Consider the following 56356-nt stretch of genomic DNA (forward strand, 5'->3'; position numbering starts at 1 on the left):
CACGACGCAGCGTTCTTCATTGCCCAGCGCATTCGTTCCAACGTGCGTGAGCTCGAAGGTGCGCTCAAGCGTGTCATCGCTCACTCGCACTTTATGGGCCGTGACATCACCATCGAGCTGATTCGCGAATCCCTTAAAGACCTGCTGGCGCTACAGGACAAACTGGTCTCTGTGGATAACATCCAGCGCACAGTGGCCGAGTACTACAAGATCAAGATTTCGGACCTGCTGTCCAAGCGCCGTTCGCGCTCGGTGGCGCGACCACGTCAGGTCGCCATGGCACTGTCCAAAGAACTGACCAACCACAGTCTGCCGGAAATCGGTGACGTGTTTGGCGGTCGCGATCACACCACGGTCTTGCACGCATGCCGCAAGATCAACGAACTCAAGGAATCCGACGCGGACATCCGCGAGGACTACAAGAACCTGCTGCGAACTCTGACAACCTGATGACACCAGCGCAGCTTATTAAGGCAAGGGACTAGACCATGCATTTCACCATTCAACGCGAAGCCCTGTTGAAACCCCTGCAACTGGTCGCAGGCGTTGTTGAACGCCGCCAGACCTTGCCGGTATTGTCCAACGTGCTGTTGGTTGTCGATGGCCAGCAACTGTCGCTGACCGGTACCGACCTTGAAGTCGAGCTGGTCGGTCGGGTACAGCTGGAAGAGCCGGCTGAGCCAGGCGAAATCACCGTGCCTGCTCGCAAGCTGATGGATATCTGCAAAAGCTTGCCCAACGATGCCCTGATCGACATCAAGCTCGACGACAACAAGCTGGTGGTCAAGGCCGGGCGTAGCCGCTTTACGTTGTCCACCTTGCCAGCCAACGATTTCCCGACTGTGGAAGAAGGCCCGGGTTCGCTGACCTGCAACTTGCAGCAAAGCAAACTGCGACGCCTGATCGAGCGCACCAGCTTCGCGATGGCTCAGCAGGACGTGCGTTACTACCTCAACGGCATGCTGCTGGAAGTATCGGCCGGCATCATCCGTGCCGTGGCCACTGACGGTCACCGTCTGGCCATGTGCTCGATGAAAGCCGATATCGGCCAGCCGGACCGTCACCAGGTGATTGTCCCGCGCAAGGGTATCCTTGAGCTGGCGCGCTTGCTGACCGAACCGGATGGTGAAGTCAGCATCGTTCTGGGTGCTCACCACATCCGTGCCACCACCGGCGAGTTCACCTTCACCTCCAAGCTGGTAGACGGCAAGTTCCCGGACTACGAGCGTGTGCTGCCCAAAGGCGGTGACAAGATCGTGATTGGTGATCGCCAGGCACTGCGTGAAGCGTTCAGCCGTACCGCGATCCTGTCCAACGAGAAATACCGTGGTATCCGCCTGCAACTGGCCAATGGCCAGCTAAAGATTCAGGCCAATAACCCGGAACAGGAAGAAGCGGAAGAAGAAGTGGGCGTTGACTACAACGGCGGCTCGCTGGAAATCGGCTTTAACGTAAGCTATCTGCTGGACGTGCTGGGCGTAATGACCACTGAACAAGTGCGACTGATCCTGTCTGACTCCAACAGCAGTGCCCTGGTGCAAGAGTCTGACAACGACGACTCGGCCTACGTTGTTATGCCGATGCGCCTGTAACTTATGCACAGCCCAAGCTAGATGTCCCTCAGTCGTGTCACAGTCACCGCGGTGCGTAACCTGCACCCGGTGACCTTCTCCCCTTCCCCCCGCATCAATATCTTGTACGGCGCCAACGGCAGCGGAAAAACCAGCGTGCTTGAAGCCATTCACTTGTTGGGGCTGGCGCGTTCGTTTCGAAGCGTGCGGCTCAATCCGGTAATTGCCCACGAGCAACAGAGCTGTACAGTTTTTGGCCAGGTCGAGCTGGCTGAGGGCGGGCACAGCGCGCTGGGTATCTCCCGGGACCGGCAAGGGGAGTTTCAAATTCGGATCGACGGCCAGAACGCACGCAGTGCGGCGCAGCTGGCCGAGATCCTGCCGCTGCAATTGATCAACCCGGACAGCTTCCGCTTGCTGGAAGGCGCCCCCAAGATCCGCAGGCAGTTTCTCGATTGGGGTGTGTTCCATGTGGAACCGCGCTTCATGTCGACCTGGCAGCGGCTACAGAAGGCCCTGCGGCAGCGGAACTCATGGCTGCGGCATGGTACACTCGACGCCGTTTCACAAGCGGCCTGGGACCGGGAACTGTGCCTGGCCAGTGCCGAAATTGATGAATACCGCCGCGCCTACATCAAAGCCTTGAAACCAGTCTTTGAGCAGACCTTAAGCGAGTTGCTACAACTCGAAGGCTTAACGCTGAGCTATTACCGTGGTTGGGACAAAGACCGTGAGCTGAGTGCCGTACTCGCCGCGTCCGTCCACCGGGACCAGCAAATGGGTCACACCCAGGCCGGACCACAACGTGCTGATTTGCGCCTTAAGTTGGGCTCAAACAACGCAGCAGAGATCCTGTCGCGGGGGCAGCAGAAGTTAGTGGTCTGTGCATTGCGTATTGCTCAAGGGCACTTGGTTAGCCAGGCCCGACGCGGCCAATGTATTTATCTGGTGGATGATTTGCCGTCCGAGCTGGACGAGCAGCATCGCAACGCCTTGTGTCGCTTGTTGGAAGACTTACGCTGCCAGGTATTTATTACCTGTGTAGATCACGAATTATTGAGGGAAGGCTGGCAGACGGAAACGCCAGTTGCCCTGTTCCACGTGGAACAGGGCTGTATCACCCAGACCCACGACCATCGGGAGTGAAGGCATTGAGCGAAGAAAACACGTACGACTCAACGAGCATTAAAGTGCTGAAAGGCCTTGATGCCGTACGCAAACGTCCCGGTATGTACATTGGTGACACCGACGATGGCAGCGGTCTGCACCACATGGTGTTCGAAGTAGTCGACAACTCCATCGACGAAGCGCTGGCTGGCCATTGCGACGACATCACCATCACCATCCACCCGGATGAATCCATCACCGTGCGCGACAACGGCCGCGGCATTCCGGTAGATGTGCATAAAGAAGAAGGCGTTTCTGCAGCCGAGGTCATCATGACCGTGCTGCACGCTGGCGGTAAATTCGATGACAACTCCTACAAAGTATCCGGCGGCCTGCACGGTGTAGGTGTGTCTGTTGTAAACGCCCTTTCCGAATTGCTGGTACTGACTGTACGTCGTAGCGGCAAAATCTGGGAACAGACCTACGTTCACGGCGTTCCTCAAGCTCCGATGGCTATCGTTGGCGAGAGCGAGACCACCGGCACCCAGATCCATTTCAAGCCGTCTGATCAGACCTTCAAAAATATCCACTTCAGCTGGGACATCCTGGCCAAGCGGATTCGTGAACTGTCCTTCCTGAACTCCGGTGTCGGCATCGTCCTCAAGGATGAGCGCAGCGGTAAAGAAGAGCTGTTCAAGTACGAAGGCGGTCTGCGTGCATTCGTCGATTACCTGAACACCAACAAGACTCCGGTCAACCAGGTGTTCCACTTCAGTGTTCAACGTGAAGACGGCATCGGCGTAGAAATCGCCCTGCAGTGGAACGACAGCTTCAACGAGAACCTGTTGTGCTTCACCAACAACATTCCGCAGCGCGATGGCGGTACGCACCTGGTGGGCTTCCGCTCTGCCCTGACGCGTAACCTCAACACCTACATCGAAGCAGAAGGTCTGGCCAAAAAGCACAAGGTCGCCACCACCGGTGATGACGCCCGTGAAGGCCTGACCGCGATCATCTCGGTGAAAGTGCCGGATCCGAAGTTCAGCTCCCAGACCAAAGACAAGCTGGTTTCTTCTGAAGTGAAGACCGCTGTTGAACAGGAAATGGGCCGCTTCTTCTCCGACTTCCTGCTGGAAAACCCGAACGAAGCCAAGCTGATTGTCGGCAAGATGATCGACGCGGCACGTGCCCGTGAAGCAGCACGTAAAGCCCGTGAGATGACCCGTCGTAAAGGCGCGCTCGACATCGCAGGCTTGCCGGGCAAACTGGCCGACTGCCAGGAAAAAGATCCGGCGCTGTCCGAACTGTACCTCGTGGAAGGTGACTCTGCTGGCGGTTCCGCCAAGCAGGGACGTAACCGCCGTACCCAAGCGATCCTGCCGTTGAAAGGCAAGATTCTTAACGTTGAGAAAGCGCGTTTCGACAAGATGATCTCTTCGCAAGAAGTGGGCACCTTGATCACTGCACTGGGTTGCGGTATTGGCCGCGACGAGTACAACATCGAAAAACTGCGTTATCACAACATCATCATCATGACCGATGCTGACGTCGACGGTTCCCATATCCGTACCCTGCTGCTGACCTTCTTCTTCCGTCAGCTGCCGGAACTGATCGAGCGTGGCTACATCTACATCGCTCAGCCGCCGTTGTACAAAGTGAAAAAGGGCAAGCAAGAGCAATACATCAAAGACGACGAGGCCATGGAAGAGTACATGACCCAGTCGGCCCTTGAAGATGCGAGCCTGCACTTGAACGAAGATGCCCCTGGCATCTCCGGAGAAGCGCTGGAGCGTCTGGTACACGACTTCCGCATGGTAATGAAGACGCTCAAGCGTTTGTCGCGCCTGTACCCACAGGAGCTGACCGAGCACTTCATCTACCTGCCGGCCGTTACCCTCGAGCAGTTGGGCGACCACGCTGCCATGCAGGAGTGGATGGTGAAATACGAAGCCCGCCTGCGTCTGGTCGAGAAGTCGGGTCTGGTCTACAAGGCCAGCCTGCGCGAAGATCGCGAGCGTAATGTCTGGTTGCCGGAAGTCGAACTGATTTCCCACGGCCACTCGACCTTCATCACCTTCAACCGTGACTTCTTCGGCAGCAACGACTACAAAACCGTTGTGACCCTGGGCGCTCAACTCAGCACTCTGCTGGACGAAGGCGCTTACATCCAGCGTGGCGAGCGCAAAAAAGCCGTGACCGAGTTCAAGGAAGCACTGGACTGGTTGATGGCCGAAAGCACCAAGCGTCATACCATCCAGCGCTACAAAGGTCTGGGCGAAATGAACCCGGATCAGCTCTGGGAAACCACGATGGACCCAAGCGTGCGTCGCATGCTGAAAGTCACCATCGAAGACGCGGTCGGTGCCGACCAGATCTTCAACACCTTGATGGGCGACGCCGTAGAACCGCGCCGTGAATTCATCGAGAGCAACGCACTGGCAGTGTCCAACCTGGACTTCTGATGGTGTAGCGAGCAGTACAAAAAAAGCCAACGCTTAGCGTTGGCTTTTTTTATGGGAAAAAATCCTGTGGCGCCAATAACAGTCCATGCTCAGTTACACAAAATTCCAGCAAACATCCCCACTACCCGCTGCCTTACAGATTTGTGCAAGGTGCACCGGGTGCTGATCCAGTCGCTGGGTTGCAGCGACTTTTGCGGGTCATGCAGTTGGGGAAGCGCAATACCCGTCCCGGCACTTTTGAGGGGGCAGTGCAAAAACGCACAAGCCATGGGCGAAATCACGCGTTTCAAACTCGGAATTAATCAATACGATGGTACAGGACAAGAACAATAAAAAGGTGATGCATGACATCAGCCAGCAAGGTGTACGACTTTATCGTGGTGGGCGCCGGACCTGCGGGTTCAGTGCTGGCGAATCGGCTGTCTGCTGATCCCCGTCATAGCGTGCTGCTGCTCGAAGCGGGCGGCCAGGATAACTACCCGTGGATTCACATCCCCGTGGGCTACCTCTATTGCATTGGTAACCCGCGTACCGACTGGTGCTTCAAAACCGAGGCCCAGGCCGGTTTGCAAGGCCGCAGCCTGAGTTATCCACGGGGCAAGGTGCTGGGGGGCAGTTCGTCGATCAACGGCATGATTTATATGCGTGGCCAGTCGAGCGATTACGACCGCTGGGCCGAGCTGGGCAATCCGGGCTGGGCCTGGAAAGACGTACTGCCGCTGTTCAAACGCAGTGAAAAACACTTTGCCGGCAACTCGGATTTGCACAGTGCTGACGGCGAGTGGCGGGTCGAGCAACAGCGCTACTCGTGGCCGATTCTGGATGCGTTCCGTGATGCCGCCGAGCAAAGCGGCATTGCCACCGTTGACGATTTCAACGGCGGCGACAATCAGGGCTGTGGATATTTTCAGGTTAACCAGCGGGCCGGTGTGCGCTGGAATGCTTCCAAGGCATTTTTACGGCCAGTACTCAAACGGCCTAACCTGACCGTATTGACCGATGTGCAGGTCGACAAAGTCGTACTTGATCAAGGTCGCGCCACCCGGGTCAACGCCCGCAGGCAAGGTATCGAACAGGCCTTTACCGCCCGTCGCGAAATCATCCTGTGTGCAGGCTCCATTGGTTCTCCGGGTATCTTGCAGCGCTCGGGCATCGGCCCTCGCCCGCTCCTGGAAAGCCTGGGGATAACTGTGCAGCACGCACTGCCCGGCGTCGGCGGTAACCTGCAGGACCACCTGCAACTGCGTCTGATCTTCAAACTGACCAGGGCGCGCACCCTTAACCAGGTGGCCAATAGCCTGTGGGGCAAGATCGGCATGGGCCTGCGATATGCCTACGACCGCAGTGGTCCACTGGCCATGGCACCGAGTCAATTGGGGGCTTTCGTCAAATCCGCTGCGGATCAACCTTCGGCCAACCTGCAATACCATGTGCAGCCGCTGTCCCTTGAGCGTTTTGGCGAGCCGCTGCACAGCTTCCCGGCTTTCACCGCTTCGGTGTGCAACTTGCGCCCCAAAAGCCGTGGCCGGGTTGATATCCGCTCGGCCAACCCGGACGACGCGCCGCTTATCGATCCCAATTACCTGAGCCACCCCGATGATCTAAAGGTCGCGGCAGATGCCATTCGCATGACCCGCCGCATCGTGGCCAGCCCTGCCCTGCAAGTCTTTTCACCCGAGGAATACCTCCCGGGTCAGGCGTTGCAGACCGAGCAGGAGCTCTATGAGGCTGCCGCGCGCATCGGCACCACGATCTTTCACCCGGTGGGCACTTGCCGCATGGGGCAGGACGCAGACGCGGTGGTCGATGCCGAGCTGCGGGTACACGGGGTGCCAGGCTTAAGGGTGGCAGACGCGTCGATCATGCCCTTCATCGTTTCAGGCAATACCTGCTCACCAACCTTGATGATTGGCGAAAAGGCCGCGCAGCTGATTCTTGCGGCGCCTGTTCACACACGAGAAACAGAAAACACCCGCACACAAGCAGCACCGGTCGCCTGAATGCGATCGTGGTTTCGGACGCAGTCATCCGCAACCGACAGTGGACAACAACAATAATCACTGTGGCCCCATTCATGGGGCTGAGGGCATTGCACATGTCAGACTCAATTGCACAACAGGCTGTTTCTGCCAAGGGAACAACCGGCCGTGAAGAACGAAAGATCATTTTTGCGTCATCCCTCGGGACGGTTTTCGAGTGGTATGACTTTTTCTTGTATGGCGCTTTGGCGACCGTTCTCAGCAAACAGTTTTTTGCCGGGGTCAACGACACCACAGCGTTCATTTTTGCCTTGATGGCCTTCGCCGCCGGCTTTCTGGTGAGACCCTTCGGTGCATTGGTATTTGGCCGGTTGGGCGACATGATCGGGCGTAAATACACCTTCCTCATGACCATCATTCTGATGGGTTTATCGACCTTTGCCGTGGGGCTGCTACCCACTTACACCAGCATCGGCATTGCGGCACCGATCATGCTCGTGCTGTTACGCATGCTCCAGGGGCTGGCGTTGGGCGGTGAATACGGCGGCGCGGCGACCTACGTGGCGGAGCACGCAGCGCCCGGCAAACGCGGTTTCAATACCAGCTGGATTCAATCAACTGCCACCCTGGGGCTGCTGCTGTCGCTGGTGGTGGTACTGAGCTGCCGCTACCTGACCGGTGACCAGTTTGAAGTCTGGGGCTGGCGCCTGCCGTTCCTGCTGTCCATCGTGCTGCTGGGCATCTCGACCTGGATCCGCATGAGCATGCATGAGTCCCCGGCCTTCGTAAAAATGAAGGCTGAAGGTAAAACCAGTAAATCGCCGATCCGGGAATCGTTCGGCAAGTGGGAAAACCTCAAGATCGTGCTGATTGCACTGTTCGGCATCAACGCCGGCCAGGCCGTGACCTTTTACACGGCACAGTTTTACGTACTGTTCTTCCTTACCCAGATGCTCAAGATGGACCCGGCCCAGGCCAATATGCTGCTCATCATCAGTGTGGTTATCGGCGCCCCGTTCTTTATCTTTTTCGGCTGGCTGTCGGACCGCGTAGGTCGTAAACCCATTCTGATGCTCGGGCTATTGCTGGCCACGGTGCTGTATTTCCCGCTGTTCAAAGGCCTGAGCCACTATGCCAACCCGCAAATCGATACGGCCAGCCGTCAGTCGCCGATTGTAGTGATGGCTGACCCGGCAACCTGCACCTTCCAGTTCGATCCGGTGGGTAAGGCGCGTTTTGACAGCCCCTGTGACAAGGTCAAGACCTTCCTGGTCAAACAGGGCCTGCCTTACACCTCCCAGGCCGTGGCGCCGGGCACTGATGTCCAGGTGTCGGTGGGTGAGACGCAGATCAAAGGCTTTGACGAAGCGGCCATGCGCGCTGCGATCAACGAAGCGGGCTACCCCGCCAAGGCAGATCCGAGTGCGGTCAACCAGCCGATGGTGGTGCTGATGATGGTTCTGCTGACGCTCATCGCAACCATGACCTACGGCCCACTGGCTGCAGTGATGGTGGAACTGTTCCCGACCCGGATCCGCTACACCTCCATGTCCCTGCCGTATCACATTGGCAATGGCTGGTTCGGCGGCTTTTTGCCCACCGTCTCCTTTGCCCTGGTGGTCTACACCGGGGATATCTTCTACGGGCTGTGGTACCCGGTGGTGATCACCGGGGTCAGCCTGGTAGTGGGCATGCTGTGCCTGAAGGAAACCCGAAACGTGGATATCGACAAGATATAAACGGCGATTACCCTGCAGGAGCGACGCTCGATTGCTTGCGAGCCCTTGAAAAGCTCGCTCCTACACAGGACAGGTATATGTCAGGCACAAAAAAACCGGCTAATCAGCCGGTTTTTTTAGTGCCTGGAAAAACTTATGCACGTTTTTCATTGAAAAGTAATGCCGCGAAATAAGTATATAAATCATTAAGTTACGGATGTTTTATGAAGATAATCCAAAACTTGTGCACAAGTTATCCACAATTTGCCTGGTCTGTGGTTGCAGTGGGTGCCGTCACCGGTGGCAGTGAACCCATTTCGCGCTGAGTGCTCTCGTTCCAGGCTTGCACCCGGTCATTGAGCTCTGCAATTGCCCGGGGCCCAGTGCCATTGGCGTACATCGGTTCGCCAATCACCAGCTCAATGGTGCCGGGTTTTTTCGCCCAGCCTGTCTTGGGCCAGTATTTGCCGGCATTGTGGGCTATTGGCAATACCGGCAACTCGGCGTTTACGGCCAGTGCGGTACCGCCTCGGGAAAACTTGCCCACCTGACCGAATGGCACACGTGTGCCTTCCGGAAAGATCAGCACCCAAATGTTGTCCTTGAGCAGCTCGTCGCCCTTTTTGGCGATGTGCTTGAGCGCCGCCTTGGGGTTGTCGCGGTCAATGGCAATCGGGCGCAGCATCGCCATCGCCCAGCCAAAGAACGGTACATACAGCAGCTCGCGCTTGAGTACCTGACTCAACGGCTGAAAGTAGGCCGAGAGAAAAAACGTCTCCCAGGTACTTTGATGGTTGGCCAGGATCACGCAAGGCTGTTGCGGAATATTTTCAGCACCCTTCACTTCAACCTGAATGTTAAGAAACACCCGGGTCAGCCACAGAGCGCAGCGGCACCAGTACACGTTAATAAACCGGTAACGCGCACGAAACGGCAGGAACGGGGCGACAAAAAAGCTCAGTGAGCACCACAGCAGGGCGCTGGTGCCCAGCAGCAGGTAAAAGAAGAAGGTTCTGATGGCCTGCAGTATCGACATAGCGACTTTTACCGTTGCGGATAAAGCACCGCTTAACCGGCCTGCACCTAGGGTTCAGGCGGGTGTTCGGGGGTGCTTTATTTGTGGATAAGTTCTGCGGCAACTGCCGCCAGATCGTCAAATATTAGGGTATTGACCGGTAACTTCTTGGCCAAAGTCAGCAGGCCTTTTCCGGTCTTTACCAAAACTGGCTGAGAATCGACGGCTTGTGCGGCCTGCAAGTCACCCAAACTGTCGCCGACAAACCAACATTCGGCCAAATCAGCACCGTAATGCTCGGCAATGGTCTGCAACATGCCCGGTTTTGGCTTGCGGCAAGCGCAACCCTCGTCGGGGCCGTGAGGGCAGTAAACAATCAAGCCGACCTCGCCACCCTGCTCGGCCACGAGCGCCCGTAAACGCTCATGCATGGCCTCCAGGGTCGCGACGCTGTAGTAGCCGCGGGCAATGCCGGACTGGTTGGTCGCGACCGCGACGGTCCAGCCCGACTTGCTCAACTGCGCAATGGCCTCGATCGCGCCAGGGAGCGGGAGCCACTCCTCGACAGACTTGATGTAAGCGTCGGAGTCATAATTGATCACTCCGTCCCGATCGAGAATCAGCAGTTTCAACAGTAAACCCCTTAGCCCAGCAGCGAAATGTCGGCAACGCCCAGGAACAGACCGCGCAAGCGCGCCAGCAGTGCATAGCGGTTAGCCCGCACACTCGGGTCTTCAGCGTTGATCATGACCGCTTCGAAGAACGCATCCACAGGCTCGCGCAACGATGCCAGACGTGTCAGCGCTTCGTTGTACTGGCGGGCAGCTGCCATTGGCTGTACTGCTTCGTCGGCTTTCTGGATGGCCGAGAACAGCGAGAACTCACTGGCATTATCGAAATAACGCGCCTCGACATGGGTCGAAACCGTGCCTTCAACTTTGCTCAGCAGGTTCGATACGCGCTTGTTCACCGCGGCCAGGGCGGCGGCTTCCGGCAATTGACGGAAGGCCTGTACTGCTTGCACACGCTGATCGAAGTCCAGTGCCGAGGTCGGGTTCAACGCACGTACCGAAAGGTAAGTGGCGACGTCCACGCCTTCATCTTCGTAACGCGCACGCAGGCGGTCGAAGATGAACTCCAGCACCTGGTCAGCCAGGCCGGCCGACTTGATCTTGGCGCCGAATGCGCTGACAGCGAAGTTCACCGCTTCGGTCAGGTCGAGGTCGAGTTTCTTGTCGATCAGTATCCGCAAAATACCCAGCGCTGCACGACGCAGTGCATAGGGGTCTTTGCTACCGGTAGGCAGCATGCCGATGCCGAAAATACCGACCAGGGTGTCGAGCTTGTCAGCAATGGCCACTGCCGCGCCGGTCAGGGTACCCGGCAACTCGGCGCCAGCACCGCGTGGCATGTACTGTTCGTTCAATGCCAGTGCAACATCCTGCGGCTCGCCATCGTTGAGGGCGTAGTAGTAACCGGCAATGCCTTGCATCTCCGGGAACTCGCCGACCATTTCAGTGGCCAGGTCGCACTTGGACAGCAGGCCGGCACGGGCTGCGCGCTGTGCGTCGCCACCAATGCGCGGAGCAATCAACGCTGCCAGCTTGGAAACCCGCACCGCCTTGTCGTAAACGCTGCCCAGCTGCGCCTGGAACACTACGTTTTGCAGGCGCAGGTTGAAGCTTTCCAGAGTCTGCTTCTTGTCTTGCTTGAAGAAAAACTCGGCGTCGGTCAGGCGCGGGCGAACCACTTTCTCGTTACCCGAGACGATCTGCTGCGGGTCTTTGCTCTCGATGTTGGCCACAGTAATGAAACGCGGCAGCAACTTGCCATCAACGTCCAGCAGGCAGAAATACTTCTGGTTGTCCTGCATGGTGGTGATCAGGGCTTCTTGCGGCACATCGAGGAAGCGCTCTTCGAAAGAGCACACCAGCGGTACCGGCCATTCAACCAGCGCGGTCACTTCGTCCAGCAGGGCTGGCGGCACGATTGCGGTACCTTCCTGCATGGTTGCCAGTTCGGCCACACGCTTGGAAATCAACTCGCGACGCTCGTTGAAATCCGCCAGCACGTGGGCTTGGCGCAAGTCTTCGAGGTAGTTGGCCGGAGCGCTGATGCGCACACTTTCCGGGTGGTGGAAGCGGTGACCACGGGAGTCGCGACCGGATTTCTGAGCCAGGATCGTGCAGTCGATGACTTCATCGCCCAGCAACATCACCAGCCATTGGGTCGGACGCACGAACTCGACCTTGCGGGCACCCCAGCGCATGCGCTTGGGGATAGGCAGATCGTTCAGCGAGTCTTCAACGATGGTCGGCAGCAGGCTGGCGGTCGGCTTGCCGACGATGACCTGGCTGAAACGCAGTTTTGGACCGCTCTGATCGATTTCGCTCAGTTCAACGCCACACTTCTTGGCAAACCCGAGGGCCGCCTGGGTCGGGTTACCTTCAGCATCGAAGGCGGCCTGGCGTGGCGGGCCGTCGATGTTGATGCTGCGATCCGGTTGCTGGGTTTCGAGCTGAGTCAGCAGCACGGCCAGACGACGGGGCGCGGCGTAAACTTTTTTCGCGCTGAATTTCAAACCTGCGCTTTGCAGGCCTTTTTCAATCCCGGCCAGGAAAGCTTCGGCCAGGGTATTCAGGGCTTTTGGCGGCAGTTCTTCAGTGCCCAGTTCAACCAGAAAATCTTGAGCACTCATTGTGCAGCCTCCAACTTAGCCAACACTTCATCACGCAAATCAGGTGGAGCCATCGGGAAGCCGAGCTTGGCGCGGGCTTCGAGATACGCCTGGGCCACCGAGCGCGCCAGGGTCCGCACACGCAAGATGTACTGCTGGCGTGCAGTGACCGAAATGGCCCGGCGCGCATCCAGCAGGTTGAACGTGTGGGATGCCTTGAGCACCATCTCGTAGCTTGGCAGCGGCAGCGGTTGATCGAGCTCGATCAGACGCTTGGCTTCGCTTTCATAGAAATCGAACAGTTCGAACAGTTTATCGACGTTGGCGTGTTCGAAGTTGTAAGTCGATTGCTCGACTTCGTTCTGGTGGAACACGTCGCCGTAGGTCACTTTACCGAACGGGCCGTCAGTCCATACCAGGTCGTAGACTGAATCCACACCCTGCAGGTACATCGCCAGACGCTCGAGGCCGTAGGTGATTTCGCCGGTTACCGGGTAGCACTCGATGCCGCCTACTTGCTGGAAGTAAGTGAACTGCGTGACTTCCATGCCGTTGAGCCAGATTTCCCAGCCCAGACCCCAGGCGCCCAGTGTCGGCGATTCCCAGTTGTCTTCCACGAAACGAATGTCGTGCACCAGCGGATCCAGGCCGATGTGCTTCAGCGAGCCCAGGTACAGCTCCTGAAAATTAGGCGGATTGGGCTTGAGTACTACCTGAAACTGGTAGTAATGCTGCAGACGGTTCGGGTTTTCGCCGTAGCGGCCGTCAGTCGGACGACGACTGGGCTGCACATAAGCGGCGTTCCAGGTTTCCGGGCCCAGAGAGCGCAGAAACGTGGCGGTATGGAATGTGCCGGCGCCCACTTCCATATCGTAGGGCTGAAGCACCACACAACCTTGCTCGGCCCAGTATTGCTGGAGGGCGAGGATCAAGTCTTGGAAGGTACGCACTGCTGGCGTAGGCTGGCTCACAAATTCACCTGTTTCTTGGGCTGCGATTTAAAGAGCGGGAGTATACCCGATTCGGTCGCGCCTCCACCCCTTGGAGCCTATATGCCACGTTGTTTCTGGTGTCCAGAAGACCCGCTGTATGCGGCGTACCACGATCAAGAGTGGGGCGTGCCGTTGCGCGACGCGCATGGGCTCTTCGAGTTGTTATTGCTCGAAGGGTTCCAGGCCGGTTTGTCCTGGATCACTGTTCTGCGCAAACGCGAGCACTATCGCAAGGTCATGTTCGGCTTTGATGTGCAGCGTCTGGCAGCCATGACCGATGCTGAAATCGAGGCCTTGATGCTCGATCCCGGGATTATCCGTAACCGCCTGAAAATTACCGGGGCAAGGCGTAACGCCCGGGCCTGGCTGGCGCTGGATAACCCGGTCGAGTTTCTATGGTCCTTTGTGGGCGGCAAACCGAAGATCAACCACTTCACTGAACGCCATGAGTTTCCGGCCGTCACCGCCGAGGCTGAAGCCATGAGCAAAGGGTTGAAAAAAGCCGGATTCACGTTCGTCGGACCGACCATTTGTTATGCCTTCATGCAGGCCAGTGGCATGGTCATGGATCACGCCACCACCTGTGACCGCTACGCTCAGCTGGCGAACGGCGGTTAGAATGCTGCCCAATACAGACCTGCAGGAGCGAGCTTGCTCGCCCCTGCAGAAAACGTTTTTTTAAAGAGAAAACCCTGTGGAAAAGTTTAAAGGCGCCCTGCTGGTCGGGGCTCTGCGGTTATTCGCCATGCTCCCGTGGAGTGCGGTTCAACGGGTCGGCTCCGGTATCGGCTGGCTGATGTGGAAACTGCCCAATCGCTCGCGCGAGGTGGTGCGCATCAACCTGGCCAAATGCTTCCCCGAGATGGACCCGGTGGCCCGTGAACAACTGGTGGGACAAAGCCTCAAGGATATCGGCAAGAGCCTGACCGAGAGCGCTTGCGCCTGGATCTGGCCCGCCCAGCGTTCGATTGACCTGGTGCGTGAAGTCGAAGGCCTGGACGTGCTCAAGCAGGCCCTTGCCTCAGGTAAAGGTGTCGTCGGCATCACCAGCCACCTGGGCAACTGGGAAGTGCTCAACCACTTCTATTGCAGCCAGTGCAAGCCGATCATTTTCTACCGTCCGCCCAAGCTCAAGGCGGTAGACGAACTGTTGCGCAAGCAGCGCGTGCAGCTGGGCAACCGCGTGGCCGCGTCGACCAAAGAAGGCATTTTGAGTGTCATCAAGGAAGTGCGCAAAGGGGGGCAGGTAGGCATTCCGGCAGACCCGGAACCCGCTGAGTCGGCCGGTATTTTCGTGCCATTCCTCGGCACCATGGCCCTGACCAGCAAGTTCGTGCCGAACATGCTGGCGGGTGGCAAAGCGGTGGGGGTATTCCTGCACGCATTGCGCCTGCCGGACGGTTCGGGTTTCAAGGTGATTCTCGAGGCGGCCCCTGAAGCCATGTACAGCACCGACACTGAAACTTCGTGTGCAGCCATGAGCCAGGTGGTGGAGAAGTATGTACGGGCTTACCCGAGCCAGTACATGTGGAGCATGAAGCGCTTCAAAAAGCGTCCGCCTGGCGAGGCGCGCTGGTACTAGGGCGTTAGACCGCTGTATCTGTAGGAGCGAGCTGTGCGAAGGGCTCGCGAGCAAGCTCGCTCCTACGCAGGTCAGTGGTGTTAAAGCTGTTTATCCAGTTTCTTCAAAAACACGGTCATTTCTTTCTCGGCCTGTTTGTCGCCATGGGCACGGGCTGCCTCAAGCCCCTGCTCCCACGCCGTGCGGGCCGCCCCGCGATCCCCTGCCGCCAGATGCGCCTTGCCCAGCAATTTCCAGGCCGCGGAATATTTGGGATCAAACTCCACACAGCGCTGTAAATGCTCCGCCGCCTTGAGGTTTTCCCCAAGGTCGAGATAACCCTTGCCCAGGCCGAAGCGCAGCAGTGAGTTATCCACACCCTTGGCCAGCATTTTTTCCAGTGATTCGAGCATCCGTGACTCCTTAGAAAAAACTCAGGCCCACGTGGAACAGCTTCTCCACGTCGCGAATATGCTTTTTATCCACAAGGAACAAAATCACGTGGTCGCCGGCATTGATGACAGTGGAGTCGTGGGCAATCAGCACTTCTTCGTCGCGAATGATTGCGCCGATCGTGGTGCCCGGCGGCAAGTGGATTTCGCCGATCCGGCGGCCAATCACTTTGCTCGACTTCGAATCACCGTGGGCGATCGCTTCGATGGCCTCCGCTGCGCCCCGGCGCAACGAGTGCACGCTGACAATGTCGCCACGCCGCACGTGGGCCAGCAAGGTGCCGATGGTCGCCAGTTGCGGGCTGATGGCGATGTCGATTTCACCGCCCTGGATCAGGTCCACGTAGGCCGGGTTGTTGATGATGGTCATCACCTTCTTCGCGCCCAGGCGTTTGGCCAGCAGCGAGGACATGATGTTAGCCTCGTCGTCGTTGGTCAGGGCCAAAAACAGGTCGGCATCGGCGATGTTCTCTTCGAGCATCAAGTCGCGATCCGAAGCGCTGCCCTGCAGGACTACGGTGTTGTCCAGGGTATCTGACAGATACCGGCAACGCGCCGGGTTCATCTCGATGATCTTGACCTGATAACGGTTTTCAATGGCTTCGGCCAGGCGTTCGCCGATCTGCCCGCCACCGGCAATCACAATGCGTTTGTAGCTTTCATCGAGGCGGCGCATTTCGCTCATCACTGCGCGAATGTTGGCCTTGGCGGCGATGAAAAACACTTCATCATCTGCCTCGATAACCGTGTCGCCCCGGGGCGTAATGGGACGGTCACGTCGGAAAATTGCCGCTACCCGCGTATCCACATTCGGCATGTGTTCGCGTAACTGGCGTAACTGCTGGCCGATCAGAGGGCCGCCGTAGTACGCCTTGACCGCCACCAGCTGGGCTTTGCCTTCGGCAAAGTCGATAACCTGCAAAGCGCCGGGGTGTTCGATCAGGCGCTTGATGTAGTTGGTCACCACTTGCTCGGGACTGATCAACACGTCCACCGGGATCGCGTCGTTATCGAACAGTTCGCCGCCCCGTGTCAGATAGGCGGCTTCACGTACCCGGGCGATTTTGGTCGGGGTGTGAAACAGGGTGTAGGCCACCTGGCACGCCACCATGTTGGTTTCGTCACTGTTGGTCACTGCCACCAGCATGTCGGCATCATCGGCCCCGGCCTGACGCAGCACATTGGGCAGCGAGGCGCGGCCCTGAATAGTACGAATGTCGAGCCGGTCGCCCAGATCCCGCAGGCGATCGCCATCGGTATCGACCACGGTAATGTCGTTGGCTTCGCTGGCCAGATGCTCGGCCAGCGAGCCGCCGACCTGACCTGCGCCGAGGATGATGATTTTCATGCCGTCAGTCCTTTGTCGATTAGCCGCGGGCGGCTGCGATCTTGATCAGTTTGGCGTAATAGAAGCCATCGTGCCCGCCCTCCTGGGCCAGCAACTGGCGGCCATGGGGCTGCTTGATGCCGAACTGACCGGCGATATCCAGCTCCCGCGCACCCGGCGTACGGGCCAGGAACGCCTCGATCACCTCGGTGTTTTCGGTCGGCAACGTCGAGCAGGTGGCGTAGAGCAGGATGCCGCCGACTTCCAGGGTTGGCCACATCGCGTCCAGCAATTCACCTTGCAGGGTGGCGAGTGCGGCAATGTCGTCCGGTTGGCGGGTCAGCTTGATGTCCGGGTGACGACGAATCACCCCGGTCGCCGAGCACGGCGCATCGAGCAGAATGCGCTGGAAAGGCTTGCCGTCCCACCAGGTGGCGGTGTCACGGCCATCGGCAGCAATCAGTTCGGCGCTCAGGCCCAGACGCTCAAGGTTTTCCCGCACCCGTACCAGGCGCTTGGCTTCCAGATCCACCGCCACTACGCCGGCCAGTTCTGGCTCGACCTCAAGAATGTGGCAGGTCTTGCCGCCCGGGGCGCAGCAGGCATCAAGTACCCGTTGGCCCGGCGCCAGGTCCAGCAGGTCGGCGGCCAGTTGTGCGGCTTCGTCCTGCACGCTGATCCAGCCTTCGGCAAAGCCCGGCAGGTTGCGTACATCGCAGGGTTCAGCCAGCACAATGCCGTCCTGGCTGAACACGCAGGGCTGAGCTTCGATACCGCTCTCGACCAGCAGTTGCAGGTAGGCATCACGGGTTTTATGGCGCCGGTTGACCCGCAGAATCATTGGCGGATGCGCGTTGTTGGCGGCGCAAATGGCTTCCCATTGTTGCGGCCAGAAAGCTTTCAGGGATTTTTGCAGCCAGCGCGGGTGTGCGGTACGCACCACCGGGTCGTGCTCCAGCTCGGTCAGCAGGGCTTCGCTCTCGCGTTGTGCATTACGCAGCACGGCGTTGAGCAGGGCTTTGGCCCAGGGTTTTTTCAGCTTGTCAGCACAGCCCACGGTTTCGCCAATGGCGGCGTGGGCCGGAATGCGGGTGTACAGCAGTTGATACAGACCCACCAGCAGCAGCGCCTCGACATCGGCGTCGGCCGCCTTGAACGGCTTTTGCAGCAGCTTGTTGGCCAGCGCCGACAAGCGTGGCTGCCAGCGGGCAGTACCGAATGCCAGATCCTGGGTCAGGCCGCGATCACGGGCCTCAACCTTGTCCAGTTGCAGCGGCAACGAGCTGTTGAGTGATGCTTTGCCGTTCAGTACTGCAGTCAGTGCCTTGGCGGCGGCCAGACGAGGATTCATTGCGCGCTTTCCGTTTGACCGAGGGTAATGCCGACGGCGAATTTCTCACGGCGACTGTTGAAAAAATCGCTGAAGTTCAGCGCTTTACCGCCGGGCAATTGCAGACGTGTCAGGCACAACGCGCCTTCACCGCAGCCGACGATCAGGCCGTCTTTGCTCGCTGCGAGGATTTGTCCCGGTGCGCCCCGGGCGTCGGCGACAGTGGCGGCCAGTACTTTCAGAGCTTCGCCATTGAGTGTGCTGTGGCAAATCGGCCACGGATTGAAAGCCCGAACCAGACGCTCCAGCTCCACTGCCGGGCGGCTCCAGTCGATGCGCGCCTCGTCTTTATTCAGCTTGTGGGCGTAGGTGGCCAGACTGTCGTCCTGCACTTCGCCTTGCAGCGTGCCTGCTGCCAGGCCTGCGATTGCTTCAATCACCGCAGGTGGGCCCAGTTCGGCCAGACGGTCGTGCAGGCTGCCACCTGTGTCTGCACCGGTGATCGGGGTGACGGTCTTGAGCAGCATCGGGCCGGTGTCCAGACCCGCCTCCATGCGCATCACGGTCACGCCGCTTTCGCTATCGCCGGCCTCGATGGCCCGCTGAATCGGCGCCGCCCCGCGCCAGCGTGGCAGCAAGGAGGCATGGCTGTTGATACAGCCCAGGCGCGGAATATCCAGCACCACTTGCGGCAGGATCAGACCGTAGGCCACCACCACCAGCAAGTCGGGCTTGAGGGCTGCCAGCTCGGCTTGAGCCTCGGGAGCCCGCAGCGTGGGCGGCTGCATGACAGCGATGTGGTGTTCCAGCGCCAGTTGCTTGACCGGGCTCGGCATCAGCTTTTGCCCGCGCCCGGCCGGGCGATCCGGCTGGGTGTAGACCGCGACGATCTCGTAAGGGCTGTCGAGCAGCGCCTTGAGGTGTTCCGCGGCGAATTCCGGGGTGCCGGCAAATACGATGCGCAGTGGCTCAGTCATGAATTACTCACTTGGAATGGGGGGGCGGGAGTAATCCCGATAGATGCCTGTAGTCGCTGTCGAGGTACGAGGCTGCGATCAGGTTCGACGCAGCTCTCGTCAATCACTCAACTTCGGTATGCCAGGCACTTGGGAATAGCTGGCTTTACGGGCTCTGCCCGATCGCAGCCTTAGTGCCTGGGCAGCGACTACAGAATTGAGATAAGGACTATCAAGCGTTCTGGCGGTGCAGTTTTTCCAGCTTCTTCTTGATCCGGTCACGCTTGAGCGTAGACAGATAATCGACGAACAGCTTGCCATTGAGGTGGTCGCATTCGTGCTGGATGCACACGGCCAGCAGGCCTTCGGCGATCATTTCGAAAGGTTTGCCGTCACGGTCCAGCGCCTTGATTTTTACCCGCTGCGGGCGGTCAACGTTTTCGTAGTAACCCGGTACCGAGAGGCAGCCTTCCTGATACTGGCCCATCTCGTCGGTGAGCATTTCAAGATCGGGGTTGATCAGCACCAGCGGTTCGCTGCGGTCTTCGCTCAGGTCCATGACGACAATGCGTTTATGCACGTTGACCTGAGTCGCGGCCAGGCCAATGCCCGGCGCCTCGTACATGGTTTCAAACATGTCATCGATCAACTGACGGACTTCGTCGTCCACAACCGCCACGGGTTTGGCGATGGTGCGCAGACGCGAGTCTGGGAATTCGAGGATGTTTAAAATAGCCATAAGTTTGATTGATGCACTGTGTGAAAGATTCAAAAACGGTTGTCAGGTGGTCCTGAGGACATCGGGCAACCTGTGCAAAACGTCTCCTTCAGAGATAGCCCGCTCGGGCTCTGGCGTTTCACGCGAACGCACATAATAAAGGGATTCAGCAACGGATGAAACGACTAGCTGCCGGGCTGCCCGCGACTGGCCCGGGCCAGGGTGTGTCGCAGTTTGAAACCTATGGCCACCGGCTCTGCCAGTCACTTCACTAAAATTGGGTTTCCACGTGCTGTTTCAAGGGCAGACCGGCCGTTCAGGAGGGTCTTTCCGGGCGTTTTCCAAACAACTTGTCAACAGACTTATCCACAGGTTGTGCTGTCTTTGAAGGCGCTGAAACCGATCAAGGATGATCCCATGCCGCTGCCTGAAATTTCCCCTGCCGAACTCGAAGCCCGCCTGCGTTTACATCGTTTGCCCGAGGTCGGGCCCCGGCGTTTTTACACCCTGCTCAGTGCATTCGGTTCGGCCAGCTCGGCGCTGAGTGCGCCCGCCAGTGCCTGGTCCGCCCTGGGGTTGCCGGCGGGCTGTGCCCAGGCCAGGCGCAGCCCGCAAGTTCGTGACGGTGCCAGCGCTGCATTGCGCTGGCTTGAGAGCTCCAGCCAGCATGTGCTGCTGCACGACCGGGCAAATTATCCGGCCTTGTTGGGGGAACTCAGCGATGCGCCACCGTTGCTGTTCGTGGCGGGAGATCCGGGCATTCTGGAAAAACCGCAATTGGCGATGGTCGGTAGCCGACGTGCATCAAGGCCGGGTCTGGACACTGCTGCGGCCTTTTCCCGCTGTCTGGCCGGGGCTGGATTTGTGATTACCAGCGGGCTGGCGGCGGGTATCGATGCTGCTGCACATGAAGCGGCGCTGGGCATTGGCGGGCAGACTGTGGGGGTGTTGGGCACCGGCCTGGAAAAACTTTATCCACAGCGCCATCGCGCCCTGGCCGATGCGATGATTGCCAGTGGCAGCGCGGTGGTTTCGGAGTTCCCTCTGGACGCCGGGCCACTGCCGGCCAACTTCCCGCGCCGTAACCGCATTATCAGCGGCTTGTCGCTGGGGGTACTGGTGGTCGAGGCCAGTGTCGCCAGCGGTTCGCTGATCACTGCCCGGCTGGCCGCCGAACAGGGGCGTGAGGTCTACGCGATGCCGGGTTCTATCCACCATCCGGGCGCGCGGGGCTGTCATCAACTGATTCGCGATGGCGCCACCCTGGTGGAAACCGTCGAGCACATTCTGGAGCAGCTGCGTGGCTGGCGCTCGATGCCGATTACCACTACGGATCAGCTCGCGTCAGTCTGTCATCCGTTAGTGCAATTGTTGCAGGCAGCGCCTCACACCAGCGAAGCCCTGGTCAGCGCCAGCGGTTGGGACTTGCCCCGATTGCTCGCCGCGTTGACCGAACTGGAGCTGGAGGGGCATGTGGTGCTGGAGGGGGGGCGTTGGTTTGCTCGCCCCAGCTAAGTACACTGCGCACAGCACATATCCGGAGACATTCAATGATCAGCACCTGGCGCGTCCAACAAGCGGCAAGAGCCATTCGCGCAGGCGCGGTGATCGCCTATCCAACCGAAGCTGTTTGGGGTTTGGGATGCGACCCGTGGGACGAAGAAGCAGTTGAGCGTTTGCTGGCTATCAAGTCGCGACCTGTGGATAAGGGCCTGATTCTGGTGGCCGACAACATTCATCAGTTCGACTTTCTGTTTGAGGATTTCCCGCAGAAATGGCTCGACCGCATGGCCAGTACCTGGCCGGGGCCCAATACCTGGCTGGTGCCGCATCAGGGCTTGTTGCCGCAATGGATCACCGGTGTGCACGACACCGTGGCCTTGCGAGTGAGCGATCACCCCCAGGTGCGCGAATTGTGTTCGCTGGTGGGGCCGATCGTTTCGACTTCAGCCAACCCTGCGGGATTGCCTGCTGCGCGCACGCGGTTGAAGGTTGAGCAGTACTTTCGCGGGCAGGTCGACCATGTATTGGGCGGTAATCTGGGCGGACGGAAAAATCCGAGCCTGATCCGTGATTTGGCTACCGGCAAGGTCGTACGCCCGTCTTAACAAACCTGTAGCAGCGCCCCAGACTCTGTAGGAGCGAGCTTTTCCTCGAAATCGCTAAAAGCTCGCGAGGCAAGCTCGCTCCTACAGATGGGAGCTCGCTCCTACAGGGGGGTGGGGGGATCAAGGCACCAGAATGGTCGACCCGGTGGTGCGACGTGCCGACAATTCGGTCTGCGCCTTGGCCGCGTCACTCAGCGCAAAACGCTGGCTGATGTCGATCTGGATTTTGCCACTGCGGATCATTCCGAACAGCTCATCGGCCATCGCTTGCAGCTTTTCAGGGCTGCTGGCGTAGCTCGCCAGGGTCGGGCGGGTCACGTACAGCGAGCCCTTCTGCGACAAGATCCCCAGGTTCACCCCGGTCACCGCGCCCGACGCATTGCCAAAACTGACCATCAGCCCCCGTGGTGCCAGGCAGTCGAGTGAGGTAAGCCAGGTGTCCTTGCCAACACCGTCGTACACCACCGGGCATTTTTTGCCGTCGGTCAGTTCCAGCACCCGGCGGGCTACATCTTCATGGCTGTAGTCGATGGTTTCCCATGCGCCCAGTGCTTTGGCGTGGGCGGCCTTTTCTGCCGAGCTGACAGTGCCGATCAACTTCACGCCCAGGGCTTTTGCCCATTGGCAGGCGATCGACCCGACGCCACCCGCGGCGGCGTGGAACAGAATGGTTTCACCGCCTTTGAGTTCGTAGGTCTGGCGCAGCAAGTATTGGGTGGTCAGCCCTTTGAGCATTACGCCAGCGGCTTGCTCAAACGAAATGTCCTCAGGCAGCTTCACCACATTGGCGGCAGGCAATACATGCAAGTCGCTGTACGCGCCCAGCGGTCCGGTGCCGTAAGCCACACGATCGCCGACTTTAACGTTGTGCACTTCACTGCCTACCGCATCGACAATGCCTGCGCCTTCATTGCCCAGCCCGGACGGCAGCTCGGGTAGCGGGTACAAGCCGTTTCTGTAATAGGTATCGATGAAGTTGAGGCCGATGGCCTGGTTGCGTACGCGCACTTGCAGCGGGCCCGGCTCTGCGGGCTGGTAGTCGACATACTCAAGTACTTCCGGTCCGCCGTGGTTCCGAAACTGGATACGCTTAGCCATCTGCACTGTCCTTGCTGAATTGACGAGGCCACTATCCAACGCTTAAGCGTGATCTTCGTCAACTGCGGTGAAGCTGGGTGCGGTGTTATGCTAGCGGCCTTTGCCGCCGGCCCCGCTCTGAATGATGTGCCGCGTCGCTTGGCCCGATTTAAGGTGATGTCATGACTACCCGCACCGAGGCTGTAAAAGCCTACCTGCTCGACCTTCAAGACCGCATTTGCGCTGCTCTGCAGACTGAAGACGGTGGCACCCCGTTCGTCGAAGACGCCTGGGAGCGCCCGGCAGGCGGTGGGGGTCGCACCCGTGTGATGGAAAACGGCAACCTGATTGAAAAAGGCGGGGTTAACTTTTCCCACGTATTTGGTAGCGGCTTGCCGCCTTCAGCCAGCGCCCATCGCCCGGAACTGGCCGGACGTGGTTTTGAAGCCCTGGGTGTGTCGCTGGTGATCCATCCGCACAACCCCCATGTGCCGACGTCCCACGCCAACGTACGCTTTTTTATTGCCGAAAAAGAAGGCGAAGAGCCGGTGTGGTGGTTTGGCGGCGGCTTTGACCTCACCCCCTACTACGCCGTTGAAGAAGACTGCGTGCACTGGCACCGGGTGGCCGAACAGGCCTGCGCACCCTTTGGCGCAGACGTGTACCCGCGCTACAAGGCCTGGTGCGACAGCTACTTTCACATCAAGCACCGCAACGAGCCCCGCGGTATCGGCGGCCTGTTCTTTGATGACCTGAACCAGTGGGACTTCGACACCTGCTTTGCCTTTATTCGCGCCATTGGCGACGCCTATATCGACGCCTATCTGCCGATTGTTCAACGCCGCAAAAACGACGAATACACGGTCAAGCAGCGTGAGTTCCAGGAGTTTCGCCGTGGCCGCTACGTCGAGTTCAACCTGGTCTATGACCGTGGCACCCTGTTCGGCCTGCAATCAGGCGGCCGTACCGAGTCGATCCTGATGTCGCTGCCGCCGCAAGTTCGCTGGAGTTACGACTGGAAAGCCGAACCTGGCAGCGAAGAAGCACGTCTTACCGACTATTTTCTGCAAGATCGTGACTGGCTGGCATTGTCCGGGGAACCTGTCTGATGGACAGTTACGTGGTTTTTGGCAACCCGATTGCCCACAGCAAATCCCCGGTACTGCACCGACTGTTTGCCGAGCAGACTGCCCAGTCCATGCAGTACGAGACCTTGTTGGCGCCGCTGGATGATTTTGCTGGCTGTGCTTCGGCGTTTTTTCGCCAGGGTCGCGGCGCCAACGTCACGGTGCCCTTCAAGGAAGACGCCTACCGTCTGGCCAGCAGCCTTACGCCGCGGGCGCAAAGGGCTGGCGCAGTCAACACCCTGAGCAAACTGGCTGACGGCACATTGCTGGGTGACAACACCGACGGCGCGGGGCTGGTGCGTGATTTGACGGTGAATGCGGGCTTCAGTCTCAAGGGCAAACGCATTCTGCTGCTGGGCGCCGGGGGTGCAGTAAGGGGTGCCCTCGAACCTTTACTGGCCGAGCAGCCGGCGTCGGTCACCATAGCCAATCGCACGGTAGAAAAAGCCGAAGTACTGGCCGAACTGTTCAGCGATCTGGGACCAGTGGCCGCCAGCGGCTATGACTGGCTGCGCGAACCGGTCGACCTGATCATCAATGCCACCTCGGCCAGCCTGGCCGGAGAATTGCCGCCGATTGCCAGCAGCCTGATCGAGCCGGGTAAAACCCTGTGCTACGACATGATGTACGGCAAGCAGCAGACGCCGTTTTGCGCGTGGGCGGTCGAGCACGGCGCGGGTCAGGTCATGGACGGTCTGGGGATGCTGGCCGAGCAGGCGGGCGAAGCGTTCTTCCTGTGGCGCGGAGTGCGCCCGGATACAGCGCCAGCACTGGCTGAACTGCGCCGGTTACTGGCGCTGTAACCGCCACCCCAATCCTGTAGGAGCGAGCTTGCTCGCGAGCTCTTGGCTGCTGGTTCAAAAGCTCGCTCCTACAGGGGTACAGGTTTAACCCTCAAAAGAAATCGGGCAGTTGTCCGGTCCCTCGAGTTTTTTCAATTCCTCCACCACCTGCGGCCGTGCCCGGCGCAAGGTCAGACTACGGCCCAGGCCGCGCAAGCGTCGTGCTTCCTGGTGGAGCATTTCTACCCCCGAGTAATCAATAAAGTTGATGTGCTGCGCATCGATCACCACCCGCAACCCCTGGGTGCGTTGCAGGCGTACTTGCAGGTAATGGCTGGCGCCGAAAAAAATCGAGCCGCCTACCCGTAGAATCTCCTCGTCGCCATCGCGCCACTGTTGAATGCGTGGACGTGAAGTGCGTTTGAGATAGAAAAACAGCGAGGCCAGCACTCCGGCATAAATCGCTGTTTGCAGCTCCAGCAACAGGGTGGCGACGCATGTCAGCGCCATCACCACGAACTCGGCACGACTGACCCGCCACAGCGCGCGAATGCCCCGCGTGTCCACCAGGCCCCAGCAGATCAGCAAAATGCTGCCCGCCATCGCCGGGATCGGAATGTGTGCGATCAGTTTCGAACCCGCCACCGCAAACAACGTGACCCACAGCGCGGAAAACACCCCGGCCAGTGGTGAGCTGGCGCCCCCTTCATAGCTCAGCCCCGAGCGTGTGAACGAGCCCGACGACAGATACCCCGAGAACAGCGAACCCACCACATTGGACAAACCCTGTGCCCGGCTTTCCTGATTGGCGTCGATCATTTGCTGGGAACGTGTCGCCAGCGAGCGGGCGATCGACAAGCTGGTGACCAGCCCCAGCATGCCCACCGCCACGGCGCTCGGTAGAAGGCGCAGGACCGTCTCGAGATCCAGGGGCAAGGGGCTGAAGGGCGGCAAGCGGCCGACAAACGACTGCACCAGTTCGACATGGCCAAATACCCCGGGCAGCAGCCATACCGCCAGGCTGGCAAGCACCAGGGTCAGCAGCAAGGTGGGCCAGCGCGGCACCCACAGTTTGAGCACGATGCCCAGCACCAGGGTGCCCAGACCCAGCCCCAGCGAGGCGGGATCAAATTGGCGAATATGGGCGATCAGGGTCAACAGGCTATCCAGGGCCGTTGCCTTGCTCGATAAATGCAGGCCCAGCACGTTCGGTAATTGGCCCAGAGCAATCACAATAGCGGCGCCCAGGGTGAAGCCCACCACCACCGAGTGCGATACGAAATTGGCCAGCGCGCCGAATTTCAACATGCCCAGCAGCCACTGAAAAATTCCGGCCAGAAACGTCAGCAATAGAATCAGGCTGATGTAGTCCTGTGTGCCGGGCACTGCCAGGGGGCTGACGCTGGCATACAGCACGATGGAAATCGCCGCCGTCGGGCCGCAGATCAAATGCCACGATGAGCCCCACAGGCAGGCGATGATCACCGGCACAATCGCCGCATACAGCCCGTACTCGGGGGGCAAGCCTGCAATCAGCGCGTAGGCGATGGACTGCGGCAACGCCAGAATCGCCCCGCTAAGGCCCACCAGTGCATCGCGGCTGACGCTGACGCGGGTCTGTTTTGGCAGCCAGCTTAAAAATGGCAGCAGGTGGGTGTATTTGGGCCAGGCCATGGGGCTCTCGTCGGGTTAAACAGATTCTCTGCAGGAGCGAGCTTGCCTCGCGATGGTTGTTAACGATAACGCATTGTTTGCTGAATAAACGAGGCGTCCCTCAGGCTATCGCGAGGCAAGCTCGCTTCTGCGGATTGCCCGTCGCTTTAGCCGCCGACCTGTGGATAACGCGCCTTGCGCTCAAGGTCGTCGAGGTCGATGTGGTTGCGCATGTACTGCTGGCTGGCGTCGACCCAGGGCTGGTGATCCCAGCTGGTCAACTTGCCTGTGGCCAGCGATTGGGTAACCAGGCGACGGCGGCGCTGGCTGGCGAGCACTTGCTGGTGAATCGCCGGAATATCCCATTTGGCCCGGGCCTCGGCCAAAAAGTCGTTGAACAGTGACTGGTGCCCGGGGCACTGGCTCAGCTCTTCGCGTTCACCCGGGTCGTTGTGCAAATCAAACAGCAGGCACGGATCGTCTTCGCTATAGATGAACTTGTAGGCACCACGGCGGATCATCATCAGCGGGCTGATCGTGCCTTCGGCCATGTACTCGCCAAATACTTCGTCATGCCCGCCTTCGCCCCGCAGGTGCGAGACCAGCGAGCGTCCGTCCAGGTCCAGCCCGGCCTCTAACGTACCGCCCGCCAGCTCGACAAAGGTCGGTAACAGATCGGCAGTGGATACCGCGGCGCCAACCCGGGCCGGTTCGAACTGCCCTGGTGCGTATACCAGCAACGGCACCCGGGCGGCCATGTCGAACCAGTGCATTTTGTACCAGAGCCCGCGTTCGCCCAGCATGTCGCCGTGATCGCCGGAAAACACGATAACAGTGTTATCGGCCAGCCCCGTGTCTTCAAGGGTTTGCAGCAGCTTGCCGATATTGTCGTCGATGTAGCTGCAGGCGCCGAAGTACGCACGGCGGGCGTCGCGAATTTTATCCACAGGCAGCGGTTTGTCCCACAGGTCGTAGGCCTTGAGCAGACGTTGCGAATGCGGGTCGAGGCTGGCCTGGGGCGGGGTTTCGGGTAACGGGATATCTTCGTTGCAGTACATGTCCCAATACGGCTTGGGGATGGTGTACGGGTCGTGCGGGTGAGTCATGGAGACCGTCAGACAAAACGGCCGGTCGCCGTCCTGGCGAATATGGTCGAACAAGTATTGCTGGGCCTTGAACAGCACTTCTTCGTCGAAATCCAGTTGATTGGTGCGCACGCACGGCCCGGCTTGCAGCACCGAGGCCATGTTGTGATACCAGCTGGGGCGAGCATCGGGCTCATCCCAGTTGACCGACCAGCCATAGTCGGCGGGGTAAATATCACTGGTCAGGCGCTCTTCAAAACCATGCAGCTGGTCGGGCCCGCAAAAGTGCATCTTGCCCGCCAGCGCGGTGCGATACCCCATACGGCGCAGATAGTGCGCGTAAGTCGGCACATCTGCGGGCAAGTCCGCAGCATTGTCGTAGGCGCCGATTTTGCTCGGTAGCTGGCCGCTGACCAGGGTAAAACGCGAGGGCGCACACAGCGGGCTGTTGCAATAGGCGGCGTCAAACACCACGCCCTGCTCAGCCAGGCGGCTCAGGTTCGGCAGTTTTATCGGGGACGGGCCGTAGATCGGCAACAACGGGGCGGCCATTTGATCGGCCATGATGAAGAGAATATTTTTACCTGACATGGGGGCGGCCTTTCATGGTGAATATTTATGCGAAAGTGCTGACTGTCAGCATGATGGCCGGATAACTCGTGGTAAAACCCATGGACCGCAATGACTAGGATAAGCACAGCTAATGTATAAAGCCTTGGGCGATCTCTCTCTGGACCTGTTGCGCACCTTTGAAGCGGCCGCCCGCCACCGCAGCTTTACCGCGGCAGCCCTGGAGCTGGGCACTACCCAGCCGGCCGTCAGCCAGCAGCTCAAACGCCTGGAGTCGCGCCTGGGGATTCGCTTGTTTGACCGCATCTACCGCGGCATCGCCCTGACCGAGGCCGGGCTTGGCCTGTTTTTGCAGGTGCAGGCAGGTTTGCAGCAAATAGACGCGGGTTTGCAGGCGTTAAGCGAACAACCGGACCGTGAAGTGCTGCAAGTGGCTACCGATTTTGCCTTTGCTGCCTATTGGTTGATGCCCCGACTGCCACGTTTTCATGCGGCCTGGCCGCAAATTGACGTCAGTCTGGTAACCCGCGAGCGCAGCCATGATGCGCTGCAGGGTGATATCGATGTGGGGGTGCTGTTTGGTCAGGGGCGCTTCAGCCAGGGTGAATCCCGATGGCTATTCAATGAAGAAGTGTTCCCGGTATGCAGTCCGCACTTGCTGGCCGGGCAGACACTGCCGTTATCGGCCCGGGCCCTGGGGGACTTCCCGTTGCTGCAATTGCGCGGCGAACATGCCCGCCAGTGGTTTGACTGGTACAGGCTGTTTGACGCCCTCAAGCTCGGCCCGCCGCCTGCCCCCGGCCAGTTGCGTTTCGACAACTACACCTTGCTGATCCAGGCCGCGATTGCCGGTCAAGGCATGGCCATCGGCTGGAAGCACCTTGTGGATAACTTGCTGGAGCAAGGGGTTCTGTGCCGGCCGTTCGCTGAATCGGCGCAATCGGCCAGCGGTTATTACGCGGTGATGCCTCAGCGCAAACGACGTAACCGGCTGGCCCAGGTTTTTGTCGACTGGATGCTGGCGGAGCAGAATGCCGAGCGATAGCCCACTCATTTCCTGCAGGAGAATCTTCATGCAACGCATCAAGGGTTATCACGCCCACGTATATTTCGACGCCACTACCATCGGGCAGGCGCGGGCCTTGTGTGAAGAGGCTGCGCAGCTGTTCGGCCTCACCATGGGCCGGGTTCACGAGCGCCCGGTCGGTCCGCACCCGGACTGGAGTTGCCAGTTGGCCTTCGGCCCCGAGTTGATCGGCGTAGTGCTGCCCTGGTTGGCATTGAACCGCCACGGCCTGGTGGTGTTTTTGCATCCCGATACCGGCCATGACCTGCTGGACCACACCGATCACGGGATCTGGATGGGGGCGGTACGACCCTTGGATCTGGCTGTTTTTTGATCAAAACATGGCGGGTTAAAAAAAAATTCAGCTCTTTTTCACCCCGGTAAATTCCTGCAAATCCTGATGGCCGGCAAAAGCCTGATAGCCCCACGCTATAACGGCTGAACGTTGGTCATGGCCATGTGTCATAGCTTTCCATGAGCTAACGTATGACACGTGAAGCTGAGGGCAGTGATTAGTTCTAAAAGGCCATCCATGTTTAACTTGAACGGTTATTCAAGTTAAACGGTGGTCCGCTGCCCGCTCACAACAGGAGGCTTACCTTTGCCGAACGCGCTCTTTTTGCTCTCGTTTTACCTCTACAAGGTGCACATCCAATGAGTGCTCCAGTGACGTCAGAGACGTCTCAAATTCGCATGAACCCGCCGGTGTTTTACTTTGCTGCCGCGTTTATCCTGATCTTTGGGTTAGTGGTTATTGCCACACCACAAGCCGCCGGTGAATGGCTGCTGGCGGCGCAAAACTGGGCGGCCAATACGGTCGGCTGGTACTACATGCTGGCAATGACCCTGTACCTGATCTTTGTGATCACCACCGCCTTGTCTGGCTACGGCAAGATCAAGCTGGGGGCCGATCATGATGAGCCCGAGTTCAGTTACCTGTCCTGGGCGGGCATGCTCTTTGCCGCCGGGATCAGCATCACGCTATTTTTCTTCTGTGTGTCCGAACCCCTGACCCATATGCTCGCCCCGCCTCAAGGCCCGGCCGGTACGTCAGAGGCTGCGCGCCAGGGCATGCAGTTGCTGTTTTTGCACTGGGGCTTGCATGGCTGGGGTGTGTTTGCCTTTGTCGGCATGGCGCTGGCGTACTTCGCTTATCGCCACAACCTGCCGCTGGCGCTACGTTCGGCGTTGTACCCGCTGATCGGCAAACGCATCAACGGGCCCATCGGCTACGCCGTGGATGGCTTCGGCATCATTGCCACGGTGTTTGGTCTGGGGGCCGACATGGGGTTTGGGGTGTTGCACCTCAATTCCGGACTCGACTACCTGTTTGGCTTGCCGCACACCCAGTGGGTGCAGGTGGGTTTGATCACCCTGATGATGGGCGCTGCAATTCTGGTGGCCATTGCCGGTGTGGACAAGGGTGTACGGGTTATGTCCGACATCAACATGCTGCTGGCCTGTGCGCTGCTGCTGTTTGTGTTGTTCGCCGGCCCTACCCAGCATTTGCTCAACACTCTGGTGCAGAACATCGGTGACTATCTGGGCGCGTTGCCGACCAAGAGTTTCGATGTGTATGCCTACGACAAACCCAGCGACTGGCTGGGTGGCTGGACTGTGTTCTATTGGGCCTGGTGGATCGCATGGTCGCCGTTTGTAGGCCTGTTCATTGCGCGCATTTCCCGTGGTCGCACCATCCGCGAGTTCGTGTTCGGGGTGCTGTTGATCCCGCTGGGCTTCACTTTGGCGTGGATGTCGATCTTCGGTAACAGTGCCATTGATCAAGTGCTCAACCACGGCATGGTTGCCCTGGGCCAGTCGGCCATCGACGATCCCTCGCGCACGCTATACCTGCTGCTTGAAACCTACCCGTGGAGCCGGACCGTGATTGCGGTGACGGTGTTCATCAGCTTCGTGTTCTTCGTGACCTCGGCTGACTCCGGCACTGTGGTGCTCTCTACCCTCTCTGCGCGTGGCAACAATGCCGACGAAGACGGTCCGAAATGGCTGCGGGTGTTCTGGGGCGCGATGACGGCCCTGGTGACCAGCGCGCTGCTGTTCTCGGGGAGCATCGATGCGCTGAAGTCAGCGGTCGTGCTCACCTCGTTGCCGTTCTCGCTGATTTTGCTGCTGATGATGTGGGGCCTGCACAAGGCGTTCTACCTCGAGTCGCAGAAGAAGATTGCGCAGATGCACTCACTGGCGCCGGTGTCTCACGCCCGTCGTGGCGGCTGGCGTCAACGCTTGAGCCAGGCTGTGCACTTCCCGTCCCGTGACGAGGTGTACCGCTTTATGGACACCACGGTGCGCCCGGCGATTGAAGAAGTGAGTGCGGTGTTCCGGGAAAAAGGACTTAACGTCGTCACCCAGCCGGATCCGGCCAATGACAACGTGAGTCTGGAAATCGGCCATGGTGAGGAACACCCGTTCATCTACCAGGTGCAGATGCGCGGCTACTTCACGCCGTCATTCGCCCGGGGCGGTTTTGGCAAAAAAGAGCAATTGCGCAACCGCCGCTACTACCGTGCTGAAGTGCACTTGAGTGAAGGCAGTCAGGACTATGACCTGACTGGCTACACCAAAGAGCAAATCATCAACGACATCCTCGACCAGTACGAACGCCATATGCAGTTCTTACACCTGGTTCGCTGATTCGGGTAACGGATCGAGGTCAACGCGAGCAAGCTCGCTCCTGCAGGAACGGTGAAAATCCTGTAGCAGCGAGCTTGCCCGCCACTGGCCTTTAAACCAGTCCGCCATTGGCCCGCAGCACTTGCCCGTTTACCCACTCCGCCGCCGGACTCACCAGAAACGAGATGATTCTGGCGATGTCTTCGGGCTGCCCCAAGCGTTCCAGGGGCGGCATTTTGGCGAAGCTCTGGATCTGCTCTTCAGTCTTGCCCTGCATGAACAGTTGCGTCGCCACCGGCCCCGGTGCCACGGCGTTTACTGTGATTTGCCGGCCACGCAACTCTTTGGCAAACACCTGGGTCAGCGACTCGACCGCTGCCTTGCTGGCGATATAGACCGCATAGCCCGGCAAATTCATGCCCACCGTACTGCTGGAGAAATTGATGATGCGCCCGCCGCTGTTGAGCCGGGTGGCCGCTTCGCGCAGGGTGTTGAAAGTACCCCGGGTGTTGATGTTGAAGGTCTGTTCGTACAGTTCATCGCTGTGTTGCACCAGCGGCAACACTTTGAGCACGCCTGCGTTATTGATCAGCACATCGATTTTGCCCAGTTGCTCTTCAGCCTCATCGAACAGCCGCGCGACGTCCGCGGCACTGGCCACATCGGCCTGTACGGCAATGGCTTGATGCCCCGCACTGTGCAGTTCAGCAACCAGGGCTGAAGCTTCGTCGGCACTGTTGGCATAGTTGATAACGACGGCAAACCCTTCGCCGGCCAGTTGTCTGGCAATCACGGCACCGATGCCCCGGGATGCACCCGTGATCAGCGCGACTTTAGGCAGAGAAGTACTCATGGCAACACTCCATAGTGGATTTGGCGTGGGGCTAGATTCACATCTGTATCCAGGCAGATAAAGATGGTGAATTCGATAGCGGTATTCGCAAACGCCCAACAATCCTCCCGCCCTCTTGTGGGCGCGGGCTTGCCCGCGATTGCAGCAACTCGGTTGAAACTGTCACACCGGGTCGTTTGCATCGCGGGCAAGCCCGCTCCCACAAGGGATATCGCCCTCAGAGGGCATCAGGCATGGGCGGGTGGCGCGTCCTTGCTTTCCTTGATCTTGTACCAGGCCACGTACAACGCGGGCAGGAACAACAGAGTGAGCAAGGTGGCGGAAATGATGCCGCCGATCATGGCGTAGGCCATTGGCCCCCAGAACACGTCACGGGCAATCGGGATCATGCCCAGGCTGGCCGCAGCAGCGGTCAGCAGGATCGGCCGGCGGCGGTGCTGGGTGGCTTGCATGACCGCGTGCCAGGGGTCGTAGCCGTCGCGTTCGTACTGGTCGATCTGGGTCACCAGAATCACCGAGTTGCGCACGATGATCCCCACCAGGGCCAGAATCCCCAGGATCGCCACAAAGCCCATCGGCGTGCCGGTCGGCACCAGCGCCAGCACCACACCGATCAGCCCCAGTGGCGCCACACTCACCACCAGGAACATCTTCTGCACGCTTTGCAGCTGGATCATCAGGAAGGTCGCCATCAGAAACAGCATCAGGGGCACCACCTTGGCGATCGGGCCCTGGGCCTTGGCGCTTTGTTCAACCGTGCCGCCGGTTTGCAGGGTGTAGCCCTGGGGCAGGCTGGCGGCGAACTTGTCGACTTCCGGCTTGAGCTTGGCCACCAGATCGGTCGGTTGCATCGAGCCGCGCACCGAGGCCTTGAGGGTCAGGGTGGGAATCCGGTCGCGGCTCCAGATCAGCGGTTGCTCCAGTTCGTAGCGCACGGTGGCAAAGGCCAGCAACGGAATCGAGGTGCCGCTGGGGGTGGTGATTTGCAGGTTCAGCAGGGTTTCCGGGCTGCCCCGCTCGCTGCCGACGGCACGGCCTATGATGTTGATCAGGTAGATGTCGTCCTTGACCTGGCTGACCGCCGCGCCGCTGACGATGCTGTTCATCACATGGGCGACGTCTTCGGATGACAGCCCGAACTGGCGGGCCTTGTCCTGGGCAATGTCGATGCGCAGTACCTTGCCCGGTTCGTTCCAGTTGAAGATGGTTTCACCGACATTGGGGTTGGCGTCCAGCACGGAGGCCAGGTCGAGGGAATACTTGCGTACCAGATCGATGTTTTTGCCACTGACCCGATATTGCAGCGGCTGACCCACCGGCGGCCCCAGTTCCAGGGTGTGCACAAAGCTGCCGACCCCAACGTAATCTTCACGCAGGCGTTTATTGAGACGTTCCATCAGGGCATCCCGGCTATCCAGCCCGGTGCTGACAATCACCAGCTGGGCGTAGAACGGGTTTTGCAGTTGCTGGTCCAGTGGCAGGTAGAAACGAATCGCGCCCTCGCCGATGTACGAACTCCAGCGCAGGATATCCGGGTCGCCCTTGAGCGACTCTTCAAAGCGCTGGGTGACCTTGAGGGTTTCCTGAATCGAAGCGTTTTGCGGCAGGTTCAGGTCCACCAGGATTTCCGGGCGATCGGAGGCCGGGAAGAACTGGTTCTGCACCAGGCCCATGCCGAAAATGGCCAGTACGAACATCAGTACCGTGACGCCGATGGTCATCCAGCGGTGGCGCATGCACCACAGCAGGCCATTATCGAAGGACCGGGCCAGGCGTCCGGGTTTCTCGGGCTTGGGTTTGACCTTGGAACTGAGGATATGCACCCCCAGTACCGGCGCAAACAGTACCGCCACCACCCACGACACCAGCATCGCCACGGCAATCACCGCAAACAGGGTGAAGGTGTATTCCCCTGCCGAGCTGTTGTTGAGGCCGATGGGCACGAAGCCTGCCACCGTCACCAGGGTGCCGGTGAGCATGGGGAAGGCCGTGGAGTGGTAGGCAAAGGTTGCCGCCTGTTCCTTGGTCTCCCCCAGCTCGAGCCGGGTGATCATCATTTCCACCGTGATCATCGCGTCGTCCACCAGCAGGCCCAGGGCGATAATCAGCGCACCCAGGGATACCCGCTGCATGGCAATGCCGGTGAACTCCATGAACACAAAGACCAGCGCCAGCACCAGCGGGATCGAGATCGCCACCACCAGGCCCGCACGCAGCCCCAGGCTGAGGAAACTCACCGCCAGCACGATGACCACCGCCTCAAACAGCGCACTGGTGAAGCCGCCTACGGCCACCTCTACCACCTGCGCCTGATCGGAGACCATGTGCACGCCCACCCCCACCGGCAGTTCGGCGGTGAGGTCGTCGATGCGTTGCTGCAGCTGTTTGCCGAACTCTTGAATGTTGCCGCCGTCGATCATGGCAATCGCCAGACCGATGGCAGGCTTGCCGTTGTAATGGAACATGGGCGCGGAAGGGTCGACGTAACCGCGGCTGATTTCGGCGATATCGGCCAGCCGGTAGAAGCGGTCGTTGACCCGCAGGTTCACCGCTTCCAGGTCTTCGACACTGTGGAACTGTCCCGAAGTGCGGACCGACATACGCTCGGGCCCGGCTTCAACGACCCCGGCCGGGGTCACGGCGTTTTGCGCCTGAAGGCTTTCCAGAACGTGTTGTTGATCGAGGCCCAAGGCCGCCAGTTTGCGGGTCGAAAAGTTCAGGTAGAAGGTTTCATCCTGCTCACCGATGGTCATCACCTTGCCGCGATTGGGCACATCGCGAATCCCGGTGCGCACCTGTTCGACGTAGTCGCGCAGCTGGCGCATGGTGAAGCCGTCGCCGGTAAAGGCGAAAATGGTGCCATACACATCACCGAACTCATCGTCGAACCCCGGGCCCTGAATGCCCTGGGGGAAATCGCCGCGAATGTCGTTGATCTTTTTGCGCACCTCATACCAGATATGGGGAATGGCATCGGCCTTGGTCGTGTCCTTGAGGAACACGAAGACCGTGGATTCGCCGGGCCTGGTATAGCTTTGCACGTAGTCGAGAGAGTCCAGCTCCTCGAGCTTTTTCTCGATGCGGTCAGTGATTTGCAGCCGGGTTTCATCGACCGTGGCACCTGGCCATCTGGTCTGGATGACCATGGTTTTGATCGCGAAGGACGGATCTTCCGCGCGGCCCAGGTTCATGTAAGAAAAGATCCCGGCGACCACCGCCATAAACATCAAGTACCAGACAAACGACTGATGTTTCAGAGCCCACTCGGACAGGTTGAATTTCCCATTCATTGCGAGCTTTCCTTATCGAATCTGACTTTCTGTCCGGGGGTGAGGCTGTTGACGCCGGCGCTGACCACGTAATCGCCGTTTTTCAGGCCACCCTGGAGCAGCACGGTTTGCGCGTCACGGCGCAGCACGTTGACGTCACGCGGGCTGACGGTTTTGGTCTGCGGGTCGATGACCCAGATGCGGCTGTGACCGTCGGTTTCCTGCAGGGCGGTGAGCGGTAATTCAAAGTGCTCGGCAATCGGGCTGCTGACGGTCACGCTGACCGAACTGCCAAGGCGAAAGGCTGGCGGGGTCTGGTCCAGGGTCAGCCGGGTGCGCCGGGTGCGGGTTGCACTGTCGGCTTGCGGGGCGATTTCGCGGATATGGGCGCTGGTGTTGACGTTCGGGTCGAGCTGGCCGGCGACCAGAAACTCGATACCTTTGGGTAGCGCCTCGGCCAGGGGCCCGGGCAGATCAATCACCGCCTCCTTGATTTCAGGGCGGGCCAGGGTGACCACTTCTTCGCCGACGCTGACCACCTGCCCTGCTTCGGCGTGCCATTGGGTGATTACCGCGTCATGGTCGGCGCGCAGGTCGCAGTAACTGAGCTGGTCCTGTGCCTGGCTGACCGCGGCCACGGCCTGCTGCATGGAGGCCGCGGTGGTTTTGAGGTCGGCCTGGGCCGTGTCCAGTTGCGCCTGGGCGCCGACCCCGCGGTTGAACAGCTCCTGCTGGCGCCGGGCGTTGGCTTGAGCGTTGATCAATTGCGCCTGCACCTTGGCCAGGTCGCCCTGGGCCGAGCGCAGCTGGTTTTGCTGATCGGTGGGATCGAGGTTGGCCAGAATGTCCCCTTGCTTGACCACTGCACCCACGTCGTAATGACGGCGCACGATACGGCCCGGCACGCGAAAGCCCAGGGTGCTTTCGTAGCGCGCTTCGATGTTGCCGGCAAAGCGCCCGAGATTGTCGGAAAGCATCGGCTGAGCCACCACATACAAGGCAGGGCGGACAGGCTCGGGGGCTTTTTTCTCGGAGCAACCCGCCAGCAACAAGGCTGCCAGCGGCACTGTCCACAAGTGGTTAATCAATGATCGGCTCATAACCGGGCTCCCCCGCTCGGGATGGGCGCGACTTCAACCTTCATGCCGGGGTGCAGCAATTGTCCGCCTGCGACCACGACCTTTTCTCCGTCCTTGAGACCTTCACTGACTATCACGCTGCCGGTCAGGTAGCGTCCGACCTTGACCCGTTGCAGGCGCACGATGCTTTGCTCGTCGGCGATCCATACGGCAGGCTCGCTGATGTCTTTGGTCAGGGCGGACCAGGGCAGCTCAATGCTGCGACTGGGGGGCGGGGTCAGATTGACGCTGACAATCGAACCCAGATCCATGCCTTTGGGCAGCGCGTCCAGTTGCACCTTGATTTGCAGGGTGCCGCTTTGTGCCGACACGGTGGGGGTGATCTCGCGGATCTGGCCGTTAACCTTGATCGCCGGATTACTCAGCAGCGTGACTTGCACGGTAGGGTTTTTCGGCGGCTCGATAAACAGCGATTCATACACGTTGAATACCGCGTCGCGGGCTCCGTCGCGGGCCAGGGTGAAAATCGGCATGGTGGCCTGCACCACTTGCCCCACTTCGGCCTGGCGCGCGGTAATCACACCCGGCGCCTCGGCCTGCAATTGGCTGTAGCTCAGTTGCTCGCGGGCATTGGCCAACTGCGCCTGTGCGGCAGTCAGGGCACTTTGCGCGCTGAGCCGGGCAGCATTGGCAGCATCGTATTCGCTTTGGCTGGTGTAGCCTTTTGGCAGCAGTTTCTGCTGCCGGATAAATGCGGCACGGGTCTGGACCACTTGGGCCTGTTGCGCATTGACGCTGGCCTGGGCCGTTTCAACCTGGATTTTCAAGTCTTTGGGGTCGAGACGGGCAAGCACCTGATTGGCCTGGATGTGGTCACCGACATCGACCTTGCGCTCGATGATTTTGCCGCCGACCCGGAATGAAAGCTGGGTTTCGACCCGGGCCTGAATATCGCCGCTGAGTTGAATTGGCGGGGCAAATTCCCGGGTGCTGACCTGTTGTACATAAACCCGCGGGGACAAAGGCTCAGTGGGCCTCTCTTTGCCGCAAGCGGTCAGAAGTACCAAAAGGCTCAAGCCCATAACAGCCTTGTTTCGTGGACCAGCCATGCAAGCTCCTTTGCGTGATGCTGTTTTACATCCTGATACGACACACAGCGTAGAACAGGGTTCGGCGTCTGTGGGACTCTATGTGCACTGCACCTGTAGCTGTACTTCGAGGTCAACCATGCTCACCACCCTGGCTGTGGCCAACTACCGCTCCATCAACCAATTGGTGGTGCCCCTGGCCAGACTTAATCTGATTACCGGCCCCAATGGAAGTGGCAAATCGAATCTTTACCGTGCCCTGCGTTTATTGGCCGAAACCGCCCAGGGCGGGGTGATCAACGCGGTAGCCCGTGAAGGAGGGCTGGAATCAACATTCTGGGCCGGACCGGAGGTGATTTCACGACGCATGAAGCTCGGCGAGGTGGATATCAGCAGAACCGTACTCAGTGGCGTAAAGCGCCTGCGTCTGGGCTTCGCTGCCGATGATTTCAGCTATGCAATTGCCTTGGGGTTGCCACCGAACGATGAGACTTCGTCGTTCAATCTCGATCCGCAAATCAAGCACGAGAGTATTTGGTCGGGACCGATTTATCGCAAGGCCAGCGAGCTGGTTGAACGTAAAGGTCCGGTGGTCCGGTCCCGTGATGGCCGCGCCTGGAAGGTGTTGGCGCAGCACACGCCGGTTTTCGACAGTCTGTTTGATCAGGTCGGCAGTATGGATGCTTCGCCGGAAGTCTTGCAGTTGCGTGAGTCCATTCGCGGATGGCGTTTTTATGACCACTTTCGCACCGACCCCGATGCGCCCGTTCGCCAGCCGCAGCTTGGCACCCGCACCCCGGTCTTGCATCACGACGGGCGCGACTTGGCAGCCGCGTTGCAAACCATTATTGAGATCGGCGACCCCCAAGCGTTACACACGGCAATCAGCGATGCCTTTCCCGGTGCGCGGCTGGAGATCCAGTTTGTTTCCGGCGGGCGCTTTGCCCTGGAGTTCTATCAGGAGGGGCTGCTGCGTCCATTGTCGGTGGCTGAACTGTCAGATGGCACCTTGCGCTACCTGCTGCTGATCGCAGCCCTGCTCACCCCTCGCCCACCCACCATGATGGTGCTGAACGAACCCGAGACCAGCCTGCATCCCGATCTGCTGCCGGCGCTGGCGCGGTTGATCATTCGTGCTTCGCAACAATCGCAAGTCTGGGTGGTGTCCCACGCCCGGCGTCTGATCGCGGCGCTGCAGCAAGATCTTGAGTGCAACTGCATCGTGCTGGAAAAAAACTTCGGCCAGACCGAGATCGTTGGCCAGCGCCTGCTGGATCAGCCCGCCTGGTACTGGGCGGACAAATAAAAACGCCGACGCTTTAAAAGCCGTCGGCGTTTTCACAAGGGCGGGCGCTGTTTAGAACGCAGGGACTACCGCACCTTTGTATTTCTGTTCAATGAAGGCTTTGACTTCAGGGCTGGTCAGGGCCTTGGCCAGCTTCTGGATTGCGTCGCTGTCCTTGTTGTCAGGACGGGCCACCAAGAAGTTCACGTATGGCGAATCGGCGCCTTCAATGATCAGCGCGTCGGTGGCCGGGTTCAGGCCCGCTTCCAGCGCGTAGTTGGTGTTGATCATGTCCAGGTCAACCTGATCCAGCACCCGTGGCAGCAGCGCGGACTCAAGTTCCTTGAACTTGAAGTTGTGCGGGTTCTTGGCGATGTCTTTCGGTGTGGAGACAGCATTGGTCGGGTCTTTGAGTTCGATCAGACCGGCCTTTTGCAGCAGGATCAACGCACGGCCACTGTTGCTGCCTTCGTTCGGGATGGCGATGGTCGCGCCGTCTTTCAACTCAGACAGGTTTTTGACTTTTTTCGAGTAGCCACCGAAGGGTTCAACGTGAACGCCGATCACGGTCACCAGATTGGTGCCTTTGCCTTTGTTGAAGCTTTCGAGGTACGGCAGGGTCTGGAAGTAGTTGGCATCCAGGTGCTTCTCGGCCACTTGTACGTTGGGCTGCACATAATCGGTGAACACTTTGACTTCCAGATCCACGCCTTCTTTGGCGAGGGTCGGTTTGATCAGCTCAAGGATTTCGGCGTGGGGTACCGGGGTCGCAGCGACCACCAGTTTCTCGCCAGCCTGTGCCAGGCCTGCAGTCAAAGCAGCCGCCAATGCGGTAAACAACAGAACCTTTTTCATGCAATGCCCTTAAGTGTGTGACCGTTCGGATGACGGTTTTATTGGAAGACGAAACGAACAATACCGAGATTCTTTATTCCCGAACAATAATATTTATTCAGCTTCTTATGCCATTTTGTTCACTTGCGATTTTCGTCGCAACCGTGGGAGCCGGCTTGCCGGCGATGCCATCCCTGGCTCGCCAGCTCCCACAGTGATGCTCAGGTCAGCAGGTTTTTCAGTGCCGCCAGCTCCTGCGCCGTTGCGCCTTTGATGAACAGCTCAATCTGGCTCAGGGTGTCGGGCAGGTTCAGATGCTCGGGCTGGATCTCTTCGCCGGTACTGACCAGCAGCGCAAAGTGGATCACGTTCTCCAGCTCCCGGGTGTTGCCCGGCCAGCTGTGACGTTCCAGGACGCGCTGGGCACTGGTGCTGATAAAGGGCACTGGCAGGTTCAGGCGCTGGCTATAAATGCCCAGAAAGTATTCCGCCAGCGACAAGATATCCCCGGGCCGTTCGCGCAAGGCCGGCAAGTCCAAGCGGCCTTCGCTGAGGTAGTGATACAGCCGTTCGTGGAACTTGCCGGCACTCACTGCCTGCGCCAGATCAATGCTGGTGGCCGCGACCAGGCGCACGTCTACCGGGCTCGGCTGATGGGCGCCCACGCGGGTGACTTCGTGGGTTTCCAGGGCGGCCAGCAGCTTGACCTGAATTGCCAGCGGCAAATCGCCGATTTCGTCCAGATACAACGTGCCGCCATTGGCCGAGCCGAACCATCCGGCACGGCTGCTGGCCGAACTGTTGTGTGCACCCGGGGCGTAGCCGAACAACTCTGCGTCGGCATAGGTGGGGCTGATCGCACCGCAGTTCACCGATACGAACAGGCCGGGGCGATCACTGCCACGGTGGATGTGGCGGGCGAGCAACTCCTTGCCGCTGCCGGTCTCGCCGCGAATCAGTACCGGCAACGCGCGCGGTGCCAGCTGTTCAAGGTCGTTGCGTAGCTGGCGCGAGCGCGGATCAACGAATACCAGCGCTTTGGCGCGAATACTCAACGGGCTTTTTTCAGCGTCGGGAAAGGTCAGCAATGGCTGACCGAAGGTTTCATGCAGGCTCATGGCTGGCTCCCGCCCGCCGCCGATGGGTGGGCGCGGGCGTTACAAAAAATTCATGCGCGGCGCAGTGCGCCTTGCTCGATGCGGGTTTGCAGGCGGTACAAAAAGGCGAACCCTTGTTCCCAGCGCTGGTGACCGGATTTGACGTTGATATGTCCGGCGCCGCTGATGATCCCGATCTTGGCTCCCCACTGGCGGGCAAACTCCATGGCCCGTGGCGCACTGACCGCGGAGTCGTTATCGGAGCTGACAATCTGGCTCGGGAACGGCAACGGTTGCCGGGGAATCGGTGCAAAGTTACGCAAGGCCGGGGCGCAGGCCGGGCGTTCGACATCGGCCGGGGCCACCAACAAGGCACCGCGTACCTGGCTCAGCAGGCTGGACGGCGCGCGCTCGGCCCAGTGCGCCACCGTGATGCACCCCAGGCTATGGGCAATCAGAATCACCGGGGTGCTGTCGGCGGCAATCGCTTCGGCCAGGGCTGCGATCCAGTCTTCACGCCGCGGCGTCAGCCAGTCGTCCTGCTCCACCCGGGTACTGTTCGGTAAGCTGTTTTGCCAGTGGGTTTGCCAATGATCGTCGGACGAACCTTGCCAGCCCGGCACTATCAAATAGCGTATCGATTCGTTGCCCATGGGTGTGCGTCTCCAGCGGTATGTGTGTTACCGAGTCAGTATAGGGACGGTTTTTAGATTCTCTAAGGAATAAGAAGCTATTTATTAATAACCAAAAAATCATTTTCGGCGCTGGGCTAAGCTCAGCACATCGTCCACTCCAAGAGCTGCCGCCATGAAAAGCCTGGTCGACCATCTAAGCCAATACGCCGCTTATCACCGTGACCCGCGCAATATCGTCAGCCATTTCATTGGTATCCCGCTGATCGTGGTGGCTGTTGCGGTGTTGTTGTCGCGACCGCAATGGGCAGGGGTTTCTCCCGCGGTGCTGCTGATGCTGGGGGCGGCGGTGTTTTACTTGCGCCTGGAGCTGCGCCTGGGGCTGCTGATGACGCTGCTGTTGGGTCTTGCCGTATGGCTGGGGCACAGCCTGGCGGCGCTGAGTACAGGCGCGTGGCTGGGCTGGGGGGTTGGCTTGTTTGTTGTCGGCTGGGGGATTCAGTTCGTCGGGCATTACTACGAAGGGCGTAAACCGGCGTTTATCGATGACGTGACCGGGCTGATCGTGGGGCCGCTGTTTGTGGTGGTGGAGCTGGGCTTTTTGCTGGGCTGGCGCGGGGATTTAAAGCGCGAGATCGAGGCGCGGCAGGTTTGACTGTGTGGGAGCCCGCTTGCTGGCGATGGCTGCATCGCTGGCAAGCCAGCTCCCACAGCCTTTTGTCAGCCTTTGAATGCCTGATGCAGCTGGGCCAGCGTCTCAAAGTGGTATTTGGGGGCGAACGAATTCAGCTCTTCAAAGCTGCCAAAACCATAGCCCACGGCTGCCGCGTCCATGCCGTTGTCCCGGGCACCGATCAGGTCATGCTTGCGGTCGCCGATCATCAGGGTCTGGGTCGGGTCCAGCCCTTGCTCCTGCATCAAATGGGCAATCAGCTCGACCTTGTTGGTGCGGGTGCCGTCCAGTTCGCTGCCGTAGATCACTTTGAAGTGTTTGGCGAAATCAAAATGCCGGGCGATTTCCCGCGCGTAGACGTGGGGTTTGGACGTCGCGATAAACAGCTGGCGGCCCTGCCCTTGCAGCTCTTCAAGCAGCTGCTGCACGCCGTCGAAGACGTGGTTTTCATACAGGCCGGTGACCGCAAAACGCTCGCGATAGAAGCCCATCGCTTCCCACGCCCGAGCCTCGTCAAAGCCATAGGTGGCCATGAACTGTTGCAGCAGGGGCGGGCCGATGAAGTGTTCGAGTTTGCTCAGGTCGGGCTCATCAATGCCCATTTTGCCCAGGCCAAACTGGATCGAACGGGTGATGCCTTCACGCGGGTCGGTCAGGGTGCCGTCGAGGTCGAACAAAACGTTTTGGTAATGCATGCAGGGCTCCAGAATGGTGAGCTTAAACCGGCCGGTCGTAGCCTTCGGCCAGGTGCTGGTCTTTGAGTTTTACGTAGTTGCCGGCGCTGTAAGTGAAGAAGGCCTGTTCTTTTTCGGTCAGTTCGCGCACTTGCCTGACCGGGCTGCCGACATACAGAAAGCCGCTGGCCAGACGTTTGCCCGGGGGAACCAGGCTGCCGGCACCGACTATTACCTGGTCTTCGATGATGGCGCCGTCCATGACGATGCTGCCCATGCCGATCAGGATACGGCTGCCCACGGTACAGCCATGCAGCATGACTTTGTGCGCGATGGTCACGTCATCGCCGATCAACAGCGGGAAACCGTCCGGATTAAAGGGCCCGGCGTGGGTGATGTGGAGCACGCAGCCGTCCTGCACGCTGGTGCGCGCGCCGATGCGGATGCGGTGCATGTCGCCGCGGATGACGGTCAGCGGCCAGACAGAGCTGTCGGCGCCGATCTCGACATCGCCGATCACCACCGCCGAGCGATCGACAAAGGCGCGCTCGCCCAGGGTCGGTGTGTGCTGCTGGAACGGACGAATGGACACAAATTGCTTCCTTCTTTAGCAGTGATAGGGCGTAGCAGTGCTGCGGTCTGCAGCGATTGTAATTAAGATGGCCCAATGTTTCTTCAAGCCAAGGTGCCTAACGTGAGCGAGAACAACCCTCTTTTGCAGCCCTACGACCTGCCGCCGTTCTCGGCGATCCGTCCTGAGCACGTACAGCCGGCCATCGAGCAGATCCTCGCCGACAACCGCGCCGGCATTCAAAAAATCCTCGCCGACCAGGGTCAGAAGCCGACATGGGCCGGCCTGGTATTGGCGATGGATGAGTTGAACGACAGACTGGGCGCCGCCTGGAGCCCGGTCAGCCACCTGAATGCGGTATGCAACAGCGCCGAACTGCGCGAAGCCTACGAGGCCTGCTTGCCTGCATTGAGCGCCTATTCGACCGAGATGGGCCAGAACCGCGAACTGTTCCAGGCCTTCGAAGCCCTGGCCCACAGCCCGCAAGTAGCGGACTTCGACCAGGCACAAAAAACCATTCTCGAGCATTCGCTGCGTGACTTCCGCCTGTCGGGTATCGATCTGCCGCCAGCCGAGCAAAAGCGCTACGCCGAGGTGCAGAGCAAGCTGTCGGAGCTGGGCAGCAAGTTTTCCAACCAGCTGCTGGACGCGACCCAGGCCTGGACCAAGCACATCACCGACGAAGCTGCGCTGGCGGGCCTGACAGAGTCGGCCAAGGCGCAAATGGCGGCAGCCGCCCAGGCCAAAGGCCTCGACGGCTGGCTGATCAGCCTGGAATTCCCGAGCTACTTCCCGGTCATGACCTACGCCGAAGATCGCGCCCTGCGTGAAGAAGTCTATGCCGCGTACTGCACCCGTGCCTCGGACCAGGGCCCGAATGCGGGCAAGTTCGACAACGGCCCGGTGATGGAAGAAATCCTCGACCTGCGCCAGGAACTGGCCCGGCTCCTGGGTTTTGCCAGCTTTGCCGAGCTGAGCCTGGCCACCAAAATGGCTGAAACCCCGGATCAGGTGCTGACCTTCCTGCGGGATCTGGCCAAGCGCAGCAAGCCATTTGCCGTCCGCGATCTGCAGCAGTTGCAGGCCTATGCTGCCGAGCAGGGTTGCCCGGAGCTGAAAAGCTGGGACAGCGGGTTCTTTGGCGAAAAGTTGCGCGAGCAGCGTTACAGCGTGTCCCAGGAAGCACTGCGGGTTTACTTCCCGATCGACAAGGTACTGGGCGGCCTGTTTGCCATTGTGCAGAAGCTGTACGGCATCGAAATCGCTGAAATCAAGGGCTTTGATACCTGGCACCCGGACGTTCGACTGTTCGAAATCAAGGAAAACGGCCAGCACATCGGGCGTTTCTTCTTTGACCTCTATGCCCGCGCCAACAAGCGTGGCGGTGCATGGATGGACGGCGCTCGTGATCGCCGCCGCACAGCTGCCGGCACCCTGCAAAACCCGGTGGCCAACCTGGTGTGCAACTTCACGCCGGCGGTTGCGGGCAAGCCTGCGTTGCTGACCCACGATGAAGTCACCACGTTGTTCCACGAATTTGGTCACGGCCTGCACCACATGCTGACCGAGATCGAGCACGCGGGCGTGTCCGGTATCAACGGCGTGGCCTGGGATGCGGTCGAGTTGCCGAGCCAGTTCATGGAAAACTGGTGCTGGGAACCTGAAGGCCTGGCGCTGATTTCCGGTCACTACGAAACCGGCGAAGCCCTGCCCAAAGACCTGCTGGACAAGATGCTCGCGGCCAAGAACTTCCAGTCCGGGCTGATGATGGTTCGCCAGCTGGAATTCTCGCTGTTCGACTTCGAATTGCACGCCACCCATGGTGACGGGCGCAGTGTGGCGCAGGTGCTGGACGGTATCCGCGACGAAGTGTCGGTCATGCGTCCGCCGGCCTACAACCGCTTCCCCAACAGCTTTGCGCATATCTTTGCCGGCGGTTACGCGGCGGGTTATTACAGCTACAAATGGGCTGAAGTGCTGTCGGCGGATGCTTTCTCGCGCTTTGAAGAAGAAGGCGTGTTCAACCCGCAAACCGGCAAGGCTTTCCGTCAGGCGATTCTGGCCCGGGGCGGTTCGCTGGCACCGATGGAGTTGTTCAAGGACTTCCGTGGTCGTGAGCCTTCGATCGACGCGTTATTGCGTCACAGCGGTCTGACCGAGGACGCGGCAGCATGAGTGACACACCGGTGAACGTGACCAAAAAACGCTTTATCGCCGGGGCTGTCTGCCCGGCGTGCAGCGAGCCTGACAAGTTGATGATGTGGAACGAAGATGACGTACCGCACCGCGAATGCGTGGCCTGCGGTTATTCGGACACGTTGAATGAACAAGGCCTGTCGGTGCCCAAGGAATTGGGTACGCGGGTGAATGTTTCAGCCCTGAAAAAAGCCCCGGACCCCAAAGTCCAGGCCGTTCAGTTTTTTCCGAATCCGAAGCTGAAAAAACCGGAATAAAACACCCGCAGGAGCGAGCAAGCTCGCTCCTGCAACAGGTGTTGCTGTCAGCCCTTCTGCCATACCTTCGGCTTGAAGAACAACGTCTGGCCACGGGCCAGATCGGTCAGGCTGTCGTGGTCCTTGACCACTTCAACTTCGATCAGCTCGCTTTGCCCTTCAACTTTCAACGTCACCCGGGTGGTCGCACCCAACGGGCGGATGTCGCGTACCTCGGCACCATGGTGGTCTTCGAGTTCATGCCGCGACAGCGACACTTCGTGCGGGCGGAACAGCAGGTGCTGGTCTTCACCGACATGCAGGCGGTTGGAGTCGCCCAGAAAGTGGTACACGAAATCGCTGGCCGGGTTTTCGTAGACTTCGCCCGGTGAGCCGATCTGCTCGATCACACCCTTGTTCATGACCACGATGCGGTCGGCGACTTCCATCGCTTCTTCCTGGTCGTGGGTCACGAATACCGAGGTCAGGTTGATGTCTTCGTGCAGGCGTGCCAACCAGCGGCGCAGCTCTTTACGGACCTTGGCATCAAGCGCGCCGAACGGTTCGTCCAGCAACAGCACCTTGGGCTCTACGGCCAGGGCGCGGGCCAGGGCGATACGCTGGCGCTGACCACCGGACAATTGCTCCGGGTAACGATCCGACAACCAGTCCAGTTGCACCATGTTCAGCAGTTCATGAACTTTTTCGGCGATGCGGGTTTCACTCGGGCGCTCTTTTTTCGGCTTCATGCGCAGGCCGAAGGCGACGTTGTCGAACACCGTCATGTGGCGGAACAGGGCGTAATGCTGGAACACGAAACCGACGTTGCGATCGCGTACATCGTGGCCCGAGACGTCTTCACCGTGGAACACGATGTTGCCTTCGTCCGGAGTTTCCAGGCCTGCGATGATGCGCAGCAAGGTGGTTTTGCCACAGCCGGACGGGCCGAGCAGGGCCACCAGTTCGCCGCTGTGAATGTCCAGGTTGATACTGTTCAGGGCCTTGAAGGCATTGAAGTTCTTGCTGACGTTACGGACTTCGATCGACATGGTTTATTCCTCCGCGGCGCTGGCGCGCAGGCGGTTAATACGGGATTCGCTCCACTGCTTGAGCAGCAGGATGAAGAGCGCCAGGATCAGCAACAGGGTGGCCACAGCGAAGGCGGCAACGTGGTTGTACTCGTTGTAGAGGATCTCGACGTGCAGCGGCAGAGTGTTGGTCACCCCGCGAATGTGCCCGGAAACCACCGACACCGCGCCAAATTCGCCCATCGCCCGTGCAGTACACAGCACCACACCGTAGATCAGGCCCCATTTGATATTGGGCACCGTGACGTGCCAGAACATCTGCCAGCCATTGGCGCCCAGCAGGCGTGCGGCTTCTTCTTCCTGCGTGCCCTGCTCCTGCATCAGCGGGATCAGCTCACGGGCGACGAAGGGCACGGTGACGAAGATGGTTGCCAGCACAATACCCGGCAGCGCGAAGACGATCTGGATGTCGTGGTCCTGCAGCCATGGGCCCAGGAAGCCCTGGGCGCCGAACATCAGCACGTAGACCAGACCGGCGATGACCGGCGATACCGAGAACGGCAGGTCGATCAGGGTGACCAGGATGCTTTTGCCGCGGAAGCTGTATTTGCTCACGCACCAGGCTGCGCTGACGCCGAACACCACGTTCAGCGGTACCGAAATCACCACCGCAATGATGGTCAGCTTGAGTGCCGACAGGGCGTCGGGTTCGAGAATGGCGTCGAAGAACGTGCCGACGCCCATTTTCAAACCCTGGGACACCACGATCAGCAGTGGCAGCAACAGGAACAGGGTGAAAAACAGCCAGCCGAAGCCGATCAGCAGGCGCCGCGACAGCGGGCTGCCACGGCGGGCGGCGTTGGCTACGGTCGAGGCGCTCAGTGTTGAATTGGACATGGTCAGGCCTCCTTCACGGTTTTTCGATGCGCCGCTGAATCAAATTGATCACCAGCAGCAAAATGAAGGAAACCACCAGCATCATCACGCCAATGGCTGTGGCACCGGTGTAGTCGTATTGGTCCAGCTTGACCATGATCAGCAGCGGCAAAATTTCAGTTTTGAACGGCATGTTGCCGGCGATGAAAATCACCGAGCCGTACTCGCCGACGCCACGGGCAAAGGCCAGGGCAAAACCGGTCAACCAGGCCGGCAACAAGGCCGGTACCAGAATGTAGCGGAACACTTGCAGAGGCTTGGCCCCCAGGCAGGCGGCGGCTTCTTCGATTTCACGGGGGATATCGGCCAGCACCGGCTGCACGGTACGCACCACAAACGGCAAGGTGACGAAGGTCAGTGCCAGGGTGATACCCATCGGGGTGTAAGCGATTTTGAAGCCCAGGTCGGCAGCGAACTGGCCGATCCAGCCGTTGGGGGCATACAGCGCAGTCAGGGCAATACCCGCTACGGCAGTCGGCAGGGCAAATGGAAGGTCGATCATGGCATCGATGACCTTGCGCCCGGGGAAGGTGTAGCGCACCAGGATCCAGGCCAGCACAGTGCCGATTACACCGTTGATGATCGCGGCAAAGAAGGCCGTACCAAAGCTCAGCTGCAATGCAGCCAGCACTCTGGGGGCGCTGATGATGGCCCAGAACTGGTCCCAGGTCAGTTGGGCGGCATGTACAAACATCGCCGCCAGTGGAATAAGCACGATGAGGCTGAGGTACACCAAGGTGTAACCCAGCGTCAGCCCGAAGCCGGGTATGACGGGGGAGATACGACGCGACATAAAAGTCCTTGGTTAACGCACGAAGCCCGCAAACCGATTGCGGGCTTAATGTTCTAGCTTTCAGCGAGGCTAACGCCCCGCTCCCACAGGTTATTGCGCCTGGTAGATCTGGTCGAACACGCCACCGTCATTGAAAAATTTCGGTTGCGCAGTCTTCCAGCCGCCGAAGTCTTTGTCGATAGTCACCAGTTCCAGTTTCGGAAACTGCGCGGCGTATTTGGCAGCGACTTTTTCGTCACGGGGACGGTAGAAGTTCTTCGCTGCTATTTCCTGACCTGCCGGGCTGTACAGGTGCTCGAGGTACGCTTTGGCGATCTCGGCATTGCCTTTTTTGTCGGCGTTTTTGTCGACTACAGCTACTGGCGGTTCGGCCAGAATCGACAGTGAAGGTACGACGATGTCGAACTTGTCAGCGCCGCCATCTTCTTTCAGGGCCAGGAAAGCTTCGTTTTCCCACGCCAGTAGTACGTCGCCCTGACCGTTGTTGACGAAGGTGATGGTCGACCCACGTGCACCGGTATCCAGCACCGGTACGTGTTTGAACAATGTTTTCAGGTATTGCTTGGCTTTTTCCTCGTCGCCACCGTTGGCTTTAAGGCCATAGGCATAGGCTGCAAGGAAGTTCCAGCGTGCGCCGCCGCTGGTTTTAGGGTTCGGGGTAATCACCGACACCCCGTCTTTGGTCAAATCAGCCCAGTCCTTGATCCCTTTAGGGTTGCCCTTGCGCACCAGGAACACGATGGTCGAGGTGTAAGGGGTGCTGGCATCCGGCAGGCGGGTTTGCCAGTTTTCCGGCAGGGAGCCTTTATTCAGTTTGGCGATTTCGTCGATGTCACCGGCCAGGGCCAGGGTCACTACGTCGGCACGCAGGCCATCGATGACGCCGCGCGCCTGTTTGCCCGAGCCGCCATGGGATTGCTGGATTTTGACGTTATCGCCGGGATGGCTGGCTTTCCAGAAATTGGTGAATTCGGCGTTGTAATCCTGGTACAGCTCACGGGTCGGATCGTAGGAAACGTTGAGCAATTCGTAATCTTTGGCCACAGCGGAGCCAGCAAAAATGGCACTGGCCAGCGCGGCCAAAGCGTAACGGCGTAGGGACATAGGTGAGGCTCCAAAGCATGCGTTTTTAGTTTTTATAAGCGTACCCGGCTGAGTACGCGTTCAACGATTCAGCTGGTTTTCTGGGTGGAGTTCTGCAGCCGGAATTTCTCTTTACGTTCGATTTGAACCACCTGAGCGTTGTGCACGGTGATTTCCACAGCACCAAAGCGCAGGTCTCGAAGCGCGCTCTGGATTTCCCGCAGAATGGTGGCTTCGTCCTGACCGTCAACGCTACGCAGAGATGCGCTCATGGTGTGCTCCTGAAAGATGGAATGGCTGGCGTGGGGGCAATAGTAGTGAGGCGGGGATATTCTTAAAAATACTATTTAAGAATGCTTATATAACTGAAAACTCATTTCTCCCTGAATGCCCGGATAACGCTCGGCTGCAGGCGCGCGCTGGCGTGGCATAGGCACAAAGCTATTTGGTTGCAATGGCGGGCGGATGCCGATGCGAGCAAGATTGCGCCTGCAGAGATTCGATTTGATCAGGCGCAAATGACGACTGCGACTACACTCCCAGAGCCTCGCCTGCGCGTCGACGCGAGGCAGGTACGACACGCTGCTTTACAAAGGTGGGAACTATCACTGGACAGCCAGCGACAGTGCGATCACTTTAGAGCGGAAGTCGTCTTTTCCTGCATAGTCTGGAGTCTTTATGTCGTTTACCCCTGAGTTGGTTGCCGAACTGGAAGTCCTCGCACAATTTAGTCTGGACAGTTCCCAGGAGGGTTTGAAAGTCCATCAAAGCGCTGATAAAAAGCTGGTTGAAGCTGCCAAGCGCCTGTATGCAAAAGATCTGATCACTCAGCCGGATGGTGGTTACCTCACGAGCCTGGGACGTGATGCAGTTGAACATGTGCAAACCCTGTTGACGATTCTGACTACCAAGCCTTTTGTAGCCGTACCCCTGGCAGAACTTGCCTGACGCCACGCATCGCCCTCGGGATCTAAAAGAATCATGATTCCGCGGGCACACTTCCTGCCCGCGTAAAAAATCTGACGTCAAAAACACAATCGTTCTAAGCCTTTCTTGTGGCTGGCTGTAAACTCCCGTTCTGTAGCTCCCTACTCTTTCTTACCTGGCGAGCCGGTTTGAGTGTGAAATGACACCCCACCCTGAAATGCATTGCGCCTTCCATGAGGGAGTTGACCGACCGATTCTCAATCAACTGCGTGGGCGCTTCCTGACGGTCAATCAAGGACGTCTGGCCCGTGCAATGGAAGGCCTGGCACCACGTCAGCAGCGATTGCTGAACCTGCTGGCGCTGCTATTTCATGTGAACCACCCGTTATTGCCCGGCTATGTGTCGGACTGCACCCCGACCGGGGTGTCAGGTTATGAACCCGATGCCGACACACTCGCCCTTGCGCAGCATCTTGTCTGCAACTTTTCCTACACGAGCTGTTCAGCCAGGCCGCAGTTGATTCATGGGCTTTTTTTGATGGGCAGTCTGGGGACGTTGGCCCAGACCGATCAAAGCGACATGGATGTGTGGCTTTGCCATGGTCCGGATTTGTCGCAAGTGGCGTTGCAGGCATTGCGCAATAAATGCCATCGCCTGGAGCAGTGGGCGGCGAGCCAGGGCTGTGAAGCCCACTTCTATCTGATCGACGCGCAACGCTTTGCGCGGGGCGAACGTGAGGTTCAGCCGTGTTCGGGCAATGGCAGCACAACGCAGCACAATTTGCTGCTCGATGAGTTTTATCGCACCGCCATCTGGCTCGCGGGGCGCATACCGCTGTGGTGGTGGGTGCCGGTCAATGCAGAAGTCCGGTATGACGAGTTCACCCGTAATTTGTTGAGCAAAGGCCTGATCGGATCCGGTGAGGTGATTGATCTGGGGCATCTGGCGCACATTCCGCCAGGCGAGTTCCTGGGCGCCGGGCTGTGGCAATTGTTCAAGGGCATAGAGTCGCCCTACAAGTCGGTGCTCAAGCTGTTACTGATTGAGGTCTATGCCAGCGAGCACCCGCAGGTGCACTGCCTGAGCCTGAGTTTCAAGCAGGCGGTATACGCCAACCAGTTGAATCTCGATGAGCTGGACCCTTACGTGGTGGTGTACCGGCGTATCGAGCGCTACCTGATTGCCCGTGGTGACCTGCGACGACTGGAACTGGTGCGCCGCAGCCTGTACCTGAAGGTTAATTGCAATCTGACCGGCAGCGCCGTACCGCGCGGGGTGCCGTGGCAGCGCCAGTTGCTTGAGCGCCTTACCCGAGAGTGGGGCTGGGGGGAGTGTCAGCTGGCTTCGCTCGACAATCGTTCGCAGTGGAAGGCTGAAGAGGCCTGCCACGAACGCCTGGCGCTGGCTCAAGAGCTGAGTGTCAGCTATCGGTTTTTGAGCCGGTTCGCCCTTGATGAGCAGGCTGGCGCGCTGCAAAGAAGCTGGGGTAGCGCCGCGAAGCCGAGCGCTACCGTCGTGACGTCGGGGGCTTAAGCGGTAAAGTCGGCGGGGGCTTTTGGCTGGTATTCCACTTCGAGCAGTTCCAGCTTGAGGGTTTTGCCGCCCGGCGCGGGCCAGTTGATGTGCTGGCCTACTTGCAGACCCAGCAGTGCGCTGCCAACGGGCGCCAGAATCGAAATCTTGCCTTCGTCCGCATTGGCGTCCTTGGGGTAAACCAGGGTCAGGCGATAGTCCTTGCCACTGCTTTCTTCGCGGCAATGGACACGCGAGTTCATGGTCACAACGCCAGCAGGCACTTCTTCGTGGCCGACGATGGTTTCGGCGCGATCGAGTTCAGCTTGCAAAGCCTCAACGCCAGGAGTCGTTTCCGGCAGGCTGTCGATGAGTTGCTCAAGACGCTGAACGTCCAGACGGGTGAGGATGAGTGGGGTTGGGGTGCTCATGACCTGGCAGACTCCTTTTTTCTGCACAAAAAAGCAAAACCCCGCCGGAAAATGGCGGGGTTTTGACGAACCTCGTTAGTGCGAGGCGAACCCGGACACTACCACAGCAAAATAAATACACAAGCTGGTGACAGTGATCCGGGGTCAGTGGCCTGGCATGCGGCGTTGCCGGGCCTGTTCACAAATCACCCGACGCCGCTGGTCGTCTGCCGAGCGCCACTCGCGGATATCTTCAACGTGGCGAAAGCAGCCCAGACACACTTTGTGTTCATCCAGCCGGCAAGTGCTGATACATGGGGACGGCACTGCCGGACTGATATTGCTGTACAGGGGTTTAGCGGGTTTAGCAGGAGCAGTCACAATCAGATCTCTTCAAATTCCAGCTCGGCGCCTGCGTGTTCCTTGGTCAGCCGATGGACCATTTCGCTGAGCAACTCGTCGCTTTTATCGCACTTCCACGAACTGCGTTTTTCATCGTAGTCAAAGTGAAAACCGCCATTGGGAGCGGCAAGCCAGAGCTGAAGCACAGGTGCCTGGCGGCTGAAGATCAGCGCTTTGCCATTCTCAAACTTGACCGTCAGGATTCCGGCGGAATTTTCTACATCTACGTCCAGATTACAGTCGTCGAAGATGTCTTCCAGATTTTCCTGGGTGGCATCGACCAGATCGTGAAAACGGGCTTCAGTCAAACTCATGGTGGAACCTCGTAGTGTCTAGTCATGCTCGGAACTCGCAAGATACGGGCGCTCCAGGCCGATTGCAAACCCTAAGACAGCGTTCGGCCAACCACCACTGATTATCCAGACAGGTGCTCCTGTTCGAGCTGTCTGCTGCATAGGCAAGCTGGTAGGCGCTGGGTATACTCGGGCGCAATTAACGCTTTCCAAAGGATTTCGCCATGAAGCGCCTGATCTCTTCTATTGCTGCGCTCGTCGCGGTCGCCTGCCTTGTTTCTGCCTGTGGTCAAAAAGGTCCGCTGTATCTGCCCGATGACAGCCAAAACCCCGATGACCAAGCGAAATCGTCGCAATCGCAAGCGCATAAGCACCAATAAGGGAACACCATGGACGCTTTTAACTATCGGGACGGCGAGCTGTTCGCCGAAGGTGTCGCACTGACGGCCATTGCCGAGCGCTTTGGCACGCCGACGTACGTTTATTCCCGGGCGCACATCGAGGCGCAATACAACGCTTTTGCCAATGCGCTGGACGGCATGCCGCACCTGGTGTGTTTTGCGGTCAAGGCCAACTCCAACCTGGGCGTGCTCAATGTCCTGGCGCGTCTGGGCGCCGGTTTCGACATTGTGTCCCGTGGTGAGCTGGAGCGTGTGCTGGCCGCGGGCGGCTCGGCAGACAAAATCGTGTTTTCCGGTGTCGGCAAGACCCGCGACGACATGCGTCGCGCCCTGGAAGTGGGCGTGCACTGTTTCAACGTCGAGTCCACCGATGAGCTGGAGCGCCTGCAAGTGGTGGCCGCCGAGCTGGGTGTTCGCGCGCCGGTTTCGCTGCGGGTCAACCCGGACGTCGATGCGGGGACGCATCCGTACATCTCCACCGGCCTCAAGGAAAACAAGTTCGGCATCGCCATTGCCGATGCCGAGGATGTGTACATCCGCGCCGCCCAGTTGCCGAACCTGGAAGTGGTTGGCGTCGATTGCCATATCGGTTCGCAACTGACCACCCTCGAGCCTTTCATCGATGCCCTCGACCGCCTGCTGGGGCTGGTTGATCGCCTGGGCGATTGCGGCATCTATCTGCGTCATATCGACCTTGGCGGTGGCCTGGGTGTGCGTTACCGCGATGAAGAGCCGCCACTGGCCGGGGATTACATCAAGGCCGTGCGCGAGCGTCTCGACGGTCGTGATCTGGCGCTGGTATTTGAGCCGGGCCGTTTTATTGTGGCCAACGCGGGCGTACTGTTGACCCAGGTTGAGTATCTCAAGCACACCGAGCACAAAGATTTCGCCATCGTCGATGCGGCCATGAACGACCTGATTCGCCCGGCGCTGTACCAGGCCTGGATGGACGTGACTGCGGTTCGCCCGCGTGACACTCAGGCCCGTGCTTACGACATCGTGGGGCCGATCTGCGAAACCGGCGACTTCCTGGCAAAAGACCGCCAGTTGGCGCTGGCTGAAGGTGATTTGCTGGCTGTGCATTCGGCCGGTGCCTACGGCTTTGTCATGAGCTCGAACTACAACACCCGTGGTCGCGCCGCAGAAATTCTGGTGGATGGCGACCAGGCGTTTGAAGTTCGCCGCCGCGAGACCGTAGCTGAGTTGTTTGCCGGCGAAAGCCTGTTGCCGGAGTAATCCCATGTTGCTGCGTTTTACTAAAATGCACGGGCTGGGCAATGACTTCATGGTTCTCGACCTGGTCAGCCAGCACGCGCATATTTTGCCCAAGCATGCCAAGCAATGGGGTGATCGGCACACGGGCGTCGGTTTCGATCAGCTGTTGCTGGTCGAAGCGCCGAGCAATCCTGAGGTGGACTTCCGTTACCGGATCTTCAACTCCGACGGTTCCGAAGTTGAGCAGTGCGGTAACGGTGCACGCTGCTTCGCGCGCTTTGTGCTCGACAAGCGTTTGACCACCAAGCGCCAGTTCAAGGTCGAAACCAAAGGCGGCATTATCGAACTGAATGTGCGCAGCGACGGGCAAATCAGCGTCGACATGGGGCCGCCGCGACTGGTCCCCGAAGAGATCCCGTTCATTGCCGACGCCCAGGCGCTGAGCTATGAACTGGATGTCGACGGCCAGCGCGTTGAACTGGCAGCCGTCTCGATGGGCAACCCCCATGCGGTGTTGCGCGTTGACGATATCAACGCTGCGCCGGTGCATGAACTGGGGCCAAAAATTGAACATCACCCGCGCTTTCCGGCGCGGGTCAATGTCGGTTTTCTGCACGTTATAGATCGTCAGCGCGGGCAACTGCGGGTCTGGGAGCGTGGTGCCGGGGAAACCCAGGCCTGCGGTACCGGTGCCTGTGCCGCGGCAGTGGCGGCGATCAGCCAGGGCTGGATGGACTCGCCGTTGATTCTGGATTTGCCCGGTGGACGCCTGTCCATCGAGTGGGCAGGCCCGGGTCATTCGGTGATCATGACCGGCCCGGCGATGCGTGTTTACGAAGGACAAGTCCGTTTATGAGTGAGCGCTAACGATGACCGACAAGCCACAGTCTGCAGATCTCGAAAT

General features: G+C 59.2%; 53 protein-coding genes and 1 pseudogene (2 of these 54 only partly in view). 25 read left to right on the plus strand and 29 right to left on the minus strand.

All coding sequences use genetic code 11. The features are described from left to right. The 6 genes from dnaA to JQ845_RS17155 form a co-directional block, all read left to right on the plus strand. Positions 1 to 450 carry the 3' portion of a chromosomal replication initiator protein DnaA gene (gene dnaA, locus JQ845_RS17130; protein WP_003437978.1) on the plus strand. It extends 1059 nt beyond the left edge of the window, so only the last 450 of its 1509 coding nucleotides appear in the window; its start codon lies off the left edge, out of view; the stop codon is at positions 448 to 450. A 38-nt stretch (positions 451 to 488) separates the two neighbouring features. Then, positions 489 to 1592 (plus strand): DNA polymerase III subunit beta, encoded by a 1104-nt coding sequence (dnaN, locus tag JQ845_RS17135; protein WP_003437977.1) that lies wholly within the window; start codon positions 489 to 491, stop codon positions 1590 to 1592. 21 nt (positions 1593 to 1613) lie between these two features. Beyond that, positions 1614 to 2717: a DNA replication/repair protein RecF gene (gene recF, locus JQ845_RS17140; protein ID WP_003437976.1), complete on the plus strand. Its 1104-nt coding sequence runs from the start codon at positions 1614 to 1616 to the stop codon at positions 2715 to 2717. A gap of 5 nt (positions 2718 to 2722) precedes the next feature. Continuing rightward, positions 2723 to 5140: a DNA topoisomerase (ATP-hydrolyzing) subunit B gene (gyrB, locus tag JQ845_RS17145; RefSeq protein WP_003437974.1), complete on the plus strand. Its 2418-nt coding sequence runs from the start codon at positions 2723 to 2725 to the stop codon at positions 5138 to 5140. 344 nt (positions 5141 to 5484) lie between these two features. Further along, entirely contained in the window at positions 5485 to 7140 is a 1656-nt protein-coding gene (locus JQ845_RS17150; protein WP_010656724.1) for a GMC family oxidoreductase, read from the plus strand. Between the two features lie 95 nt (positions 7141 to 7235). Beyond that, entirely contained in the window at positions 7236 to 8858 is a 1623-nt protein-coding gene (locus tag JQ845_RS17155; RefSeq protein WP_003437971.1) for an MFS transporter, read from the plus strand. Positions 8859 to 9090: 232 nt separating this feature from the next. On the opposite strand, the gene JQ845_RS17160 is transcribed toward JQ845_RS17155, so the two are convergent. From JQ845_RS17160 to glyQ, 4 genes are all read right to left on the minus strand, one after another. Further along, positions 9091 to 9873, minus strand: a complete 783-nt coding sequence (locus JQ845_RS17160) for a lysophospholipid acyltransferase family protein (RefSeq protein ID WP_003437968.1) — start codon at positions 9871 to 9873, stop codon at positions 9091 to 9093. A gap of 77 nt (positions 9874 to 9950) precedes the next feature. Continuing rightward, positions 9951 to 10487 carry a D-glycero-beta-D-manno-heptose 1,7-bisphosphate 7-phosphatase gene (gmhB, locus tag JQ845_RS17165; protein ID WP_029612713.1) on the minus strand — a complete coding sequence of 179 codons (537 nt, stop codon included), beginning with the start codon at positions 10485 to 10487 and terminating at the stop codon, positions 9951 to 9953. A gap of 8 nt (positions 10488 to 10495) precedes the next feature. Next, a complete protein-coding gene (gene glyS, locus JQ845_RS17170; protein WP_003437966.1) occupies positions 10496 to 12550 on the minus strand; it encodes a glycine--tRNA ligase subunit beta in 2055 nt (684 codons plus the stop codon). Further along, positions 12547 to 13500, minus strand: coding sequence for a glycine--tRNA ligase subunit alpha (gene glyQ / locus JQ845_RS17175; RefSeq protein WP_003437964.1), 954 nt, complete (start codon positions 13498 to 13500; stop codon positions 12547 to 12549). Before glyQ ends, glyS begins: the two co-directional genes overlap by 4 nt. A gap of 81 nt (positions 13501 to 13581) precedes the next feature. Here glyQ and JQ845_RS17180 point away from each other — a divergent pair, with 81 nt between their 5' ends. Together JQ845_RS17180 and JQ845_RS17185 are read left to right on the plus strand one after the other, a co-directional pair. After that, positions 13582 to 14139 (plus strand): DNA-3-methyladenine glycosylase I, encoded by a 558-nt coding sequence (locus JQ845_RS17180; protein WP_127196615.1) that lies wholly within the window; start codon positions 13582 to 13584, stop codon positions 14137 to 14139. 76 nt (positions 14140 to 14215) lie between these two features. Continuing rightward, positions 14216 to 15103: a lysophospholipid acyltransferase gene (locus JQ845_RS17185; RefSeq protein ID WP_003437960.1), complete on the plus strand. Its 888-nt coding sequence runs from the start codon at positions 14216 to 14218 to the stop codon at positions 15101 to 15103. Between the two features lie 80 nt (positions 15104 to 15183). Here JQ845_RS17185 and JQ845_RS17190 read toward each other — a convergent pair whose 3' ends face one another. The 5 genes from JQ845_RS17190 to def form a co-directional block, all read right to left on the minus strand. Then, on the minus strand, positions 15184 to 15495 hold the full coding sequence (locus JQ845_RS17190) for a hypothetical protein (protein WP_003437958.1): 312 nt from the start codon (positions 15493 to 15495) through the stop codon (positions 15184 to 15186). A gap of 10 nt (positions 15496 to 15505) precedes the next feature. Beyond that, positions 15506 to 16882 (minus strand): Trk system potassium transporter TrkA, encoded by a 1377-nt coding sequence (trkA, locus tag JQ845_RS17195; RefSeq protein WP_003437955.1) that lies wholly within the window; start codon positions 16880 to 16882, stop codon positions 15506 to 15508. 19 nt (positions 16883 to 16901) lie between these two features. Next, positions 16902 to 18212, minus strand: coding sequence for a 16S rRNA (cytosine(967)-C(5))-methyltransferase RsmB (gene rsmB / locus JQ845_RS17200; protein ID WP_003437953.1), 1311 nt, complete (start codon positions 18210 to 18212; stop codon positions 16902 to 16904). After that, positions 18209 to 19168, minus strand: coding sequence for a methionyl-tRNA formyltransferase (fmt, locus tag JQ845_RS17205; RefSeq protein WP_003437951.1), 960 nt, complete (start codon positions 19166 to 19168; stop codon positions 18209 to 18211). Before fmt ends, rsmB begins: the two co-directional genes overlap by 4 nt. A 211-nt stretch (positions 19169 to 19379) precedes the next feature. Next, positions 19380 to 19886, minus strand: a complete 507-nt coding sequence (gene def, locus JQ845_RS17210) for a peptide deformylase (protein WP_203009294.1) — start codon at positions 19884 to 19886, stop codon at positions 19380 to 19382. A gap of 396 nt (positions 19887 to 20282) precedes the next feature. On the opposite strand from def, the gene dprA reads away from it, so the two are divergent. After that, entirely contained in the window at positions 20283 to 21380 is a 1098-nt protein-coding gene (gene dprA / locus JQ845_RS17215) for a DNA-processing protein DprA (protein ID WP_037001082.1), read from the plus strand. A gap of 35 nt (positions 21381 to 21415) precedes the next feature. Next, positions 21416 to 21973, plus strand: coding sequence for an L-threonylcarbamoyladenylate synthase type 1 TsaC (locus JQ845_RS17220; RefSeq protein WP_010656728.1), 558 nt, complete (start codon positions 21416 to 21418; stop codon positions 21971 to 21973). A 120-nt stretch (positions 21974 to 22093) separates the two neighbouring features. Here the strand turns inward: JQ845_RS17220 and JQ845_RS17225 are convergent, their stop codons facing one another. After that, positions 22094 to 23071, minus strand: a complete 978-nt coding sequence (locus JQ845_RS17225) for an NADPH:quinone reductase (RefSeq protein WP_003437943.1) — start codon at positions 23069 to 23071, stop codon at positions 22094 to 22096. 161 nt (positions 23072 to 23232) lie between these two features. On the opposite strand from JQ845_RS17225, the gene hemF reads away from it, so the two are divergent. Both hemF and aroE read left to right on the plus strand, forming a co-directional pair. Then, a complete protein-coding gene (hemF, locus tag JQ845_RS17230) occupies positions 23233 to 24159 on the plus strand; it encodes an oxygen-dependent coproporphyrinogen oxidase (RefSeq protein ID WP_003437941.1) in 927 nt (308 codons plus the stop codon). Beyond that, complete coding sequence (gene aroE, locus JQ845_RS17235) at positions 24159 to 24980, plus strand: shikimate dehydrogenase (RefSeq protein ID WP_003437938.1); 822 nt, start codon at positions 24159 to 24161, stop codon at positions 24978 to 24980. The genes hemF and aroE overlap by 1 nt, the downstream gene beginning before the upstream one ends. A gap of 84 nt (positions 24981 to 25064) precedes the next feature. On the opposite strand, the gene JQ845_RS17240 is transcribed toward aroE, so the two are convergent. Continuing rightward, positions 25065 to 26633: a SulP family inorganic anion transporter gene (locus JQ845_RS17240; RefSeq protein WP_160626470.1), complete on the minus strand. Its 1569-nt coding sequence runs from the start codon at positions 26631 to 26633 to the stop codon at positions 25065 to 25067. Between the two features lie 146 nt (positions 26634 to 26779). Beyond that, the gene (gene betC, locus JQ845_RS17245; protein WP_202210154.1) at positions 26780 to 28288 is read right to left on the minus strand and encodes a choline-sulfatase; all 1509 of its coding nucleotides are present in this window, start codon (positions 28286 to 28288) and stop codon (positions 26780 to 26782) included. Between the two features lie 112 nt (positions 28289 to 28400). Between betC and JQ845_RS17250 the strand changes: the two genes are divergently transcribed. The 3 genes from JQ845_RS17250 (at position 28401) to betT (ending at position 31985) form a co-directional block, all read left to right on the plus strand. Continuing rightward, positions 28401 to 29312 (plus strand): choline sulfate utilization transcriptional regulator, encoded by a 912-nt coding sequence (locus tag JQ845_RS17250; RefSeq protein WP_010656731.1) that lies wholly within the window; start codon positions 28401 to 28403, stop codon positions 29310 to 29312. Between the two features lie 28 nt (positions 29313 to 29340). Then, positions 29341 to 29667 carry a DOPA 4,5-dioxygenase family protein gene (locus JQ845_RS17255; RefSeq protein WP_203009295.1) on the plus strand — a complete coding sequence of 109 codons (327 nt, stop codon included), beginning with the start codon at positions 29341 to 29343 and terminating at the stop codon, positions 29665 to 29667. A 320-nt stretch (positions 29668 to 29987) separates the two neighbouring features. Continuing rightward, positions 29988 to 31985 (plus strand): choline transporter BetT, encoded by a 1998-nt coding sequence (betT, locus tag JQ845_RS17260; RefSeq protein WP_003437933.1) that lies wholly within the window; start codon positions 29988 to 29990, stop codon positions 31983 to 31985. A gap of 91 nt (positions 31986 to 32076) precedes the next feature. Here betT and JQ845_RS17265 read toward each other — a convergent pair whose 3' ends face one another. The 4 genes from JQ845_RS17265 to JQ845_RS17280 all read right to left on the minus strand — a co-directional run bounded on the left by JQ845_RS17265 (position 32077) and on the right by JQ845_RS17280 (position 38274). Then, the gene (locus JQ845_RS17265) at positions 32077 to 32817 is read right to left on the minus strand and encodes an SDR family oxidoreductase (protein WP_127196622.1); all 741 of its coding nucleotides are present in this window, start codon (positions 32815 to 32817) and stop codon (positions 32077 to 32079) included. A 227-nt stretch (positions 32818 to 33044) separates the two neighbouring features. After that, positions 33045 to 36107: an efflux RND transporter permease subunit gene (locus JQ845_RS17270; RefSeq protein WP_003437931.1), complete on the minus strand. Its 3063-nt coding sequence runs from the start codon at positions 36105 to 36107 to the stop codon at positions 33045 to 33047. After that, a complete protein-coding gene (locus JQ845_RS17275; RefSeq protein ID WP_003437930.1) occupies positions 36104 to 37186 on the minus strand; it encodes an efflux RND transporter periplasmic adaptor subunit in 1083 nt (360 codons plus the stop codon). Before JQ845_RS17275 ends, JQ845_RS17270 begins: the two co-directional genes overlap by 4 nt. Then, positions 37183 to 38274 (minus strand): efflux RND transporter periplasmic adaptor subunit, encoded by a 1092-nt coding sequence (locus JQ845_RS17280; RefSeq protein WP_003437929.1) that lies wholly within the window; start codon positions 38272 to 38274, stop codon positions 37183 to 37185. The genes JQ845_RS17275 and JQ845_RS17280 overlap by 4 nt, the downstream gene beginning before the upstream one ends. 118 nt (positions 38275 to 38392) lie before the next feature. Between JQ845_RS17280 and JQ845_RS17285 the strand changes: the two genes are divergently transcribed. Next, positions 38393 to 39559: an AAA family ATPase gene (locus JQ845_RS17285; protein ID WP_010656734.1), complete on the plus strand. Its 1167-nt coding sequence runs from the start codon at positions 38393 to 38395 to the stop codon at positions 39557 to 39559. Positions 39560 to 39610: 51 nt separating this feature from the next. Here JQ845_RS17285 and JQ845_RS17290 read toward each other — a convergent pair whose 3' ends face one another. The 3 genes from JQ845_RS17290 to JQ845_RS17300 form a co-directional block, all read right to left on the minus strand. Beyond that, a complete protein-coding gene (locus JQ845_RS17290; RefSeq protein ID WP_003437927.1) occupies positions 39611 to 40393 on the minus strand; it encodes a MetQ/NlpA family ABC transporter substrate-binding protein in 783 nt (260 codons plus the stop codon). Positions 40394 to 40593: 200 nt separating this feature from the next. Next, a complete protein-coding gene (locus JQ845_RS17295) occupies positions 40594 to 41490 on the minus strand; it encodes a sigma 54-interacting transcriptional regulator (RefSeq protein WP_127196624.1) in 897 nt (298 codons plus the stop codon). 50 nt (positions 41491 to 41540) lie between these two features. Continuing rightward, the gene (locus JQ845_RS17300) at positions 41541 to 42122 is read right to left on the minus strand and encodes an alpha/beta hydrolase (RefSeq protein ID WP_003437925.1); all 582 of its coding nucleotides are present in this window, start codon (positions 42120 to 42122) and stop codon (positions 41541 to 41543) included. Between the two features lie 154 nt (positions 42123 to 42276). Between JQ845_RS17300 and JQ845_RS17305 the strand changes: the two genes are divergently transcribed. Next, positions 42277 to 42756: an Mpo1 family 2-hydroxy fatty acid dioxygenase gene (locus tag JQ845_RS17305; RefSeq protein WP_003437924.1), complete on the plus strand. Its 480-nt coding sequence runs from the start codon at positions 42277 to 42279 to the stop codon at positions 42754 to 42756. Between the two features lie 65 nt (positions 42757 to 42821). On the opposite strand, the gene JQ845_RS17310 is transcribed toward JQ845_RS17305, so the two are convergent. Together JQ845_RS17310 and JQ845_RS17315 are read right to left on the minus strand one after the other, a co-directional pair. Continuing rightward, positions 42822 to 43469 (minus strand): HAD family hydrolase, encoded by a 648-nt coding sequence (locus tag JQ845_RS17310; RefSeq protein ID WP_003437923.1) that lies wholly within the window; start codon positions 43467 to 43469, stop codon positions 42822 to 42824. A 22-nt stretch (positions 43470 to 43491) separates the two neighbouring features. Continuing rightward, a complete protein-coding gene (locus tag JQ845_RS17315) occupies positions 43492 to 44040 on the minus strand; it encodes a gamma carbonic anhydrase family protein (protein WP_127196626.1) in 549 nt (182 codons plus the stop codon). Positions 44041 to 44115: 75 nt separating this feature from the next. Here JQ845_RS17315 and prlC point away from each other — a divergent pair, with 75 nt between their 5' ends. Further along, positions 44116 to 46194, plus strand: a complete 2079-nt coding sequence (gene prlC, locus JQ845_RS17320) for an oligopeptidase A (RefSeq protein WP_165878373.1) — start codon at positions 44116 to 44118, stop codon at positions 46192 to 46194. Then, a complete protein-coding gene (locus tag JQ845_RS17325) occupies positions 46191 to 46472 on the plus strand; it encodes a YheV family putative zinc ribbon protein (RefSeq protein ID WP_003437919.1) in 282 nt (93 codons plus the stop codon). The genes prlC and JQ845_RS17325 overlap by 4 nt, the downstream gene beginning before the upstream one ends. A 47-nt stretch (positions 46473 to 46519) precedes the next feature. On the opposite strand, the gene JQ845_RS17330 is transcribed toward JQ845_RS17325, so the two are convergent. The 5 genes from JQ845_RS17330 to oscA all read right to left on the minus strand — a co-directional run bounded on the left by JQ845_RS17330 (position 46520) and on the right by oscA (position 50563). Continuing rightward, positions 46520 to 47500, minus strand: coding sequence for a sulfate/molybdate ABC transporter ATP-binding protein (locus JQ845_RS17330; protein WP_003437918.1), 981 nt, complete (start codon positions 47498 to 47500; stop codon positions 46520 to 46522). Between the two features lie 3 nt (positions 47501 to 47503). After that, positions 47504 to 48376, minus strand: a complete 873-nt coding sequence (cysW, locus tag JQ845_RS17335) for a sulfate ABC transporter permease subunit CysW (protein ID WP_003437917.1) — start codon at positions 48374 to 48376, stop codon at positions 47504 to 47506. Positions 48377 to 48389: 13 nt separating this feature from the next. Then, a complete protein-coding gene (gene cysT / locus JQ845_RS17340) occupies positions 48390 to 49208 on the minus strand; it encodes a sulfate ABC transporter permease subunit CysT (RefSeq protein WP_003437916.1) in 819 nt (272 codons plus the stop codon). Between the two features lie 90 nt (positions 49209 to 49298). After that, positions 49299 to 50312: a sulfate ABC transporter substrate-binding protein gene (locus tag JQ845_RS17345; RefSeq protein WP_003437914.1), complete on the minus strand. Its 1014-nt coding sequence runs from the start codon at positions 50310 to 50312 to the stop codon at positions 49299 to 49301. Between the two features lie 68 nt (positions 50313 to 50380). Continuing rightward, the gene (gene oscA / locus JQ845_RS17350) at positions 50381 to 50563 is read right to left on the minus strand and encodes a sulfur starvation response protein OscA (protein WP_003437913.1); all 183 of its coding nucleotides are present in this window, start codon (positions 50561 to 50563) and stop codon (positions 50381 to 50383) included. 406 nt (positions 50564 to 50969) lie between these two features. Here oscA and JQ845_RS17355 point away from each other — a divergent pair, with 406 nt between their 5' ends. Together JQ845_RS17355 and JQ845_RS17360 are read left to right on the plus strand one after the other, a co-directional pair. Further along, positions 50970 to 51239, plus strand: a complete 270-nt coding sequence (locus tag JQ845_RS17355; protein WP_003437912.1) for a TIGR02647 family protein — start codon at positions 50970 to 50972, stop codon at positions 51237 to 51239. A gap of 178 nt (positions 51240 to 51417) precedes the next feature. Then, positions 51418 to 52692, plus strand: a pseudogene (locus JQ845_RS17360) (class I adenylate cyclase); the annotation flags it as partial. Between the two features lie 56 nt (positions 52693 to 52748). Here the strand turns inward: JQ845_RS17360 and rnk are convergent. The 3 genes from rnk to cyaY all read right to left on the minus strand — a co-directional run bounded on the left by rnk (position 52749) and on the right by cyaY (position 53857). Further along, the gene (rnk, locus tag JQ845_RS17365) at positions 52749 to 53162 is read right to left on the minus strand and encodes a nucleoside diphosphate kinase regulator (RefSeq protein WP_003437910.1); all 414 of its coding nucleotides are present in this window, start codon (positions 53160 to 53162) and stop codon (positions 52749 to 52751) included. 144 nt (positions 53163 to 53306) lie between these two features. After that, positions 53307 to 53528 carry a DUF1289 domain-containing protein gene (locus tag JQ845_RS17370; RefSeq protein ID WP_165439565.1) on the minus strand — a complete coding sequence of 74 codons (222 nt, stop codon included), beginning with the start codon at positions 53526 to 53528 and terminating at the stop codon, positions 53307 to 53309. Continuing rightward, on the minus strand, positions 53525 to 53857 hold the full coding sequence (gene cyaY, locus JQ845_RS17375) for an iron donor protein CyaY (RefSeq protein WP_003437908.1): 333 nt from the start codon (positions 53855 to 53857) through the stop codon (positions 53525 to 53527). The genes JQ845_RS17370 and cyaY overlap by 4 nt, the downstream gene beginning before the upstream one ends. A 203-nt stretch (positions 53858 to 54060) precedes the next feature. Here cyaY and lptM point away from each other — a divergent pair, with 203 nt between their 5' ends. The 4 genes in view from lptM to JQ845_RS17395 are tightly spaced (at most 13 nt apart) and all read left to right on the plus strand, a layout consistent with a single transcriptional unit that may run on beyond the window. After that, positions 54061 to 54216, plus strand: coding sequence for an LPS translocon maturation chaperone LptM (lptM, locus tag JQ845_RS17380; protein WP_010656736.1), 156 nt, complete (start codon positions 54061 to 54063; stop codon positions 54214 to 54216). A gap of 9 nt (positions 54217 to 54225) precedes the next feature. After that, the gene (lysA, locus tag JQ845_RS17385; protein ID WP_003437906.1) at positions 54226 to 55473 is read left to right on the plus strand and encodes a diaminopimelate decarboxylase; all 1248 of its coding nucleotides are present in this window, start codon (positions 54226 to 54228) and stop codon (positions 55471 to 55473) included. Positions 55474 to 55477: 4 nt separating this feature from the next. Then, positions 55478 to 56308, plus strand: coding sequence for a diaminopimelate epimerase (dapF, locus tag JQ845_RS17390; RefSeq protein ID WP_003437904.1), 831 nt, complete (start codon positions 55478 to 55480; stop codon positions 56306 to 56308). Positions 56309 to 56321: 13 nt separating this feature from the next. Beyond that, positions 56322 to 56356, plus strand: the 5' portion of a protein-coding gene (locus JQ845_RS17395) for a DUF484 family protein (protein ID WP_010656738.1). Its footprint extends 682 nt past the window's final position; 35 of the gene's 717 nt are visible here — the first part of the coding sequence; it begins with the start codon at positions 56322 to 56324; its stop codon lies off the right edge, out of view.

This window comes from Pseudomonas paraversuta (assembly GCF_904063065.1).
In the GTDB taxonomy this organism is placed as follows: Bacteria; Pseudomonadota; Gammaproteobacteria; order Pseudomonadales; family Pseudomonadaceae; genus Aquipseudomonas; species Aquipseudomonas paraversuta.

What these genes read in the sequence shown, in the direction of transcription:
- oscA (WP_003437913.1), bottom strand. Translation starts at nt 50,563, where the DNA reads ATGAGCGCATCTCTGCGTAGCGTTGACGGTCAGGACGAAGCCACCATT.
- JQ845_RS17280 (WP_003437929.1), bottom strand. Translation starts at nt 38,274, where the DNA reads ATGGCTGGTCCACGAAACAAGGCTGTTATGGGCTTGAGCCTTTTGGTA.
- JQ845_RS17250 (WP_010656731.1), top strand. Translation starts at nt 28,401, where the DNA reads ATGTATAAAGCCTTGGGCGATCTCTCTCTGGACCTGTTGCGCACCTTT.
- cysT (WP_003437916.1), bottom strand. Translation starts at nt 49,208, where the DNA reads ATGTCGCGTCGTATCTCCCCCGTCATACCCGGCTTCGGGCTGACGCTG.
- trkA (WP_003437955.1), bottom strand. Translation starts at nt 16,882, where the DNA reads ATGAAAATCATCATCCTCGGCGCAGGTCAGGTCGGCGGCTCGCTGGCC.
- cyaY (WP_003437908.1), bottom strand. Translation starts at nt 53,857, where the DNA reads ATGAGTTTGACTGAAGCCCGTTTTCACGATCTGGTCGATGCCACCCAG.
- JQ845_RS17265 (WP_127196622.1), bottom strand. Translation starts at nt 32,817, where the DNA reads ATGAGTACTTCTCTGCCTAAAGTCGCGCTGATCACGGGTGCATCCCGG.
- JQ845_RS17305 (WP_003437924.1), top strand. Translation starts at nt 42,277, where the DNA reads ATGAAAAGCCTGGTCGACCATCTAAGCCAATACGCCGCTTATCACCGT.
- betT (WP_003437933.1), top strand. Translation starts at nt 29,988, where the DNA reads ATGAGTGCTCCAGTGACGTCAGAGACGTCTCAAATTCGCATGAACCCG.
- JQ845_RS17310 (WP_003437923.1), bottom strand. Translation starts at nt 43,469, where the DNA reads ATGCATTACCAAAACGTTTTGTTCGACCTCGACGGCACCCTGACCGAC.
- recF (WP_003437976.1), top strand. Translation starts at nt 1,614, where the DNA reads ATGTCCCTCAGTCGTGTCACAGTCACCGCGGTGCGTAACCTGCACCCG.
- JQ845_RS17295 (WP_127196624.1), bottom strand. Translation starts at nt 41,490, where the DNA reads ATGAGCCTGCATGAAACCTTCGGTCAGCCATTGCTGACCTTTCCCGAC.
- JQ845_RS17190 (WP_003437958.1), bottom strand. Translation starts at nt 15,495, where the DNA reads ATGCTCGAATCACTGGAAAAAATGCTGGCCAAGGGTGTGGATAACTCA.
- dprA (WP_037001082.1), top strand. Translation starts at nt 20,283, where the DNA reads ATGCCGCTGCCTGAAATTTCCCCTGCCGAACTCGAAGCCCGCCTGCGT.
- cysW (WP_003437917.1), bottom strand. Translation starts at nt 48,376, where the DNA reads ATGTCCAATTCAACACTGAGCGCCTCGACCGTAGCCAACGCCGCCCGC.
- JQ845_RS17180 (WP_127196615.1), top strand. Translation starts at nt 13,582, where the DNA reads ATGCCACGTTGTTTCTGGTGTCCAGAAGACCCGCTGTATGCGGCGTAC.
- fmt (WP_003437951.1), bottom strand. Translation starts at nt 19,168, where the DNA reads ATGACTGAGCCACTGCGCATCGTATTTGCCGGCACCCCGGAATTCGCC.
- JQ845_RS17275 (WP_003437930.1), bottom strand. Translation starts at nt 37,186, where the DNA reads ATGAGCCGATCATTGATTAACCACTTGTGGACAGTGCCGCTGGCAGCC.
- JQ845_RS17150 (WP_010656724.1), top strand. Translation starts at nt 5,485, where the DNA reads ATGACATCAGCCAGCAAGGTGTACGACTTTATCGTGGTGGGCGCCGGA.
- JQ845_RS17330 (WP_003437918.1), bottom strand. Translation starts at nt 47,500, where the DNA reads ATGTCGATCGAAGTCCGTAACGTCAGCAAGAACTTCAATGCCTTCAAG.
- rnk (WP_003437910.1), bottom strand. Translation starts at nt 53,162, where the DNA reads ATGAGCACCCCAACCCCACTCATCCTCACCCGTCTGGACGTTCAGCGT.
- JQ845_RS17285 (WP_010656734.1), top strand. Translation starts at nt 38,393, where the DNA reads ATGCTCACCACCCTGGCTGTGGCCAACTACCGCTCCATCAACCAATTG.
- dnaN (WP_003437977.1), top strand. Translation starts at nt 489, where the DNA reads ATGCATTTCACCATTCAACGCGAAGCCCTGTTGAAACCCCTGCAACTG.
- def (WP_203009294.1), bottom strand. Translation starts at nt 19,886, where the DNA reads ATGGCTATTTTAAACATCCTCGAATTCCCAGACTCGCGTCTGCGCACC.
- JQ845_RS17355 (WP_003437912.1), top strand. Translation starts at nt 50,970, where the DNA reads ATGTCGTTTACCCCTGAGTTGGTTGCCGAACTGGAAGTCCTCGCACAA.
- JQ845_RS17240 (WP_160626470.1), bottom strand. Translation starts at nt 26,633, where the DNA reads ATGGCCTGGCCCAAATACACCCACCTGCTGCCATTTTTAAGCTGGCTG.
- JQ845_RS17255 (WP_203009295.1), top strand. Translation starts at nt 29,341, where the DNA reads ATGCAACGCATCAAGGGTTATCACGCCCACGTATATTTCGACGCCACT.
- rsmB (WP_003437953.1), bottom strand. Translation starts at nt 18,212, where the DNA reads ATGAATCCTCGTCTGGCCGCCGCCAAGGCACTGACTGCAGTACTGAAC.
- JQ845_RS17220 (WP_010656728.1), top strand. Translation starts at nt 21,416, where the DNA reads ATGATCAGCACCTGGCGCGTCCAACAAGCGGCAAGAGCCATTCGCGCA.
- lptM (WP_010656736.1), top strand. Translation starts at nt 54,061, where the DNA reads ATGAAGCGCCTGATCTCTTCTATTGCTGCGCTCGTCGCGGTCGCCTGC.
- JQ845_RS17155 (WP_003437971.1), top strand. Translation starts at nt 7,236, where the DNA reads ATGTCAGACTCAATTGCACAACAGGCTGTTTCTGCCAAGGGAACAACC.
- glyS (WP_003437966.1), bottom strand. Translation starts at nt 12,550, where the DNA reads ATGAGTGCTCAAGATTTTCTGGTTGAACTGGGCACTGAAGAACTGCCG.
- hemF (WP_003437941.1), top strand. Translation starts at nt 23,233, where the DNA reads ATGACTACCCGCACCGAGGCTGTAAAAGCCTACCTGCTCGACCTTCAA.
- dapF (WP_003437904.1), top strand. Translation starts at nt 55,478, where the DNA reads ATGTTGCTGCGTTTTACTAAAATGCACGGGCTGGGCAATGACTTCATG.
- JQ845_RS17325 (WP_003437919.1), top strand. Translation starts at nt 46,191, where the DNA reads ATGAGTGACACACCGGTGAACGTGACCAAAAAACGCTTTATCGCCGGG.
- JQ845_RS17300 (WP_003437925.1), bottom strand. Translation starts at nt 42,122, where the DNA reads ATGGGCAACGAATCGATACGCTATTTGATAGTGCCGGGCTGGCAAGGT.
- JQ845_RS17345 (WP_003437914.1), bottom strand. Translation starts at nt 50,312, where the DNA reads ATGTCCCTACGCCGTTACGCTTTGGCCGCGCTGGCCAGTGCCATTTTT.
- JQ845_RS17270 (WP_003437931.1), bottom strand. Translation starts at nt 36,107, where the DNA reads ATGAATGGGAAATTCAACCTGTCCGAGTGGGCTCTGAAACATCAGTCG.
- JQ845_RS17290 (WP_003437927.1), bottom strand. Translation starts at nt 40,393, where the DNA reads ATGAAAAAGGTTCTGTTGTTTACCGCATTGGCGGCTGCTTTGACTGCA.
- prlC (WP_165878373.1), top strand. Translation starts at nt 44,116, where the DNA reads ATGTTTCTTCAAGCCAAGGTGCCTAACGTGAGCGAGAACAACCCTCTT.
- aroE (WP_003437938.1), top strand. Translation starts at nt 24,159, where the DNA reads ATGGACAGTTACGTGGTTTTTGGCAACCCGATTGCCCACAGCAAATCC.
- JQ845_RS17160 (WP_003437968.1), bottom strand. Translation starts at nt 9,873, where the DNA reads ATGTCGATACTGCAGGCCATCAGAACCTTCTTCTTTTACCTGCTGCTG.
- JQ845_RS17225 (WP_003437943.1), bottom strand. Translation starts at nt 23,071, where the DNA reads ATGGCTAAGCGTATCCAGTTTCGGAACCACGGCGGACCGGAAGTACTT.
- lysA (WP_003437906.1), top strand. Translation starts at nt 54,226, where the DNA reads ATGGACGCTTTTAACTATCGGGACGGCGAGCTGTTCGCCGAAGGTGTC.
- betC (WP_202210154.1), bottom strand. Translation starts at nt 28,288, where the DNA reads ATGTCAGGTAAAAATATTCTCTTCATCATGGCCGATCAAATGGCCGCC.